The following is a 46007-nucleotide window of genomic DNA, read 5'->3' on the forward strand; positions in this document are numbered from 1 at the left end:
TGCAACGTCGCACCGATGTCCGACGTACGGGTCGTGGTCATCGACTGCACCGACACCGGCGCATCCCCACCGACCGCCACCGACCCGACCTGGATGCGCCGCGAGGGGCGGCGCATCGCGAGCGGCCGGGCCGGCAGCTCGGGGAGACCCAGTGCGACTGGTTCTCCAGCGGTCATGACGTCACCGGTTCCCGGAGACGGTTTCCCGCGCGGCGCGCAGGGATTCCTTCAGCGACCCCATCGTGGCCAGGACGGCGGTCGGCTCGTAGCCGCAGTGCGCCATGCAGTTGGCGCAGCGTGGGTCCTTGCCGCGGCCGTACTTGTCCCAGTCGGTCTCCTCGATGAGTTCCCGGTACGTCGGGACGTACCCGTCGCTCATCAGATAGCACGGTCGCTGCCAGCCGAAGAGCGAGTAGTTGGGGATCGCCCAGGCCGTGCACGGGAAGTCCGCCTTGCCCTCCAGGAAGTCCAGGAAGAGCGGCGAGTGGTTCAGCCGCCAGCGGGCCCGGTTGCCGCCCGCGAAGGACTTCTTGAAGAGCTCGCGGGTCTGCTCGACGCCGAGGAAGTGCTCCTGGTCGGGCGCCTTCTCGTACGCGTAGGCGGGCGAGATCATCATCTCGTCGACCTTCAGATCGTCATTGAGGTAGTTGAGGACCTCGATGATGGTCTGCGGGGTGTCGGTGTTGAAGAACGTGGAGTTCGTGGTGACCCGGAAGCCGCGCCGCTTGGCCTCCTTGATCGCCGCCACCGCCTCGTCGAACACGCCTTCCTTGGCGACCGATTCGTCGTGCCGCTCGCGCAGGCCGTCGATGTGCACGGCGAAGGCGAAATACGGCGAGGGGGTGAATTTCTCGATCTTCTTGCGGAGCAGCATCGCGTTGGTGCAGAGGAAGACGTACTTCCTCCGTGCGACCAGTTGCCGCACGATTTCGTCGATCTGAGGGTGCATCAGGGGTTCGCCCCCCGCGATGGAAACCATCGGGGCACCCGATTCCAGCACCGCGCCGACGGCCTGGGCCACCGGCATGCGCTGCTTCAGGACCCCGGCCGGATGCTGGATCTTTCCGCAGCCCTCGCACGCCAGATTGCAGGCGAACAAAGGCTCCAGCTCGACAATCAGCGGGAACTTTTCCCGCTTGCGGAGCTTTTGTTCAATGAGGTACGTCGCAACCTTGATGGTCTGACGGAGCGGCATGGCCATCTAGCTCACCTCCTGGGGAGCAGCAAAGATCGGTGCCATTCATAGAAAGCCGGCAGGACGGCACGAAGAACACGGAAGGCTGATATTCCACCGCGTACCGTGCCGATGCGGACGAGCTCATGCTCTGGGGCGTCCACGACCACCCGTACAGCCGCAACCGGGCGCGGCCCGGTGTGCAGGGCAGTGCGAAGAGTGGCGGCGGACTCCATGTCCACCGCGATTGCCCCGGTCGCCCGCAGCTCGGCCCGCTCATGTCCGCGTACGACATGGCGGGAACCGATGAGCGGACCGGTGTGGACGGTGCGGCCCGGCACCGCCCTGGCGAGGGCCTCGGCGAGCAGACCCGCACCGGTACAGGCCGTCGAGTTCCCGGTGTCCCGGGTCTCGTCGGCGACCACCAGGTCCCCGGGGTGCATGCCGGGTGCGAGCCCGGCACAGAACCCGGAGGCGATGACCGCGGAGCCGTGCGCCCGGTCCTGGGCGAGCGCGCGTTCCACGACCGTCTCGGCGGCTTTCGGGCCCATGCCCGTACGGAGCACGGTCACCGGGCCCGGGGCCTCGCCGGCCCTTCCTCTGCCACTGCGCAGGGCGAGTTGCTCGATACCGAGCGCACAGGCGATCAGCAGAGGCGCTGCGGGGCCGGGCGGCCCCGGGGTATCGCCCATCAGGCCCCCTCGCGGGTGGCCGTGCGGGCGGCGAACGGGTCACCGTACACGTACCGCCCGAGCGCGGTGAGAGGGAAGACCTGGCGGTAGAGGTGGTAGTTGATGGAGAAGTCCCAGGGGAACCCGGTGCCGGTGAAGTACGGCTCGTCCCAGGACCCGTCGGCCTGCTGGTTCTCGGTCAGCCAGGCGATGCCGCGGCCCACCGCCGTGCTGTCGCGCCGGTCGGCGGCGAGGAGGGCGAGGAGGGCCCACGCGGTCTGGGAGGCAGTGGACGAGCCGTGCCCGATCCACTTCTCCTCCCGGTACGAGCGCAGGTCCTCGCCCCAGCCGCCGTCGTCGTTCTGCACGGACTCCAGCCAGCCGACCGCCCGGCGGATCGCCGGATGGGCGGCGGGCAGCCCGGCAGCGATCAGGGCGGGCACCACCGACCCTGTTCCGTAGACGTAGTTGACGCCCCAGCGACCGAACCAGGCACCGCTCGCCTCCTGTTCGGCGAGCAGCCACTCGATGCCGCGCCGGGCGGCGGGGTGGTCGGACCGCCCCTCCATGGCGAGCATCTCCACCACGTGTCCGGTGACATCGGCGGACGGCGGGTCGATGACCTCTCCGAAGTCGCAGAACGGCAGCCGGTTGGGGAACGGGCTGGTGTTGTCGGCGTCGAATGCGCCCCAGGCGCCGTTGCAGGACTGCATGCCGAGGTTCCAACGCACCCCGCGTTCGATGGCGGCCTCGATACTGGCCGGGTTGGGGTGCCGGACCCGGCGCAGCGCGAGGACCACCTCGGCGGTGTCGTCGATGTCCGGGTAGTTGTCGTTGTGGAACTCGAACGCCCATCCGCCTGGGTCCAGTTGAGGTCGGCGCACGGACCAGTCGCCGGGCCTGACGATCTCCTCGCCGAGCATCCAGTCCGCCGCTTTCACGAGCGCGGGATGGTCGGGGCTGACTCCGGCATCGGCGAGCGCGATGGTGGCGAGACAGGTGTCCCAGACCGGCGACTGGCAGGCCTCGATCATGCGGGCGCCGTCCTCGCGCCAGACGGCGAACCGGTTCAGCGAATCCAGGCCGGCTCGCATCACCGGGTGGTCGAGGTCATAGCCGAGGAGGTGCAGGGCGATGACGGAGTACACGGCGGGCGGCTGGATGCCGCCCCAGCAGCCGTCGTTCTCCTGGCGTTCGATGATCCAGCGGGCCGCCGCGTTCATGGCGATCCGGCGCAGCCGGCGCGGGGCCACCCTGTGGTAGACGTGCAGCGCCTTGTCGAGGCGCTGGAAGACGCCGTCCCAGCTGGCCGCCGGGGCGGGGCGCTTGGGCGGGTTCGGGGCGAGCGGGTCGGTGTGCAGTTCGTCGAGTGCGAAGGGCGCGGGGCGTACCGGCCGCTTCGCCGATACGACGGTCAGCGGCACAATGGTCTGCCGGGCCCAGCAGCCGAAGTCGTAGATGTTGAGCGGGACCCACTTCGGGAGGAACATCAGCTCCGGTGGGATTTCCGGCAGGTCGTCCCACTTCCACCAGCCGAAGAGGGCCAGCCAGATGCGGGTGAAGACGCGGCTCTCCGCGATGCCGCCCTGTTCCCGGATCCACCCGGAGGCGCGGGCCATGTGCGGCTCGTCCGGCCGGTCTCCGGCCAGCCGCAGCGCGACGTAGGCCTCAATGGTGGCGGAGAGGTCTCCCGGGCCGCCGTAGAAGGTGGCCCAGGTGCCGTCGACGAGCTGCTCGCCACGGATGAAAAGTCCGGCCGCCTCGACGGTGGCCGGGTCCTGAATGCCGAGGAACTGACGGAGCAGCAGGTCCTCGGCGTCCATCGTGACGTTGGTGGCGAGGTCGCCCTTCCACCAGCCCTGGGCGTCCTGCCTGCCGAGGAGATGCTCCACCGAGCGTTCCGCGGCCCGCCGCGCGGCGGCGAGCACATCGTCCGCGGCGGTGGTTGATTCGGTCGGTTCGCTGGCCGAGGCTGCGCGGGGGTTCACAGCCCCGGTGCTTCCGTCGGTCGTCGCTGTCATGGCTTCCCCTTCGTGCAGTTGGTCCTCTGCTGTGCTGGGGTCTCCGTCGGCCGGCGCCCGGTACGGGCACCGGCCGGCGACTGCGAGTCATATGCGGATGGTGATCATCTCTTTCGTACGACGACGAAGTCCGCGAGCCCCGTGAGCTGCGCCCGCACGGTTTCCGGCATGGCGACAGCGTGCAGCGCCTCGATGGCGACCGCATGCTGCCGACGGGCCTCCTGGGCGGTCCACTCTCGGCCGCCCGCCTCCTCGATGAGCGCCGCCCGGGCGGCGAACTCCTCCTCGGAGAAACTGTCGAAGTCGCTGCTCTTGGCGTCCGCGGCGAGCAGTTCGCCGAGGCGCTCCGAGGCCGGTCCGCCCGCGGCGAGCGCGGCGACGACCGGCAGGGACTTCTTGCGCTGACGCAGATCGCTCCAGGTCTGCTTGCCGGTGGACTCCGGGTCGCCCCAGATACCGAGCAGATCGTCGACGGCCTGGAAGGCGAGGCCGAGGTGGTAGCCGTAGGCCTCCAGAGTGTCGGCGGTGCGGTCGTCGGCGCCGCCGAGCACCGCGCCGATGGACACGGCGCAGGCAAGCAGGGCACCCGTCTTGTTGCCCTCCATCTCCAGGCACTCCTCGACGGTGACCCGCTCGCGGTGCTCGTAGGAGATGTCCTGGGCCTGCCCGTCGATGAGCTTGCGGCTGGCGGTGGTCAACCGGCGGGCCGCGCGGCCCGCCTCGACCGTGCCGAGCTCCAGCAGGATCTCGTTGGCCAGCGCGAAGAGAGCGTCGCCGACCAGGATCGCCTGGGCGGGGCCGTGCACCTTCCACACGGTGTCGCGGTGACGGCGCTGCTCGTCGCCGTCCATCAGGTCGTCGTGCAGCAGCGAGAAGTTGTGCACGAGTTCGACGGCGACGGCGCCTGGGATGCCGGCCTCGGCGGCGGCGCCCGCCGCCTCCGCGGACAGCAGGGCGAGCGCGGGGCGGACGGCCTTGCCGCCGTCGCCGTCGGCGGGGCGGCCCTGAGCGTCGATCCAGCCGAAGTGGTAGGCGGCGACGGTGTCCATGGGCGGTGCGAGCCGGTCAACGGCGGCCCGGAGCACCGGAGCGGACATGGCCCGTCCGCGCTCCAGAAGCGCGGTGACGTCCGCGGTGTCTGCCACGGTGTCGAAAGCCGGATTCGCCGGGGTCACTGACTCTCCTCTTGTTCCGGTGGTACTGCTCATGCCGCCTCCTGCAGCGGATGTTCATGGGTGCGGCCGAGCGAGGAGAGCGCGGCGCCGGCAGCGCTGAACCCGCTGCGGACAGCGCCCTCCATCGTCGCGGGCCAGCCCGTGGCCGTCCATGCTCCGGCCAGATGGAGGCCGGGCATACGAGTGCGGGTTCCGGGGCGCAGCCGGCCGACGCCGGGGGCGGGGGCAAAGGTCGCTGTCCGCTCCCGGGTGACGAAGAAGTCCCTGATGCCGGCTCCGCGGGCGGCGGGAAGCAGCCGCTCCAGTTCGGGCAGGTAGCGGCTGCGCAGTTCGCCGACGGGCAGGTCGATCTCGTCGTCGGCCGCGGACTGGGAGATCGCGAGGTACTGTCCGGGCCCGGTGAGCCCGGAGGCGTCCGTACGGTCGAAGACCCACTGGACCGGGGAGCCGAGTGCGGCGAAGAACGGGCGGCGCAGCACCTTGCGGTCGTAGACGACGTGCACATTGAGGATCGGCGAGGTGCCGATGTCGAGCAGCCTGTCCGGCGCGTCGAGTGCGCCCTCGGGCAGCAGGCCGTGGGTCTCGCGCTGCGGGACGGCGAGGACGACGGTGTCCGCCTCGATCCGTTCGGCCCCCGTGTCGACAATCCAGCGTCCGTCGTCGGTACGGGAGAGGCTGTCGGCCTTGGTGCGCAGCTCGGTCCGTACGCCTGCGGAGTCGAGCGCCTTGCGGGCCAGCGTGTCGTGGACCTCGCCGAGCGGCACGCTCGCCCAGCCGATGTCGGCGGCGCCGGGCTCGGAGAGAAGTCCGGTCTTGAAGACCTTCGCGGCGAGGGCCAGCGAGGAGTTCGGTGCGGTGGCGTTGAGGGTGGCGACGCCGACCAGGTCCCAGAGGGCCTCGATGGTGCGCGGAGACTGTCCGTGCCGGGCCAGCCAGCTGCCGAAGTCGATGGTGTCGAGCGCCGGGTCGTCCGGGTCGAGGCGGCCGAGCGCCAGCGCGGCGCGCCCGACGGACGCCCGTTCGGCGAGCGAGAGGTGCGGATAGCCGGCGAGTCCGGCGGCGAGGTGGAACGGGACGGGTAGCGCATTGCGGCGCAGTCGTCCGAGCCGGGGCCCCGAGGGGCGTCCGACATCGAGAACGGGCACGTCCAAACGGTTTTGCAGGGGTGCCAGACGGGCACCGTCGACCCGGTCCAGGAACCAGCGGTAGGCGGTGCAGCAGCGCAGATAAACATGCTGTCCGTTGTCGACCGTCAGTTCGCCGCGACGGAAGGAGAAGGCGAGTCCGCCGAGCCGGGGCCGTCCTTCGAGCAGGGTCACGTCAAGCCCGGTGTCGGCGAGACGGAGGGCCGCGGTGATGCCGGCGAGTCCGCCGCCGATCACGACGGCGCGGGAGGAGCGCAGGGCCTCGTCGGTCATGCGTCCTCCCTCCGTTTCCGCCGGGTCGAACCGGCCGGGCTGGTCATGTCGGTCAGGCACGTCGTTTCAGTCAGGGACGCGTCACCCCGTCGGAGGGTTGCCCGCCGAAGAGATCGACTGTCCGTGATGCGCATGGTGCGCAAGTTGTCCGCGATACGCATCAGACACGCCCCCGGGCCGTCCGGCGCGAAATGTACCGCGCGTCCAGACCCGACAGACCACGCACCGCGACGTACGCCTTCTCATGGCCCGGCAGCGAGACCCGGCCGCGCAGCACCGCCTCGGGGTCGCGCTCGATCCGGTCGAGCAGCCGCCGGTAGATACCGGCCATGGCGGCGACGCAGGCGCCGCTGCGGCGGTCCAGCATCGGCAGCAGCCGGTAGCCCTCGGCGAAGAGGGCGCGGGCGCGCCGGACCTCGAAGTGGACCAGGCCCGCGAAGTCGGAGCCCGGCAGCGGTGTGGCCCGGTGGAAACCGGCGGAACAGCCGAACTTGGCGAGGTCGTCGGACGGCAGATACGTACGCCCGTTGCCCGCGTCCTCGCGGACGTCGCGGAGGATGTTGGTGAGCTGCAGGGCGAGGCCGAGCGTGTCGGCGTACTCCGCGGCCCGGTCCGCACCGCGCGCACCCGGTTCCGTCCCGAAGACACCCAGGCTGAGCCGCCCGATGGCTCCGGCGACACACCGGCAGTAGGCCTTGAGGTCGTCCCACGTCTCGTACGTCGCGCCGCGCACGTCCATCAGCACGCCGTCGATCAGCTCGTCGAGCCCACCGAGCGGCAGCGGAAACCGGCGCGCGGCGTCGGCGAGCGCGACAGCCACCGGGTCGGTGTCGTCCTCGTCGACCACGCCGTCCCGGATCCGGTCCAGGAGCGTGCGGGTGCCCTCCAGCCGGGTCCGCTTGGTCTCCCGGTCCAGCTCTCCGTCGCCGATGTCGTCGACCCGGCGGGAGAAGGCGTACAACGCCGACATGGCCTGCCGCTTCTCGGCAGGCAGCAGCCTGATTCCGTACGCGAAGTTACGCGCCTGCTGTCCGGTGACGGCCTCGCAGTAACTGTATGCGGCCTGTACCGGCGCCGACATGTACGTCGTCTGTCCCTCCACGGTCCGGCTCACCCCTCTCTACGCGCTCGTCGCAAGACAACTCCCACCTCGCGCAGCAGGCTGGGCTTGGCGGGCTTGGGCGGTCCGGGCAGTACGTCGAACCCGGCGGCCGCGATCGCGGTGAGGGCGGCACGCCCCCCTCCCACAAATCCGGCGAGAAGCAGCTTGAGCCTGCCCTGGACGCTACCCACCAGGGGGGTGCCTTCATTCAGCAGGTTCCGGGCGCGTTCTGCTTCGTATGCAATCAGTGCGCGCACCGATGCGCCCCCGGGGAGGGTTGCCAGGTCGGCCTCGGTGACATGGAACCGGGCCATGTCCTCGGCCGGCAGATAGATCCGGTCGCGGCCGAGGTCCTCGGTGACGTCCTGGAGGTGCTCGACGATCTGCAGGGCGGTGCAGACGGCGTCGGAGCGGCGGATCCGCTCGGGGCTCGCGGTCCCGGTGATCTGGAGGACCAGCCGGCCGACGGGATTGGCGGAGAGCTCGCAGTAGGCGAGCAGCTCCTCGTACGTCCCGTACCGCCGGACCTTCTGGTCCTGCCGGTTCGCCTCGATGAGCCCGAGGAACGGTTCGGGGGTGAGCGAGCAGCGCCGCACGGTGGGGCGCAGTGCACGGAGCAGCGGGTGGCGCGGGCCGTCGCCCGCGGGGTCGAAGACGCGGTGCAGATCGGCCTCGAAGGCGTCGAGCATCGCGAGCCGGTCATCGGTCTGCGCCGGGTCGAGTCCGAGGTGGCGGGCGTCGGCGCCGCCCGGGGCGAGGTCGCCGTCGCCGATGTCGTCGACGAGGCGGGCGTATCCGTACACGGCCATCAGATCGTTACGCCACGCGCGCGGCAGAAAGAACGGGGCCACAGGAAAGTTCTCGTCCGCGGCCTTGTCGAGCGTGGCGGGCACGGCGGCGTTATGGCGCACCTGCCGGGTACGAGTCACCACGGACCGCCCGGCGCGGGGACGGCATATACACCTCGGAGCTGGAGATTTTCCGTCATTGCCGTCACATCTCCCGTTCTACACTGCCGACCCAAAACATCCCATTCCGGACACGCCGCCCGCTCCCCCGAGTGCGGAGGACCGTCTAGGCTCGGTACTCCCAGGCGGTATCGCCCCACTTGCTACGAATCAGCACCGGTACAGCTTACGTTGTACAAGGCTCAGCCATACGCCCGGGTGCCGTGCGCACTGCAACAACACCGCCCTTCCCGCCAACCTTCCCCGTGCGCAAGGAAATTGACGTCATCCGGCGGGAGGAGATCGCCCCTGGCGTGGCGCAGAGCCCGGTGCACGCCCGCCGGGTGTCCACGATCCGGACACCGCAGCGGGCTCCGCCGGAGCACTCCGGCGGAGCCCGCTGCGGTGAGGGAGGCGGCGGAGGGCCTACTTTCCGGTCTCCCGCTCGTACGCCTTGAGGACCTCGTCGGTCGGGCCGTCCATCAGCAGCTCGCCCTTTTCCAGCCAGAGCACCCGGTCGCAGGTGTCCCTGATGGACTTGTTGCTGTGGCTGACCAGGAAGACCGTGCCCGCCTCCTTGCGCAGCTCGCGAATGCGCTTCTCGGAGCGGATCTGGAACTTGCGGTCACCGGTGGCCAGCGCCTCGTCGATCATGAGAACGTCGTGGTTCTTGGCGGCGGCGATGGAGAACCGGAGCCGGGCGGCCATACCGGAGGAGTACGTCCGCATCGGGAGGGTGATGAAGTCGCCCTTCTCGTTGATGCCCGAGAAGTCGACGATCCCCTCGTAGCGCTCGCGGATCTCCTCGCGCGTCATGCCCATCGCGAGCCCGCCGAGCACCACGTTCCGCTCGCCGGTCAGATCGCTCATCAGCGCCGCGTTCACACCGAGCAGCGACGGCTGTCCGTCCGTGTACACCTTGCCGTGCTCGGTCGGCAGCAGACCCGCGATGGCCCGCAGCAGGGTCGACTTGCCGGAGCCATTGGTGCCGATGAGACCGATGGCCTCGCCCCGGTAGGCGGTGAAGGAGACACCCCGTACGGCGTGCACCTTCCGGACTCCGCGCGCCCCGCCCTCGCCGCGGCGCAGTATCCGGCTCAGCGCCGCGGTGGCACTGCCCTTGCCTCCGCCGGCGCCGTTGACCCGGTACACGATGTGCACATCGTCGGCGATGACGGTGGGGATGCGCCCCGAAGTGTTGTCGTCAGCCACGGCCGTACCGTTCCTCTGCCTTCCAGAAGTACACAAAGCCCGCGAGACCGATGAAGACCGACCAGGCGAGCCCGACGATCCAGACGTGCGGCGGCAGGTTCTCGGAGCCGTAGCCGTCGATCAGCGCGAAGCGGACCAGGTCCATGTAGATCGCCGCCGGGTTGTACTGCAGCACGCTCGCGATCCACTCCGGCTTGTCCTTGAGCATGACCGGAATGGAGAACATGACACCGGACGCGTACATCCAGGTGCGCATGATGAACGGCATCAGCTGGGCGAGGTCGGGGGTCTTGCTGCCGAGCCTGGCCATGATCAGGGCCAGGCCGGTGTTGAAGACGAACTGCATGACCAGCGCGGGAACGATCAGCAGCCAGGACAGCGACGGGTAGCTGCCGAAGCCGACGGCCACGATCACCAGCACGATCATCGAGTACAGCAGGTGCTGGAGCTGCTGCAGCGAGAACGAGACGGGCAGCGAGGCACGCGGGAAGTGGAGTGCGCGCACCAGGCCGAGGTTGCCGGAGATCGCCCGCACACCCGCCATCACCGAGCTCTGCGTGAAGGTGAAGACGAAGACACCGGTCACCAGGAAGGGGATGAAGACCTCCTGGGTCATGCCCCTCCTGGTGCCCAGGATCAGCCCGAAGATCAAGTAGTAGACCAGGGCGTTGAGCAGCGGCGTGGCCACCTGCCACAGCTGGCCGAGCTTGGCCTGGCTGTACTGGGCAGTCAGCTTGGCCCGGGAGAACGCCATGATGAAGTGGCGGCGGCCCCAGAGCTGCTGGACGTACTCGGACAGCCCGGGCCGGGCGCCGCTCACCGTCAGGCCGTACTTGCCTGCCAGTGCGGCGGCGCTCAGGCCGTCGTCGGCGGATGGCGGGGTGCTCAGCGCGACCGCACCGTCATGGGTTGTATCACTCACCAGATGAAACTCTCGTATTCAAGATGCGCAGCCAGTCGCGGTCGCGGTTCAGGCGGACAGGTCCCGTAAGAAAAAAATACGCCTCATGCTCTCAGAGGAGAGCTTCTCAGATCACGGGAGGTCGGCCGAGTCTGGTCAGCCGCCCTACCGTGCGCCACTTCATCGGACGGCGTGGTCCGCAGGGCTTGGTCCAGCCTTCCCGGAAGCCGCCGAACCATGCCTTCAGCGCGGGGCCCGAGGGCTTGCGGAGCAGCGTCAGCAGCAGCCAGACGCCGAGGTAGACGGGGACCAGAGGCGCGGGCAGATTGCGGCGCGCCAGCCAGACCCGGTTCCTGGCCACCATGCGGTGGTAGACCGCGTGCCGGGACGGCGCGGTGGTCGGGTGGTTGAGGACCATGTCGGCGCGGTAGTCGATCATCCAGCCGGCGTCCAGTGCCCGCCAGGCGAGATCCGTCTCCTCGTGCGCGTAGAAGAAGTCGCCCGGCAGCCCGCCGACCTCGGCGAGGACCTGGGTACGGACGGCGTTGGCGCCGCCCAGGAAGGTCGTCACCCGCGACGAGCGCATCGGGTCGGCGGCGCGCAGCCGTGGCACGTGGCGGCGCTGGGTCACGCCGGTGTCCGGATCGGCGATCCGGAAGCTGATGATCCCCAGCTTCGGGTCCTGCTCGAACGCCTGCCGGCACAGCTCGGCGGTGTCGGTCAGCGGCAGCAGTCCGTCGTCGTCGAGGAAGAACAGCGCGTCGACGTCGGCGCCGGACGGGCCGAACGCCTCGATGCCGACGTTGCGGCCGCCGGGGATGCCGAGGTTCTCGGGGAGCTCGACGGTCCGTACACCCGCGGGGACGTCCGGGACCGGGGCGCCGTTGCCTACGACCACCACCTCGATCCGGTCGCCGTCCTGCTTGGCGACCGAATCGAGGAGGGCGCGCAGCTCGTCAGGACGGTTGCCCATCGTGATGATGACCGCGCCGAGCTTCATGGGGGTGCTCACTTCAGCCTGCTCGATGCCAGGACCGACACGAGGTGCAGCAGCGTCTGTACGAGGGCGATACCGGCCAGCACGGCGACGCCGAGCCGGGAGAAGAACAGGTCGCCCCTGACCGCGTCCAGGACCGCCAGGACCAGGATCAGCAGGGATGCCTCGATCCCGAGCACCAGGCGGTGGAACTTCAGCGCCGCGGCGGCCTTGCGGGCCAGCGCCAGACCGGATGAGCGCGGCTCCGACGCCGCCTCCTTGACGGGCGGCAGTCCGCCCTGGTGACGGGCGACGCCGACGAGGTCGGTCTCGGCCTTGATCAGGACAGCGCCGAGGGCGGCGAGGGTGCCGAGGAAGGCCCACAGCCAGTCGATCCGTCCGGAGCCCCACAGATCAGCCGCGCGCAGGCCGAAGCCGACCAGCACCGCGGCGTCGCAGAGGTAGGCGCCGACGCGGTCCAGGTAGACGCCGCCGAGCGAGAACTGCTTCTTCCAACGGGCGATCTCGCCGTCGATGCAGTCGAGCAGCAGATAGAGCTGGACCATCACCACCCCGAGGACGGCGCCCGTGATCCCGGGCACCAGCAGGGCCGGGGCAGCGAGGACGCCGCAGACCGTCATCAGGTAGGTCAGTTGGTTCGGCGTGATCTTGGTGTTCACCAGGTACCGGTCTATGTGCAGCGAGATCTCCCGCATGTACATGCGCCCGGCCCAGTGTTCACCGCTGCGCCGGTCCTTCACACCTTCCGGGTGAACGACCGGACGGAGTTCAGCTACTGATGGTCTTGGCATAGTCGGCGTACGCGTCCCTGATCTGGTCGGTGGACAGGTTGAGGTGTTCGAGGATCGTGAAGCGTCCCGGACGTGTCTGCGGGGCGTAGTCGACGGCCTGGACGAACTCGTCGGCGGTGAAGCCGATGTCTTCGGGCAGGACCGGCAGCCCGTGCCGGCGCAGGGTGGTCACCATGAGCAGCGACTCCTCGCGCGCGCCTCGCAGATACATGGCGAAGCAGGCACCGAGGCCGACCTGCTCGCCGTGGCTGGCAGCGCGCTTGGGGTACAGCAGGTCGAAGGCGTGGTTGATCTCGTGGCAGGCGCCCGAGGCCGGCCGGGAATCCCCGGCGACCGACATGGAGATGCCGGTGAGCACCAGGCCCTCGGCCAGTACCTTCAGGAAGGCGTCGTCGCCGACCCCGCCGGGGTGGCGCAGCACGGCCTCACCCGCCTGCCGGGCCATGGCGGCCGCCAGCCCGTCGATCTCCTCGCCCTTGACGTCGTGGGCGAGCTCCCAGTCGGCCACGCAGGAGATGTTGGAGACCGCATCGCCGATGCCGGAGCGGACGAAGCGGGCGGGCGCCTCGCGGATGATGTCGAGATCGATGACGACGGCGATCGGGGTGGGGACCCCGTACGAGCCCCGCCCGTTGTCGTTGTCCAGGGTCGCCACGGGCGAGCAGAGACCGTCGTGCGAGAGGTTCGTCGCAACCGCGACCATCGGCATGCCGACGCGCGCCGCGGCGTACTTCGCCACGTCGATGATCTTGCCGCCGCCGAGGCCGACCACGGCGTCGTACCGGTTGCCCTTGATCTCGTCGGCGAGCCGCACGGCGGAGTCGATCGTGCCGTCGGCGACCTGATACCAGTGGGCGCCCGGCAGCACCGGGGACAGCCGCTCGCGCAGGACCCGGCCCGAGCCGCCGCTGATCGCGACGGCGAGCTTCCCGGAGGCGGAGATCCGCTGGTCCGCGAGGAGGCCGGCCAGGTCGTCCAGGGCGCCGCGGCGGATGTCGACGACGACCGGGGACGGGATGAGCCGGGTCAGTACTGGCACGCGATCTCACGGCCCTTCGTGAGGTCGTCGTGGTTGTCGATCTCGACCCACGTCACTTCGCCGATGGGGGCCACGTCGACGGTGAAGCCGCGGTTGACGAGCTCCTGGTAACCGTCCTCGTAGTAGAGGTCGGGGTCGCGCTCGAACGTCGCCTTCAGGGCGTCGGCGAGCTCCTCGGCGGCCTCGGGCTCGATCAGGGTCACGCCGATGTACTCGCCGGTCGCCGTGGCCGGGTCCATCAGCTTGGTGATCCGCTGGACGCCCTTGTCGCCGTCGGTGATGACCTTCATCTCCTCGTCGGCGAGGTTCTTCACCGTGTCGAGGGCGAGGATGATCTTCTGTCCGTTGCCGCGGGCGGCGAGGAGCGTCTTCTCCACGGAGACCGGGTGCACGGTGTCGCCGTTGGCGAGGATGACGCCCCGCTTCAGGACCTCACGGGCACACCACAGGGAGTAGGCGTTGTTCCACTCCTCGGCCTTGTCGTTGTCGACAAGGGTGAGCGTCAGGCCGTACTTCGCCTCCAGCTCGGCCTTGCGGTCGTACACGGCCTCCTTGCGGTAGCCGACGACGATCGCGGCCTCGGTGAGACCGATCTCCGCGAAGTTGGCGAGCGTCAGGTCGAGCACGGTCTTCTCGCCGTCGACCGGCACGAGGGCCTTCGGAAGCGTGTCGGTGTAGGGGCGCAGACGCCGTCCTGCACCGGCTGCGAGTACGAGGCCGATCATGCGGGTTCTCCTTCGTCGTGAACGGCAGGTGCTCCGGAGGACACCCAGAAGCGGATGGACTCGGCGAGCACCACCACGGCCACGGCCACCGCGAGAGCGGTGAGTGCCACGGTGAAACCTGAATGCTGAGTGAGTACGGCGGCGAATACGGCCACCACCAGGGTCCGGCCCTCGTGCCCACCGATCGTTCGCACCAGCCACCGGGGCGGCGCGCCGGTGCCCCCGCGAATGCGGTACACCGTGTCGTAGTGATGGTAGGCGACGGCCGAAATCAGCCCGAAAGCTGCAGGAAGGGCTTGGTCGACATCGCTGCGGGCGGCCAGAGCAAGGATCGTGCAGTACTCCGCCACCCGGAATATCGGGGACACGAGCCAGTCGAGTGCGCCCTTGAGGGGGCGGGCGACGGCGACGCCGGAGCAGACCGCGTAGAACACCGCGGCGACGATCATCTGCCGGCTGCCGAACGGCTGCAGCAGAGCGGCGCCGATCAGCGCGGCCGCACCGACGAGGGCCACCACCGGGGCGGCCCATCCGCCCCGGATGCGGGGTCCCCTCGCCGCGACGAGGCCGGCCAGCGGCCCGGAGTCCGCGAGGTCGGCGAGCGCCTGGGCGGCCCGGTCGGTGCGCTGCGCCTTGCGGGTCAGCGAGCGCAGCAGGCGGCCGGCGGTGGTGTAGCAGGCGGCGACCGAGCAGCCGATCAGCAGAGCGTAGAAGACGATCCGCGGGGTCGTCACCGCGGTCAGCACGGCGATCATCGCCCAGCGTTCGCCGATCGGCAGCACTATCATCCGGCGCAGCCAGACCGTCCAGCCGGCGCTGTCGAGCTTGTCGGAGAGGGCTGCCGTCGGGCTCGAATTGGCGACCGCGTCGTGGTTGGCCTCGTTGAACGAGAAGTCGACGACATGGCGGCAGGTCTGCAGCACCATCGCGCCGAGGGCGAGCGCCCATACGTCGTCGCCGTTGCGGGCCGCGCCGAGGGCGAGGCCCGCGTAGTACGCGTACTCCTTGGCCCGGTCGAACGTGGCGTCCAGCCAGGCGCCCATCGTCGAGTACTGCAGCGAGTAGCGGGCAAGCTGCCCGTCGGTGCAGTCCAGGACGAAGGAGAGGAGCAGCAGCAGTCCAGCGGCGATGTACCCGCCGCGGCTGCCGGTCGCCGCGCAGCCCGCCGCGATCAGCGCGGTGAGCAGGGAGGCGGTGGTGACCTGGTTCGGGGTGAGGCCGCGGCGCGCGCACCAGCGGGCGATGTAGCGCGAGTACGGGCTGATGAAGTAGGTGGTGAAGAAGCCGTCGCGGGCCTTCACGGCGCTGCGCAGCCGTACCGCCTCGTCGTCGACCGCGGCCACAGCGGACTGGGCTGTGGCCCGGGCGGCCTGGTCGACGGGGACGGCCGCGACGAGCGAGCCGAGCTCCGGGCGCTGCACGGCGGTGCCCTCGGCCTCCAGCGCGACGGCGAGGCGGCCCGGCACGGTGCGGTCGGTGACGGGCACGGTGTCCGCGCCGCCGGCCGGCCCCAGGGGGACGCCCGCACCGATGGCCGCGGTGTCACTGCGCAGGGCGCGGGCGAGCGCGGGGCGCGCCTCCGGCTGTGCGGTGAGCGCACCGGGGACGGCGGCGGCGGGGAAGCGGGGGTCGGTCAGTCCGAGCCGGAGGGCGTGGACGTGTCCGACGAAGCGGGGATCGACGAGCGCGACGCGGGCGTCGGCGGGAGCCGCGGAGAGCAGCTCGGCGGCCTGGGTGACATCAGCGGCGGCCTGCACGTCGAAGCCCAGCGACCTCAGATCGTCCGTGAGCGACGATCCGGGTACCGGCGCACCGGTGAGGATGGCGGTCGACAGACGAACTCACTCCTTGGTGCTGACAGGGTCGGCGCGCGACAGTGCGGCCCGGATGCGGGCCGGCGGCACGTCGGCAGAGGCTATCGGATGAACGGAAGCGGGAGTTCACTGCCCGTTTGTGCTCCGTTCGGGGTGGACCGGCATCATGCGGCGCCGCCCGCGATCATCATCGTCGATCCCGGCCCCGGCTCACAAACCGCGGGGGTACCGGGCTCTGCCTCGGTTCACACGCCGCAGCGGCATAGACCTAGGCTGACGGGCATGACATGGATGATCACAGGCGGAGCGGGATATATCGGGGCACATGTGGTACGGGCCATGACGGCTGCCGGGGAGCGGGTGGTCGTGCTCGACGACGTGTCGACCGGCATCCGCGACCGGCTCCCGGCCGATGTACCGCTGATCCGTGGCTCGGCCGCCGACCGCGCGCTGCTCGACCGTACGCTCGCCAGGCACGCGGTGACCGGTGTGGTGCATCTCGCAGCGAAGAAGCAGGTCGGCGAGTCCGTCGAGAAGCCGCTGCTCTACTACCGGGAGAATGTCTCGGGGCTGACCGTCCTGCTGGAGGCCGTGGTCGCGGCCGGTGTGCGAAACTTCGTCTTCTCCTCCTCGGCCGCGGTGTACGGCGTACCGGACGTGGAACTCATCACCGAGGAGACTCCCTGCGCACCGATCAATCCGTACGGTGAGACCAAGCTCGCCGGGGAGTGGCTGGTCCGGGCGACCGGGAGGGCGCACTCGCTGTCCACCGGCTGTCTGCGCTACTTCAATGTGGCGGGAGCGGCCGAGCCGGAACTCTCGGACACGGGCGTCTTCAATGTCATTCCGATGTTCTTCGACCGGCTGACCCGCGGCGAGGCCCCCCGGATCTTCGGCGACGACTATCCGACGCCGGACGGGACCTGCATCCGCGACTACATCCACGTCGCCGATCTCGCCGACGCGCATCTCGCGGTGGCCCGCAGACTTGCCGAGCAGGACGGCCCCGGGGACCTGACCGTGAACATCGGCCGCGGCGAGGGCGTCTCGGTGCGCGAGCTCGCCGATCTGGTGGGCGAGGTCACCGGCCACCGGACCAAGCCGGAGACCGAGCCGCGCCGGCCCGGCGACGCGGCCAGGGCCGTCGCCTCCGCCGCACGGATGTCCGAGGAGCTGGGCTGGACGGCCCGGCTCGGGGTGCGGGAAATGGTCGAGTCCGCCTGGGAGGGCTGGTGCCTGCGCCACCCCGAGGCACTCGCCTCGTGATCCGCACCTGAACGGTGCACCGCCCTGACCTGCCATCATTTCCGCAGGTCAGGGCATATGACAACGGTGTTCAGTGCCGTGTTGCCCGATACCCCCTACCCGTAGTTCACTGGCCTTCTCGGGCCGATACGGGTCCGGTTCCGCAAGACGACCGGAGGCGTCCCCATGGGGGCTGGGCACGATCACGGGCACTCGCACGGCGGGCCGCCGCCCACCGGCACCGCTGCCGCCGCGTACAAGGGACGGCTGCGGATCGCGCTGTGCATCACGCTCACCGTGATGGTCGTGGAGATCATCGGTGGTCTGCTCTCCGACTCGCTCGCACTGATCGCCGACGCCGCCCATATGGCGACCGATGCGCTGGGACTCGGCATGGCGCTGCTGGCGATCCACTTCGCCAACAAGCCGGCCGGTCTCAATCGAACGTTCGGCTACGCCCGGGCCGAGATCCTCGCCGCTCTGGCCAACTGCCTGCTGCTGCTCGGCGTGGGCGGCTATCTGCTCTACGAAGCGGTCGAGCGCTTCATCACGCCCGCCGAGACCCGGGGCGGGCTGACGATCGTCTTCGCCCTCGTCGGCCTGGTCGCCAACATGGTCTCCCTGTCGCTCCTGGTGCGCGGGCAGAAGGACAGCCTCAATGTGCGCGGCGCCTATCTGGAGGTGCTCGCGGACGCGCTCGGCTCAGTCACCGTGCTGGTCTCGGCCGCCATCATCCTGGCCACCGGCTGGCAGGCCGCCGACCCGATCGCCTCGCTGCTGATCGGCCTGATGATCGTCCCCCGTACGGTCAAGCTGCTCCGGGAGACGCTCAATGTGCTGCTGGAGGCGGCCCCCAAGGGCGTCGACATGGGCGAGGTACGGGCCCACATCACCGCCCTGCCCGGGGTGCTGGACGTCCATGACCTGCACGCCTGGACCATCACCTCGGGGATGCCGGTGCTCTCCGCCCATGTGGTGGTGCAGCAGGAGCTGCTCGACTCGATGGGGCACGAGAAGCTGCTGCACGAGCTGCAGGGCTGTCTCGGCGACCACTTCGACGTCGAGCACTGCACGTTCCAGCTGGAGCCGAGCGGTCACGCGGAGCACGAGGCCAGACTCTGTCACTGAACGGCGATTCAGCGCAGTACTCCAACTGCCGCCCTGGCGTGGGTGTTAGGGTCGTGCGCAGAGGTGTGCGAGCCTCCCCTTGCCTGAGAGCCTGTCGGGTGACCTTCGATCGGAAAGCGGACGCGGTCTGGTGCGTGCGATTCCAAGGCGCCGGAAGACCCTCGGATGAGGTCTCCCCTGCTCGAACGAAGCTGAGAGCTTGGGGAAGGAGCTCCTAGGGCGTTTCGGCAACTCGGGAAGCGTGCGTGCCAGGGCGTGGCCGCCCGATCAGAGGTCACCCGACAGGCTCTGAGAGAGGAGCTGAGGTTGATGACCGTCGCGACGGCGCCTGCCCGGCGCAGCATCCGGTCCTTCTTCAGCTCCCGGGTTCCCGGCTGACGCCCCGGCTCACTCACGCCGAGTCGCCACGTCGACCGGAACCCTCTCACTCAGGGGTTTCCCACGTTGACCGACAACGATCACGCCGCCCGTTACGAGGCGTTCTTCTCCCTGCATCACCATCTGCCCCGGCAGAGTCCCGGCTCCGACGCCACCACCCGATGGCTGCTCGCCCGCACCGGCCCACTGCCGCACCGTCCGCGCGTCCTCGATCTGGGCTGTGGTCCCGGCCGGACATCCCGGCTACTACCCGCGGTTCGGCTTCGTACCGGCGTCCCGGTACGGGATCCGGGCGGGCTTCGAGGTGCCGGACGAGGCGATGATGGCTCTGGTCCTCGACGATTCCGGGCCCGTCCCGACGGGCACGATCCAGTATCCGGCGGCGTTCGGGATCTGACGTGCCGTCCGGTCCCGCCGCATCCACCAGGTGCGGCGGGACCGGACATGCCAGGACCCGAAGTACGGACAAGCCGCTTTTGTGCGGCAGACTTGAGCAGACTCGAGGGGACCGGCGCACGAGGCCGGGCACCATAGCGAAGGATGGGTATGCCGACCACACCAGCCACCGCGGCGAACAGCTCGTCGAACGGCACAGCAGAAGCGATCATGCTCGAACTGGTCGACGAGAACGGCACCACCATCGGCACGGCGGAGAAGCTCGCCGCCCACCAGGCACCCGGTCAACTGCACCGGGCGTTCTCCGTGTTCCTCTTCGACGAGCAGGGCAGACTGCTGCTGCAGCGCCGGGCGCTCGGCAAGTACCACTCCCCCGGTGTCTGGTCGAACACCTGCTGCGGCCACCCGTACCCGGGAGAGGCACCCTTCACCGCCGCTGCCCGGCGTACGTACGAGGAGCTCGGGATCTCGCCCTCGCTGCTGGCCGAGGCGGGCACCGTCCGCTACAACCACCCCGACCCGGCCTCGGGCCTGGTGGAGCAGGAGTTCAACCACCTCTTCGTCGGCATGGCGCAGGCGGAGCCGGAGCCGGACCCGGAGGAGGTCGGTGAGACAGCGTTCGTGGCCGCCGACGAACTGGCGAAGCGGCATGCCGAGGCACCGTTCTCGGCGTGGTTCATGACGGTGCTCGATGCCGCGCGCCCGGCGATCAGGGAGCTGACCGGCCCGTCCGCGGGCTGGTAGCGGCGAACCGAACGGCGGGCGCGGGACGGGCGGGGGCGGTCAGAAGTACCGGTTCAGTGGCAGCGCCGCCCAGATGATCTTTCCGCCGCCGGCGGTGTGCTCGACATCGCAGGTGCCGCCCGCCTCGTTCGTGATCTCCCGGACCAACAGCAGCCCGCGCCCGCCCGTCTGCGCATAGTCCGTCTCCAGCGCCGTGGGCCGGTACGGGTGGTTGTCCTCGACGGAGACTCTGACCCATTCGGCACCGACGGCCACCTCGACGGCGAGCTCCGGGGAGAGCAGCGCGGCGTGCTTCACGGCGTTGGTGACCAGCTCCGAGACGATGAGCAGCAGGCCCTGGGCGATGCCTTCGTCCATCGGCACGCCCTGGCGGTTCAGCAGATCGCGTACGGCGTGCCGGGCCTGCGGTACGGAGACGTCGACGGCCGGCGCGGTGAACCGCCAGACTCCCTCGTAGGACACGGGCCTGGCGGGGACACTCCCGCGGCTCTCCATAGTTCCCGCACCCGCTCTCAACTCGACAGTCACTGCACGTCGAAGTACAGAGTGCGGGGAGTAGTCGGTCCGGGCTGTGCTACTGAGCAGAAGTCGACCTCTATCGACAGAATTTTTTCGAATGAGAATATGACAGTGTCAGTTCTTGGACTGGTTCTGATCTTCTTCTGAGGGCTTGTCCGGCAGTGCCTCGGCCGCCATCTGGTCCGAGACCAGCGAGACGATACGGCGGCCACCGACCCCGATCGCGATCAGGCCCAGCCCGTCGAAGAGCAACGCCAGCGAGAAGAACAGACCGAGCACATAGAGGCTGCTGTGCGGCCAGCCGAAGAGCACCAACAGTCCCAGGAGCAGCCCGAAGGCGCCCTGCAACAGCGTCCAGCCGAACTGCGGCCCGCGCACCACGACGCTTCCCACCAGCCGGAACACCCCACCGGTCAGGAAGAGCAGCGCGGCGAACATGGTGAGCGCCTCGGCCGTGCCGTGCGGATGGCGGATCACGACGACACCTGCGGCCATGTACAGCGCGGCGACCACCACACCGAGCCAGAAGTAGTCGGTGCCGCGGGACTGGATCGCGTGGAGCAGACCGACGAGGCCGCCGATGAGCAGCAGCCAGCCGAAGAGGAGCATCGAGGTCAGCGTCGCGACCTCGGTGTAGACGAGACCGACCAGGCCGGCCACGACGAGGAGAGCACCGAGCAGGACGAGCCCGCCGAAGCCGCGGCTCAGTTTCCTGCCCTGGAGTTCGGGACCGGGCATCTGACAGCTCCTCACGGTGCGTGCCTGCTTCGCACCCCCTTCTTGATCATAGGTTCGAACGGGACGGATAGCATCCGGCGCATGGACCGTACGGAACCGCAGCTGCAGCTCACCGTCGCGGACGGCATCGCCACCGTCGTGATCAGCAACCCGGCCAAGCGCAACGCCATGACGGCCGCCATGTGGCAGGCGCTGCCCGGACTGCTGGAGCGGATGGCCGCCGACCCCGCTGTGCGCGCCCTGGTTCTGACCGGCGCCGGGGACACCTTCTGTGCGGGCGCGGACATCTCCTCGCTGCGGGACCGGGCGAGCGACCCGGCGTACGATCCGCAGGCTCTGGCGGTGGCGGCCGAGGAGGCCCTGGCCGCCTTCCCCCGGCCGACGCTCGCCGCGGTGCGCGGCTACTGCGTGGGCGGCGGCAGCCAGCTGGCGGCCGCCTGCGATCTGCGGTTCGCCGAGGAAGGCGCATCCTTCGGCGTCACCCCGGCCAAGCTCGGGATCGTCTACGCCGCGTCGTCGACCCGGCGGCTGCTCTCGCTGATCGGACCGGCCGCGGCAAAGCATCTGCTGTTCTCCGGCGAGTTGATCGGCACGGAACGGGCGCTGCGGACCGGACTGGTGGACGAGGTGCTGCCGGCCGGCGAGCTGGACAAGCGGGTGGAGGCGTACGTACGGGTCCTGGCATCGCGCTCACAGCTGACACAGGCGGCGGCGAAGGAGTTCGCCACGGGGCGGGAGGACCGGGACGCGTACTGGGTGGAGCAGGCGCGCCGCAGCGGCGACACCGCGGAGGGTGTCGCCGCCTTCCTGGAGAGGCGGGCGCCGCGCTTCACCTGGACGACCTGAGTGCCGGCCATGATCCGCCGGACATCCCGTAGGCAGGGCGTGTCGGCAAAGTCTCGCCCGGCCCGCGGCGGGCCACGCCCTCCGGGCGGCGGGATGCGGTGCGGAGCTCGTACGTGACGTCCGGGAAGCCGGAGGCACCGGCGAACACCTCCATGGGCCCGGCCACGTCGAGACTCCGAACACCGTCGAAGAGGACGACGAGTACGGATCGCTGCGTCATGTCTGCCATCCTGGGCGGCCACGACGATGGCTGCAATGACGAAGAACCCACCTTTCCTGCCATGCCGGTCCTGGTCGAAATTGGGCGTGGCCCCGGGGGTTACGGGGCGTACCGACCAGTCGGTAACGTGCGGGCATGAGTACTCTGCCGCCGCGCGCCGGACGCCGCTGCCACAACGCCATCAACCCGCTGCACTCGACGGTCTACTTCTCCCCCGACCTCGGCAAGGAGCTCGGAGAGCTCGGCATCCACGACTCGAACGCCGCCTACTTCGCCGCACGCGGAGCGGCGCTCGGCGCCGTCGGACCAGGCACGGTCACCGCCACCTTCTACAACTTCAACCACGAACTCGTCGCCCGGCACCTCCCCGCGGTGTGGTCCGTTGCTTCGCCGCAGGCGGTCCTGGACGCCCGGCTGCGGGCCGCGGACACGACGCTGCGCCAGCTGCTCGGCCCGGAGATCATCGACTCCCCCGAGCTGGCCGAGGCCGCGGAGCTGGCGCTGCGCGCCGCCGAGGCGTGCACGCGACACGCCCGGCCGCTCTACGCCGCCCACGCCGATCTGCCGGTGCCGGAGCAGCCGCATCTGGCGTACTGGCACGCCGGGACGCTGCTGCGCGAACACCGCGGTGACGGCCATCTTGCCGCGCTCCTCGCCGCCGGTCTCGACCCGGTCGAGGCCCTGGTCAGCCACACCGCGACCGGAAAGGGAATGTCCCCGCGCTGGGTGCTCGCCACCCGCGGCTGGCGCCGCACGGACTGGGAGGACGCGGCCGAACGGCTGCGCCGGCGCGGACTCCTGGACAGCGAGGGCGAGTTGACGGAGGCGGGCGTCGCACTGCGGGCGGAGCTGGAGGACACCACGGACCGGATGGACCTGGCACCGTACGAGCATCTGGGTGCGGAGGGCGTGGAGCGGCTCACCGAGCTGGCGCGCGGATTCCTCCTCACGGCGGCTTCTGCGGGTGCGTTCCCGGCCGATCTGGTCGGCAAGAGCTGATCCCGCCGACCCGCCGACCGGCGGACAAGTGGGGTGGTCGGGCGACACGGCGCCCGGCCACCCGGCACAATGCAGGCGGAAGGGGCTCCGCCCCGGCAAGCACAGCCAGTACAGCCCAGCACAGCCAGTACGAGAAGGCGAGTCGGTAGAACCGTGACGACGTCCATCGAAGGCAGGATCGCCGAGGAGCTCGGCGTACGCGAGCGGCAGGTGAAGGCAGCCGTAGAGCTGCTCGACGGCGGGTCGACCGTGCCGTTCATCGCGCGCTACCGCAAGGAAGCGACCGAGATGCTCGACGATGCGCAGCTGCGCACGCTCGAGGAACGGTTGCGGTACCTACGGGAACTGGAGGACCGGCGGGCGGCGATCCTCGACTCCGTACGCGAACAGGGCAAGCTCGACGAGGCCCTGGAAGCGCAGATCCGGGCCGCCGACACCAAGGCGCGGCTCGAGGACATCTATCTGCCGTTCAAGCCGAAGCGGCGGACGAAGGCGCAGATCGCCCGGGAAGCAGGGCTCGAACCGCTCGCCGACGGCCTGCTGGGCGACCCGTCCGTCGAACCGCTCGCCGCTGCCGCCGCCTTCGTCGACGCCGGCAAGGGCGTCGCGGACGCCGCCGCGGCTCTGGAGGGCGCCCGTGCCATCCTCGCCGAGCGGTTCTCGGAGGACGCCGACCTGATCGGCGAACTGCGTGAGCGCATGTGGTCGCGCGGGCGGATGGCCGCGAAGGTGCGGGACGGCAAGGAGGAGGCGGGCGCGAAGTTCGCCGACTACTTCGACTTCGCCGAGCCGTTCACCGCGCTGCCCTCGCACCGGGTCCTCGCGATGCTCCGGGGCGAGAAGGAGGACGTGCTCGACCTGGTCCTGGAGCCGGAGGAACCCTCGGAGACACCGGGCCCTTCGACGTACGAGAACATGGTCGCCCGCCGTTTCGGCGTGGCCGACCGGGGCCGCCCGGGCGACAAGTGGCTCGGCGACACGGTGCGGTGGGCGTGGCGGACCCGGATCCTCGTCCACCTCGGGATCGATCTGCGGCTGCGGCTGCGGACGGCGGCGGAGGACGAGGCGGTACGGGTCTTCGCGTCGAACCTGCGCGACCTGCTGCTCGCCGCGCCGGCCGGGACGCGCGCCACGCTGGGGCTCGACCCCGGTTTCCGTACGGGTGTGAAGGTCGCCGTCGTCGACGCGACCGGCAAGGTCGTCGCGACGGACGTCATCTACCCGCACGTCCCGGCGAACAAGTGGGACGCGTCCCTGGCCAAGCTGGAGCGGCTGGCGAAGGAGCACTCCGTCGATCTGATCGCGATCGGCAACGGCACGGCGTCCCGCGAGACGGACAAGCTCGCGGGTGAACTGTGCGAGAGGCACCCGGAGCTGAAGCTCACCAAGGTGATGGTGTCCGAGGCGGGCGCCTCGGTCTACTCGGCCTCCGCCTTCGCCTCGCAGGAACTCCCCGACATGGACGTGTCACTGCGTGGTGCGGTGTCGATCGCCCGGCGTCTGCAGGACCCGCTGGCCGAGCTCGTGAAGATCGACCCGAAGTCGATCGGTGTCGGCCAGTACCAGCACGACCTGTCCGAAGTGAAGCTGTCACGCTCACTGGACGCGGTCGTCGAGGACTGTGTGAACGGCGTCGGTGTCGACGTCAACACCGCGTCGGCCCCGTTGCTCTCGCGGGTCTCCGGCATCGGCTCCGGTCTCGCCGAGAACATCGTCGCGCACCGGGACACGAACGGGCCGTTCCGGTCCCGGAAGGCGCTGAAGGACGTGGCGCGGCTGGGCCCGAAGGCGTACGAGCAGTGTGCGGGCTTCCTCCGGATCCGGGGCGACGACCCGCTCGACGCGTCGAGCGTGCACCCGGAGGCGTACCCGGTGGTGCGGCGGATGGCGAAGACGGTGGGCGGGGATGTCGCGTCGCTGGTCGGCCACTCGGGTGTGCTGCGGTCGCTGCGGGCGGACGACTTCGTGGACGAGACATTCGGGCTGCCGACGGTCACGGACATCCTGAGGGAGCTGGAGAAGCCGGGTCGCGACCCGCGGCCCGCGTTCAAGACGGCCACCTTCAAGGAGGGCGTCGAGAAGATCGGCGATCTGGCCCCCGGGATGGTGCTGGAGGGGGTCGTCACGAATGTCGCCGCGTTCGGGGCGTTCGTGGACGTCGGTGTGCACCAGGACGGTCTGGTGCATGTGTCGGCAATGTCGAAGACGTTCGTGAAGGATCCGCGGGATGTCGTGAAGCCGGGCGACATCGTGAAGGTGAAGGTGATGGACGTCGACATTCCGCGGAAGCGGATCTCGTTGTCGCTGCGGCTGGACGACGAGGCGTCGGAGGGACAGTCGTCGTCGCAGGGCGGCGGGACGAAGCGGGAGCGGGGCGGCCAGGGAGGTGGCCAGGGCGGTCGGCCGCCGCGGCAGCGGCAGGGCCAGGGCCAGGGCCAGGGCCAGGGCCAGGGCGGTCAGGACCGTGACCGGCGCGGTGGCGGTGGCGGTGGCAGCTCTGCGCGTCAGGCGCCGGCGCCGGTGAACAGTGCCATGGCGGATGCGTTGCGGCGGGCGGGGCTGGCGGATCCGAAGCAGGGCGGAAAGAAGCGCTGACGGTGGGGGCGGGTGAGGGCGGTCCGCTGCGCGGCTGTCCCCCACCCGCCCCTTCCCGAATCGGGGGGCTCCGTCCCCGGGCCCCTTTTTGTCCTCAATCGCCGGACGGGCTCGGTCTTTCGCCTGCTCGGGCTTTCGCCTGCTCGGGCTTTCGCCTGCTCGGGCTTTCGCCTGCTCGGGCTTGAGTGGGTCAGGCCTCGGTCAGTTTGCCGTCGGCCACCTCGACGCGCCGCGTCGTCCGCACCGCCTCCAGCATCCTTCGGTCATGCGTGACGAGCAGCAGCGTCCCCGTGTACGAGTCGAGCGCCGACTCCAGCTGTTCGATCGCGGGCAGGTCGAGGTGGTTCGTCGGCTCGTCCAGGACCAGGAGGTTCACGCCCTTGCCCTGAAGAAGGGCGAGGGCCGCCCTGGTCCGTTCGCCCGGGGAGAGGGTCGTGGCGGGCCGCATCACATGGTCCGCGCGCAGCCCGAACTTGGCGAGCAGCGTGCGGACCTCGGCCGGTTCGGTCTCGGGGACGGCTGCGCAGAACGCCTCCAGCAAGGTCTCCGAGCCATGGAACAGCTTCCGTGCCTGGTCCACCTCGCCCACCACCACGCCCGAGCCGAGCGTCGCATGGCCCGAGTCCAACGGCAGGCGGCCGAGCAGCGCCGCGAGGAGAGTGGACTTGCCGGCTCCGTTGGCGCCGGTGATCGCCACCCGGTCCGCCCAGTCGATCTGCAGCGAAGCCGGCCCGAACGCGAAGTCGCCGCGCACGACCTGCGCCTCGCGGAGCGTGGCGACGACCGATCCGGAGCGCGGGGCCGTGGCGATCTCCATCCGCAGCTCCCACTCCTTGCGCGGCTCCTCGACGACATCGAGCCGTTCGATCATGCGCTGCGTCTGCCGGGCCTTCGCGGCCTGCTTCTCGCTCGCTTCGCTGCGGAACTTGCGGCCGAGCTTGTCGGAGTCGGTGGCCTTGCGGCGGGCGTTCTTGACGCCCTTGTCCATCCAGCCGCGCTGCATCTGGGCGCGGCCTTCGAGGGCGGAGCGCTTGTCGGCATACTCGTCGAACTCCTCGCGGGCATGCCTGCGGGCCCGGTCGCGCTCCTCCAGATAGGCCGCGTACCCACCGCCGTAGAGGTTGATCTGCTGCTGGGCGAGATCGAGTTCGAGGACCTTGGTGACCGTACGCATCAGGAACTCGCGGTCGTGACTGATGACGACGGTGCCGGCGCGCAGCCCGGAGACGTACCGCTCCAGTCGCTCCAGTCCGTCCAGGTCCAGATCGTTGGTGGGCTCGTCAAGGAGGAAGACGTCGTACCGCGACAGAAGCAGCGAGGCGAGTCCGGCGCGGGCGGCCTGGCCGCCGGAGAGCGCGGTCATCGGCAGGTCGAGGCCGACCGTCAGACCGAGGTCGGCGGCGACCTCCTCGGCGCGCTCGTCGAGGTCGGCGCCGCCGAGGGCCAGCCAGCGTTCGAGGGTTTCGGAGTACGCGTCGTCCGCCCCCGGTGCCCCGTCGACGAGGGCCTGGGTGGCGGCGTCCATCGCCGCCTGGGCGTCGGCGACGCCGGTCCGGCGGGCGAGGAAGTCCCGTACGGTCTCGTCCTGGCGGCGCTCCGGCTCCTGCGGGAGGTGGCCGACGGTGGCGGTGGGCGGGGAGAGCCGCAGCTCGCCCTCCTCCGGCCGGTCGAGCCCGGCGAGCAGCCGGAGCAGGGACGATTTTCCGGCTCCGTTGACTCCGACGAGACCGATCACGTCACCGGGTGCGACGACGAGGTCGAGTCCGGCGAAGAGTGTGCGGTCGCCGTGTCCGGCGGCGAGGTCCTTGGCGACGAGAGTGGCAGTCATCAGGGTGTCGATCCTAATCGGCGGACGGCTTCGCTCTCGACGGGTGTCAGAGAAGCCCGGCCGGTTCGTAAAGGGCGAGGGAGCCCGCCACGGCGACGTTCAGGCTCGCGCCTGTGCCGATCATCGGTATCTCCACGCACGTGTCGAGGAGATCCAGGGCCTCGGGCGAGTGCGGGTGCGGATCGCGGGGCGGGCCCGCCCCGGTCGCCGTTCATCGCGGCACGGCGGCGGACCTTCTGGACGACCGGTGGTGCGTTCGAGGCATCGTGTGCGGCGATTGGCGGCTCGCCGGGGCCATCGACTCCGTGCTCAGTGGTGGATCACGGGTGCCACCAGCACGCTCCCGGTGGTGCGTGCCACGATGAAGGACTGTCCCTTGACGGCCCGTGCGTCCAGTGGAATTCGGTGCTGCCCCGGCTCCAGTACGCCGTCGAAGACCTCCTGCGCGTGGGTGCGGTACAGCCGGTCGAGGCGGTACGCGACCAGACTGACCCGGCAGGCCGAGGTGACGTCGACCTCGGCCGTGCCGTCCGCCGCCGTCAGCCGGACCAGGCGGCGCCGGGCCGGTGCGCTGCGGTCCAGGGCGTGTTCGATCTGGGCGACCAGCACCGGAATCACCGGGGCCAGGCCGTCCACGTAGGCCACGTCCGCGGCGGCCCGGGTGAACGCGTGACACACGGCGGCGCGTTCGTCCTCGGTGATCGCCCGGCCGAAGACCACCGCGCGGTAGCCGCGGAGTTCCTCGGCCGGCACCTGGGCGGCGTCCGCGGTGATGTCGGTGCCGATCCCGATGGTGCGGAGCGCGGCGGCGAGCTTGGCGAGTACGGCGACGCGAGCGCCGATGAGCAGCACGCGCTGCCCGGCGGGCGCGTCCGGGCCCGGTTCCGTGCCGTCCGCCGCCTCGGACGGGAGGAGGCGTTCCAGTTCCTGCCGGTACTGGTCGCCGTCGAAGCGGAACGGCCCTATGCCGTGGTAGCCACCCTGTTCCAGGTCGACGGTCTCGTACGTCTGCCAGGCGAAGTCGCGCCAGACGAAGTCGGTGCCGTCGCGTTCGATGACGGCGGTGACCGCCCCGCATGCGAGGCTCTCGCACTCGGGACACCCGTAGATCACATAGCGTCCGTCGGGCAGTGGGGCGCCCGCTTCGAGGAGCAGGCGCCGCACATGGGTGGTGAAGATCGCGGGCGGTACGTCGGAGGCGAGCGGGGAGACGGCGTCGAGGTCGGAGAGGTGGAACAGCAGCGGACGGCCGTCGATGACGAAGTCCATGAAGTCCCGGTGCACCTGGTAGTCACCACTGGCCAGAACTCCACCGGCTCGCATCGCCGGCGCAAGGCCGAAAGTCGCGTACTCGGCAGACATGTTCCGAGTATTCCCAACGCGGACCTGTTGTGCGCACGGCAGCGCGGATTCCGTTAGCGTCCGGCCATGAGCGACACACGGGCAGAGGTGACGGGGCGGACGGACGTGCCGGACGTGATCGTGGTGGGTGGTGGGATCAGCGGGCTGACCACGGCCCTGGTGCTGGCCGAGCGCGGCCGCCGGGTGCGGGTCTGGTCCAGGGAGCCGGCCGCGGCGACGACGTCGGCGGTGGCGGGGGCGTTGTGGTGGCCGTACCGGATCGAGCCGGAGGAGCTGGTCGGTGACTGGTCGCTGACATCGCTCCGGAGATACGAGGAGCTGGCCGGGCGCCCGGACGAGACGGGGGTGCGGCTGGTCTCCGGTCTGCACGGGGGCGAGCGGCTCGCCGCTCTCGGTTCGTGGGCAGGGCAGTTGAAGCACGTGAGCGAGGTCGCGGAGGGGCTGCGGGTCCGGCTGCCGCTGATCGACATGCCGGCGCATCTGAGCTGGCTGGAGCGGCAGTTGACGGCGGCCGGCGGCGTTGTCGAGCGGCGTACCGTCACCTCGTTCGACGAAGCCGCCGCAGAGGCGTCGACGGTAGTCAACTGCACCGGTCTCGGGGCGCGCGAGCTGGTCCCCGATGCCGGGGTGCGCCCGGTCCGCGGCCAGCTGGTGCTGGTGGAGAACCCGGGGATCGAGGAGTGGTTCACCGAGGCGGACCCTGCCTCGGACGCGACGACGTACTTCTTCCCGCAGCCCGGGAGGCTGGTTCTCGGCGGCACGGCCGAGGTGGACGACTGGAGCACGGTGCCCGACCCACGTACCGCCGAGGATATCGTGGCCCGGTGTGCCCGGATCCGGCCGGAGATCGCGGGGGCTCGGGTCATCGGGCACCTGGTGGGTCTGCGTCCCGCACGAGACACCGGTGTGCGGATCGGGGCCGAACCGCTGCCGGGCGGCGGGCGGTTGGTGCACAACTACGGGCATGGGGGTGCGGGGGTGACGGTGGCCCTGGGCTGCGCGCGAGCGGCGGCCGATCTCCTGTCCTGAACCGGGGCGGAGGACGCGGGCGGCCGGGCCGCGGGGGCCTCAGTCGGACAGCGTTCCGGGCTCGGACGGGCGATCGCGGTGGTCCGTGATCGGGCCCGGGCCCGATGATCACGACGAACAGTCCGATGCGGGTCTTCTCCCGCCGGTGCAGCGCCAGCAATCGGTGGCGGCGGCGCCCCAGGTCGCGAAGGCGAGGGTGAGGACGGCGGTGACTCCGAACACCACCCGGTCGGTCGTGGGGTGCCTGTCTCGCGTCGGGTCGCCGGGGGGATCCGCCGTGACCGGCAGATCCCCCCGGCCGCCCGTTCTCCGTTCGTCCTGCGACACGAGTGGCACCTTTCACGGAAGCTGAGTTTCGCGCTCCGTAGGCAGTACCACACGCATCACATGGTTCACGGGATCAACAAGCCGTATCAGCCTGACCGCTTGTGAGGTGATATGTCGCCCGCTCGTCCAGGAGGAGCGGAATCAGGTTCCGGGCCGACTGCCGCAACGGTACGTATGCTCCGTCACCGTCGGTCCGGGAGGTGACGCCGTGCAGGGCGAGTTCGTCCTTGACGTCGGCGAACTGCGCGGCGCTCAGGCGGTAGCCGCACGGCGGGTCCTGGAGGATCTCGACGGGTTCGGCCGGTTCGTTGTCCGCGCCCCCGAGGTACACGGGACCGCGGTCGGCGTACCCGGCCGCACGGGACGCGGCGGTGGCGGCGCCGATGGGACCGCGTCGTTCGTCGGTGAAGCGGAACAGACCGTCGAGCGCGACGAGTTGCGAGTCGACGCGGCGCCGGCTGTTGAGGGCCGGGTCGGCCTTCTCGGCGTCGGTGAGCGCATCGACGCGGGACTCGATGAGCAGGCCCACCGCGTGCTTGATGCCCGAGGTGTTGCGCAGGATGCGCTCCTGTCCGTCGCCCGCCGTCTGCTTGATCGGGTCTCCGGTGACCGGGTCGGTCCAGATCCCGTAGAGACCGCTGCTGTAGCCGGCGTTCTTGGCCGTGGGCCGTACGTACTGTTCGGCCAGGGTCTGCGATTCGTTGTGCACCCGGTCGGCGGCGTTGAGGTTGCGGGGCCAGAGGACGAACAGGTCCTTGTCGTAGTACGGCGGGGTGGCACCGTACTCGTGCAGGTCGTAGATCACCTCGGGCTTCCGGTCGCGGATGACCGCTGCCATGGCGCGCGCCTCGGCGGTCTGCAGGGCGATGTGGTCGCGGTTGATGTCGACGCCGTCGGAATTGCCCCGGGTGTTCGCGGCGCGCCCGTCGGGGTTCGCGGTGGGCACCACGAGGACATCGGTGTGCGAGAGGAAAGTGCGGGTCGCCCGGTCGTCCGCGTACGCGAGATCGCGAATGGTGGTCAGACACGCCTCGCGGCCGGACGGCTCGTTGCCGTGCTGACTGCAGATCAGCAGGACCGTGGTGGCCGCGGGGCCGTGGTTACCGATGCGCACGAGCTGGAGCGGGCGGCCCTGTTTCGTCGTACCGATCCGGTCGACGGAGACCCGGTCGCTGCCCCGGTCGACGGCGGCGAGGAAGGACTGCTCCTCGGGCTGGCCGGTCCAGTGGGCCCCGTTGCTGGTTTCGAAGCCGGTACGGGGCGGGGTGTGCGCTGCCTCGGCCGGGGCTGCGGCCAGGGGGACGGCCAGCGCCGTCGCGGCGACGGCGATGGCGAGGTTACGGACGAGCGGGATACGGGGTGTCATGAGCGGCTGCCTCCCGGGATGCGGTGTGCGGGACGCGGCGGTGCCACGCCTTCGGTATGGGATGCGCGGGGGGTGGCTGTCGCATGCGCGGAGCCCGCGGTGGCACGTACAAACGCTTCGGCGCCGCCGACGAACGGCAGTTTCGCGGACGTGCGGGCCAGATCGAGGGTGAGCGTGGGGGTGGAGGCCGGCGGGTCGATGAGGTCCTGGTCGGTGCCCGCGATGATCAGGGCGAGGCGGTGTCCGGCCGGCACGACGTGATCGCTCGCGGCCAGGTCGACCGTGATCGTGTAGCGCTTGCCCGGGGTGAGCGGGCGGCCCTTGCCTGCGGAGGCGTACGTACCGAGGTCGGCCCAGCCGCGGCTGAAGACGGTCCGGTCGACGGCGGCGGTCCTGGCCGTTGTCTCCTTGAAGCAGGAGCTGTCGCCGGCCGTGCTCGCGCCCCAGCAGGTGGGATCGGTGAGGGTGGTGATGCCTTCGCCGGATGCGCCGTAGTCCCGGATGGTGTCGGGGCCGACATCGACGAGGACGGCCGAGAGATGGGCGGTCGAGGTGGTCGGGGTCGCGGTGACGGTCACCTTCGACGAGCCGGAGAGCCGCAGGTCGTGGGCGAGCGGCGCGGTGAGGAACCCGGCCTTGGCGCCCGTGGACCGGTCCAGGTCGGCAGCCCAGTCCGTCTCGCTCTGCTGCGGGTCGTCGGTGAACGTCTCGGTGGCGCCGGGCCGGGCGGTCCTCCGGGTGAGGGTGCCGACGCCGGGTTCGGTGCCGGTGCCGGGGCGCACGGTGGTGGCGGCGGTGGTGCGCGGCGGCCAGACCTTGTCGGTGGACCACTGGTCGGGGTGGCGTTCGATGTCGGCCATCGGTGCGTGGTCGATGCCGTTGTCGTAACCGAGGAGGTAGTGGTCGAACCAGCGGTGCAGCGTGTCGACCCACTCGGCGCGCCGGTAGTCGAACGGGTCGACATGACCGGTCTGGGAGAGCCAGATCTTGCGCTCCACACCCTGCGCAGCAAGGGCGTCCCACCACTGGCCGAGGTGCTTGGTGCGGACGTTGAGGTCCTGCATCCCGTGCACGGCAAAGACGCTGGCCTTCACCTTGCGGGCGTCCTTCACGTAGTCGCGCTCGCTCCAGAGATTCGTCCAGTCGCCGGTACGGGGCGCCTCGTTGACGAGTTTCTGCTGCACGGCCGCGCAGCGCGCCCGCGCCTCGGGGCTCTCGACATAGCCGGAGAGCCATTCGGGACCACCGTCGTAGAGGGGGGCGCCCTGGGCGAAGTAGTAGTCGTACCAGGAGGAGATGGAACCGATCGGAACGATGGTCCGCAGCCCGTCGACGCCGGTCGCCGCCACACCGTTGGCGATGGTGCCGTCGTAGCTCTTGCCGATCATGCCGGTACGGCCGTTGGACCAGCCTGCCGAGGTGAGTTCAGTGCCGGTGCGGGTGGTGTAGCCGCGGGCCCGGCCGTTCAGCCAGTCGATGACGGCTGTCGCGGACTGGATGTCGGAGCGGCCGCCGACGTCGACGCAGCCGTCGGAGCGATTGGTACCGGCCAGATCCACGGCGACGAAGGCGTAGCCGCGCGGGACGAAGTAGTTGTCGTAGTAGAGCGGGAACTGGACGGGGTCGCCGTTGGTGTCGTACGTCTTCAACTGGCTCTCGTTGCCCCGCCCGCAGCACGAGTAGTAGGGGCTGGCGTCCATGATCACGGGTATCTTGCGGCCCTGTTGTGCGGGTTCGCGCGGCCGGACGATGTCGACGGCGACGCGGTCGCTCTTCCCGTTTCCGTCGCCGTCCAGTCCCGTGTCCACCCAGACGGACTCACGGACGGCGTTCCCGTACGAGTAGACGGCTCTGCTCTCCCGCGGGCTCGAGCCCTGTGCACCTGCCGGCGAGAGCAGGACGGCCATCAGGGCGGCCGAGGCCGCCACCACCAGCGATCTGTATGTCAAGCGGGTGCCCCGCGCACGTATCGGCATCTGCGGAAGGTACCCCGGTCAACTCCTGTGCGACAGGGGGCGATCGCACGCCGATCTTACGGAAAGGCAGTCAAGGTGTCATGTCGGCCGAATGGCGATCGTGTGACAGGGGTGGCCATGGACACGACCAGGCCGGGGAACGCTGAATAGTGTCGAAAGACCGGTCGAAAAGATCATCCGCCCCGAAGACTTGGAGCATTCGTGCACCGCAGACTCATCGTCCCTAGCGCACTCGCGGCCTTCCTGCTGCTGGCGATCCCGGCATCGGCCGCCGGAGGCACCGCGGGCGCCCCGGGTATCGGAGACCCCTATTACCCGGCCAGTGGCAACGGCGGCTACGACGTGTCCCACTACGACCTGAGGCTGAAGTATCAGCCCGCGACCGACCTCCTGGAGGGCACGGCGACGATCCTCGCCACCCCCACCCAGGACCTCTCGCGCTTCGACCTCGACTTCGGGCTCGATGTCTCCGAAGTGCGGGTGAACGGGAAGAAGGCGCAGTACGCGAAGAGCGGAACCCAGGAACTGGAGATCACACCGGCCGGAACCCTGGCGAAGGGCCGGGCCGTCTCGGTGGTCGTACGGTACGCCGGGAAGCCGTCCGAGCTGAAGATCGGCGGCTGGACCGCCTGGGCCCGTACCCCGGACGGCGGTGTGGCCGCGCAGGAGCCGGAGTCGGCTGTGTGGTGGTTCCCCAGCAATGACCACCCGTTGGACAAGGCTACGTACGACGTGTCGGTGTCCGTCCCGGACGGGACCCAGGCGATCAGCAACGGAGTGCTCCAGTCGCAGAGTTCGAAGCTCGGCTGGACGCGGTTCAACTGGCGCTCCAACAAGCCGCAGGCGACATACCTGGCGACGCTCGCGATCGGCAGGTTCGACATCACCACGGACAAAACGGCGGACGGCCTGCCGGTCCTCAACGCGTACAGCAAGGACCTCGGCGACAACGACGGGGCGGCGCGCGCCAGCATCGAGCGGACCACCGAGGTCGCCGAGTGGCTGACGGATGTCTTCGGTCCGTATCCGTTCAACGCGCTCGGGGGCTACGTACCGAATGTGACCAGCGGCTTCGCGCTGGAGACGCAGACCAGGCCGTTCTACAGCCCGCGGCAGTTCGCGAACGGCGCGAATGTCTCGGTCGTCGTGCATGAGCTGGCGCACCAGTGGTACGGCGACAGCGTGTCCGTCGACGGCTGGAAGGACATCTGGATCAATGAGGGCTTCGCCCGGTACAGCCAGTGGCTGTGGTCGGAGAAGGAGGGCGAGGGAACGGCGCAGGAACTGGCGGACTACACGTACGCCCTCCATCCGGCGGACGACGCGTTCTGGACGGTGAAGCCGGGAGACCCGGGTCCGGACAACCAGTTCCACGGGGCCGTCTACGACCGTGGGGCGCTGGCCCTCCAGGCGCTGCGGAACAAGCTGGGTGACGAGACCTTCTTCGCGCTGCTGAAGGGCTGGCCGGCCGAGCATGCCTACGGGAACGCGAAGGTGAGCGACTTCGTGACGTACGCGGAGCGGGTGTCGGGCACGCCGCTCGCCGGATTCTTCGACACCTGGCTGTACCAGCCCTCGCGGCCGGAGGCTCCGGCGTCGAGCGCGGCACGGACCGTGCGGAGCGCCGGGCAGCCCGCCTCCTGGAGGAAGATCGCCGCGACGAACACGATCCACGACCGGGACTGATCCACAGGGGCACTGTCGGCGCTGTCACCCCCGGGCGGGGGTGCCGGCGCCGGACAGGCCGGCGAGGTTCGTGCTGATCCGCCGGCCCCGGCCGCTCGCGGCCGGTTCCCGTGCGCACGAGGAGCGTCCCTTGCCCGCTCCAAGCCCCGATTCCGCTCGCGATGTCCGTCCCACGCTGGAGGCCGTGGCGGCCCGCGCAGGGGCGCTCGCCCGCCGGAGCGGCTTCCCCAGCGCCCCTGTCCGCATAAGGGCCCGTACGGCTAAGGGCCCGTACGGCCGCGGCCGACCCGCAGGCGCCCGCAGTCGCCGAGGGCGCGTCGAGCCGCTGAACACCGTGGGCCCGAGTGCGCTCAGCGGGTGCCCCGCACCCGGTGGGCGGCTCTGGCCCGACGCGCGTACGGCAGATAGCGCAGCCGCTCCGGAAGCACGGGCACCACGACCCGCACGACACCGCAGAACCGCCGCAGCTTCCGCTCCTGCGCGTCCGTCCACTCCAGACCGATCGCCTCGCGCGCGTCCGGCGGCATCAGGCCGATGGTGACGAATCTGCGGAACCGGGCCAGCGGCGGGAGCACAAGCGGCCACAGTGCCTTGAGCAGCAGTCTGACGGGCAGCGGGCCCCGGTCCGGCGGCGGTACCGGCCGGTCGGTGGCGACCAGCTCCTCGACGACGACGGTCGCCTCGATCTCGTCGGCGAGCATCTTGCGGTAGTACGGCCAGAACTCCTCGATCGACTGCGGCATGTCCCGGTCGTGGATGCCGAGGACCCGGCCGACCTGGAGCCATTCCCGGTACAGGGCCCGTTCCTGCGCCTCGGTGAGGGGGCGAACGAGATAGCGCGTGGCGTGCCGGTAGATGGGGAAACCGGTGGCGTGCACCCACGCGTAGTTCTCCGGTGACAGTGCGTGATAGCGGCGCCCTCGGCTGTCCGTGCCCTGGATGGTGCGATGCAGCTTCCGCAGCCTGCGCCCCTCCTCGGCTGCTTCCTCGCCCCCGTACACCCAGAGCTGGAGCGAGCGCAGGGACCGCTCGCCGCGCCCCCACGGGTCCGTACGGAACACCGAGTGCTCGTCGACGCCCGCGCCTACCGCCGGGTGCGCGACCTGGAGGGTGAGGGCCGCGGGGAGCATCAGCAGGGCGCGAACGTCCCCGGCGAGGCTCCACAGCACTCCGCCGGGCGGGGGCGGCTCCGGGGCGCTCCCCCGGGGTTCTTCGCTGCTCATGCGGGCGCTCCCAGCAGTCGGCGGGCGTGCGGATCGGTACCCGGCTGATGTGTGTTCCAGTATGCGATCTCCGGCGAATCGGCGAGCGGCAGGGGCGGCGGGATCCTGCCCGGCAGGTGGTGGCCCTCCAACCCCGCACGCACTGCTTTCGGTCGTCCGCGTCCTCGACGACGCCCGCGAGGGCGAGCCGGGTGACGCCCGCATCGAGGTAGTTCTCGGCCACGCAGCCCAGATTCCGCAGCAGCAAGGCGAAGTTGAAGCGGTCTCCCGGGGGGAGCGGGCCAGGTCCGGCGCCTCCAGTCCATGTCGATGACGGCGTTGGGCACCCCGGCACCGGTGAGCAGATCGCCCGCGGCGTCGGCCACCGAGGTCTTGCCCGACCCGACGGTGCCAGTGATCAGAAGGGCGCGGGCTTCCGGAGCGCTGCCGGATCGCGTGGACAGAAGCCCACGGCGAGCACCGGTTCACCGGTGACGAGCGTTCAGCCACGGTGCGCGACGGGCCCCTCCCCGTAGTCGTACACCGTCACGGGTATCCCCCGGCTCACCAGCCGCTGCTCGATCAGCGGCTCGATCCGGGACCAACTGCCGCCCGCGAGACCGCAACCGATCCGTGGCATATGAACCGACGCCCCCAGCTCGACAGCCCGTTCGGCGACCAGGCCCAGCGCCGTGTCGATCGCCTCGTACCGTACGGGCACCCCCTTGCTGCCCGTACGCATTCCCCGCTGCCCCACCATGTTCGCCACCCACACATAGGGACCCACCCGGACGAATTGCGCCGCGCCCAGGCCGAAGTCATTGCCCGCGCGCTCCCGGTGCCAGCGCCGGTAGGCGGCCTCCGGTTCGGGCCAGCGGCGGGAGACGGCGAGGACGAACCCCTTGCCCCACCCGCCCAGGTCGTTGCAGACATGCGCGATCAGTTTGACGCCCTTGCCCCGCGGTGCCGTGGCGTCCCCCCGTACATACGTGATCTCCGACATGACACCAGCGTAGGAGCCACCACTGACAACCGGCCGGGTTCAGCCGTCCCCGTACAGCGCCTCGATGGTCTCGCCGTACATGTCGCGGATCACTCGCCGCCGCAGTTTCAGGGACGGTGTCAGTTCGCCCGTCTCCGGTCCCCATTCCGCCGACAGCAGCCGGTACCGCTTGACCTGCTCGGTGCGGTTGAGCCGGGTGTTGGCCGCCTCGACGGCGCGGGCGACCTCTTCCCGTACCGCCGGATGGTCCGCGAGTACGGACGGGTCCCTCCTGGCGCCATCGGCCGGACCGTGCGGGTCCGTACCGGGGGGTGGGACTGCGCTTCGATGCTGCTGGACACTTTCACAACAGTGGTGAGACAGCAATACTGTTGAGCCGGATTGATGCAACGGATGCGGCCGTGCCCACGGAGCCGTGACCGAGGACAGCCGTGCCCAGCGGTCAGCAGCGAGGAGCAGACATGGCGACCGGGACCGAGGAGCCGACGCTCACCGTCGACGAGCTGGCGGCGCGCGCCGGAGTCACCGTACGCACCGTGCGTTTCTACAGCACGCGGGGGCTCCTGCCGCCGCCCGTGATCGGACCGCGCCGGGTCGGTCACTACGGGCACGAGCACCTCTCGCGGCTGGCGCTGATCGAGGAGCTTCAGCACCAGGGCATGACCCTCGCCGCGATCGAACGCTATCTGGAGCAGCTGCCGCCCGATCTGAGCGCGCACGACCTGGCCATCCACCGGGCACTGGTGGCGTCCTGGGCGCCGGACTCGGCGGAGCACGCGACCCGGGCGGAGCTGGAGCGGCGGGCGGGACGGGCACTGACCGAGGGGGACATCGACCGGCTGGCCGCGATGGGCGTCCTGGAGCGTGCGGAGGCGGCGGCCGGCAGCTACCGGGTCGATCCCGGGCTGCTGCGTCTCGGCGTCGAGCTGCTCGACGTACCGATCGCGCACGAGACGATCCTCGCGGCCCGCACGGTGCTGCTGGAGCACACCCGTTCCGCCGCGCACGAGCTGACGCGGCTGTTCCGGGACGAGGTGTGGAATCCGTACCGGGAGCGGGAGTCGGACCCGGAGCATGTGGCCGCGATGAAGTCGCTGTCGGCCCATATGCAGCCGATGGTGCTGCAAGCGCTGGTGACCGCGTTCCAGCGGTCGCTCAAGGAAGAACTGCGGGCGGCGTTCACGGCGGAGTGAGCCCCGCCGCCGACAGGGGCTCACTGCCGGTGGACGGTCGGTCTAAGAGGCGTCGTCCCACAGCTCGGTGCTGTGGGCGTCGATGAGCGCGCCGATCCGTTCGAGGAAGGCGTCGGCGGGCTGCGGGTCGAGGCGGCGGCCGTCGCGCAGTCGTACGGCGACGTGGTCGTCGGCGGCTTCCCTGGCGCCGATCACCGCCTGGTACGGCACCAGGCGGTCCTCGCGGATGCGTGCGCCCAGGGTGCCGCGTTCCGGTCCGGCAATGCCGGCCCGCAGCCCGAGGTCGGTGCAGCGCCGGGCCAGCGCCTCGGCGTGGGGCAGCTCGGCCTCGGAGATCGGGAGGATCGCCAGCTGGGTCGGGGCGAGCCAGGCCGGAAACGCGCCGCCGTGTTGTTCGATGAGATGGGCGACGGCCCGCTCCACGCTGCCGATGATGCTGCGGTGGACCATGACCGGCCGGTGTTTCGCACCGTCCGCGCCGATGTAGTGCAGGTCGAACTGCTCGGGCTGGTGGAAGTCGACCTGGACGGTGGACAGGGTGGATTCCCTGCCCGCACCGTCGGTGACCTGGACGTCGATCTTCGGGCCGTAGAACGCGGCCTCGCCCTCCGCCGAGTCGTACGGCAGGCCGGAGCGGTCGAGTACCTCGGTGAGCAGGGCGGTGGACTGCTGCCACTTCTCGGGCGCGGCCACGTACTTGCCGCCGGGGCCGGGGAGGGAGAGCCGGTAGCGGGCCGGGCGGATGCCCAGCGCCGCGTACGCACTGCGGATCATCTCCAGGGCGGCCCGTGCCTCGCCGGCGACCTGCTCCAGGGTGCAGAAGATGTGCGCGTCGTTCAGCTGGATGGCGCGGACGCGGGTCAGTCCGCCGAGCACGCCGGAGAGTTCGGAGCGGTACATGCCGCCCAGTTCGGCCATGCGCAGCGGCAGCTCGCGGTAGCTGTGGGAGCGGGAGCGGTAGATCACCGCGTGGTGGGGGCAGAGACTCGGCCGCAGGACAACCTGTTCCGAGCCCAGGTCCATCGGCGGGAACATGTCGTCGCTGTAGTGCGACCAGTGCCCGGAGATCTCGTACAGCTCCCGCTTGCCCAGCACCGGCGAGTACACATGCCGGTAGCCGGCCCGCCGCTCGGCGGCGCGGATGTACTCCTCCAGGGTGTGCCGCACGGTCGCCCCGTCGGGCAGCCAGTAGGGAAGTCCCGCGCCGATCAGCGGGTCGGTGTCGAAAAGGCCCAGCTCGCGGCCGAGCTTGCGGTGGTCGTGCATGGCGGTCTCCTCGCGTTCATCGGGCGAGTGATCGCAAGCCGAAGCCCCGGGGCACTCGCCCCGGGGCTTCGGACTGAGACATCTGTCAGCGCGCCGGGACACTCTCCGGCGTCGTCGTCATGGCAGCGCGCTTCATGGCGCTGACGCTAGCAGGGTGTCCCGCTGTCCACCCGGTATTTTCCGCCCGGAGGGTGCGGATGGCGCAGCCTCCGGCCGGTACGTGGTCCGCGGGGGGCGCCGGTCAGTCGTGGAAGGTCTCGCCCTTCTCAGCCTTCTCCACCAGCAGCGCGGGCGGCAGGAACCGGTCGCCGTACTTCTCGGCGAGTTCCCGGGCGCGCGCCACGAAGCCGGGCAGGCCGCCCTCGTACCCGTTGATGTACTGGAGCACGCCTCCGGTCCACGGCGGGAAGCCGATGCCCATGATGGAGCCGATGTTGGCGTCGGCGACCGAGATGAGGACGTTCTCCTCCAGGCAGCGGACACTGTCCAGTGCCTCGGAGAAGAGCATCCGCTCCTTCATGTCCTCGAACGGGACATCGGCATCCGTCCGGGTGAAATGCTCGCGCAGTCCCGGCCACAGCCCGGCCCGCGTGCCGTCCTCGCCGTAGTCGTAGAAGCCCGCGCCGCCGCTGCGTCCGGTGCGTCCGAACTCGTCGACCATCCGGTCGATGACCGCGTCCGCGGGGTGCCCGGCCCAGGTGCCGCCCGCCTCCTCGACCGCGCGCTTCGTCTCGTTGCGGATCTTGCGCGGCAGGGTCAGCGTCAGCTCGTCCATCAGCGAGAGGACCCTGGCCGGGTAGCCGGACTGCGCCGCGGCCTGCTCGACCGACGCGGGCTCGACGCCCTCGCCGACCATGGCGACGCCCTCGTTGATGAACTGGCCGATGACGCGCGAGGTGAAGAAGCCGCGCGAGTCGTTGACGACGATCGGCGTCTTCTGGATCCGGCGGACCAGGTCGAAGGCGCGTGCCAGTGCCTCGTCGCCGGTCTGCTCGCCCTTGATGATCTCGACCAGCGGCATCTTGTCGACGGGCGAGAAGAAGTGCAGGCCGATGAAGTCGGCGGGGCGCGTGACGCCCTTGGCGAGGACCGTGATCGGCAGGGTCGAGGTGTTGGAGCAGAGCAGCGCGTCGGGCTCGATGATGTCCTGGATCTCCTGGAACACCTTGTGCTTGAGCGCGGTGTCCTCGAAGACCGCCTCGATGACGGCGTCGCAGCCCGCCAGATCGGCCGGGTCGCCGGTCGGGGTGATGCGCGCCAGCAGCTCGTCGCGCTTGGCCTCGGTCGTGCGGCCCCGGGAGAGCGCCTTGGCGAGGAGCTTCTCGCTGTATGCCTTGCCCTTGGCGGCCGCCTCCGTGGAGACGTCCTTGAGGACGACGTCGATTCCGGCGCGCGCGCAGGAGTACGCGATCCCGGCGCCCATCATCCCGGCGCCGAGGACGGCGACCTTGGTGACCTGGCGCTCCTCGATGCCCTTGGGGCGGCTGGCGCCGGAGTTGACGGCCTGGAGGTCGAAGAAGAACGCCTGGATCATGTTCTTCGAGATCTGGCCGGTGACGAGCTCGGTGAAGTACCGGGCCTCGATGGTCAGCGCGGTCTCGAAGTCGACCTGGGAGCCCTCGACGGCGGCGGCCAGGATGTTGCGGGGCGCCGGCATGGGGGCGCCCGCGAGCTGCTTCTTCAGGTTGGCCGGGAAGGCGGGCAGGTTGGCCGCGAACTTCGGGTTCGACGGGGTGCCGCCGGGGATCCTGTAGCCCTTGACGTCCCAGGGCTGCTGGGACTCGGGGTTGGCGTCGATGAAGGCGCGGGCCTTGTCGAGCATCTCCTCGGGCGTGGCCGCCACCTCGTGGACGAGGCCGTTCTCCAGGGCGCGCTTCGGGGTGTACTGGGTGCCCTGGAGGAGGACCTTCAGCAGCGCGTCGGCGACGCCCATGAGGCGTACGGTGCGGGTGACGCCGCCGCCCGCGGGCAGCAGGCCGAGGGTGACCTCGGGCAGGCCGATGCGGGAGCCGGGCGCGTCGAGGGCGACGCGGTGGTGGGAGGCGAGCGCGATCTCGTAACCGCCGCCGAGGGCCGCGCCGTTGATGGCGGCGACGACGGGGATGCCGAGGGTCTCGATGCGGCGCAGCGAGTTCTTGATGGCGGTGCCGACGTCGAAGGCGTCCTGGGCGTTCTCGGGACCGACCTTGATCATGTCCTTGAGGTCGCCGCCCGCGAAGAAGGTCTTCTTGGCAGAGGTGAAGATGATGCCGCGGATGGAGTCCTTCTCGGCTTCCGCGCGGTCGGCGATGGCCGCGATGGAGTTCTTGAAGGCCTGGTTCATCGTGTTGGCGGACTGGTTGGGGTCGTCGAGTACGAGGGTGACGACGCCGGTCTCGTCCTGTTCCCAGCGGATGGTCGTGCTCTCGGTCATTGCTGTGTTCTCCGTAAGCAAGGGGTGGCCGGGGACGGTCAGAGACGCTCGATGACGGTGGCGACGCCCATGCCGCCGCCGACGCAGAGGGTGGCAAGGCCGTACCGCTTGTCCTGGCGCTCCAGTTCGTCGATGAGCGTGCCGAGGATCATCGCGCCGGTGGCGCCGAGCGGGTGGCCGAGCGCGATGGCGCCGCCGTTGACGTTGATCTTGTCGAGGGAGAGCCCCATGTCCCGGGCGAAGCGCAGCACGACACCGGCGAACGCCTCGTTGATCTCGACGAGGTCGATGTCGTCGATGGTGAGTCCGGCCTTGGCGAGGGCCTTGCGGGTGGCGGGCGCGGGGCCGGTCAGCATGATCGTCGGCTCGGAGCCGGAGACCGCGGCTGAGACGATCCGGGCACGCGGCGTGAGTCCGTACCGCTCGCCGGTCTCCTTGTTGCCGATGGCGACGAGTGCGGCGCCGTCCACGATGCCGGAGGAGTTGCCCGCGTGGTGGACGTGGTCGATCTTCTCGACCCAGTGGTACTTCTGCAGCGCCACGGCGTCGAAGCCGCCCAGCTCGCCGATGGTGGCGAACGAGGGCTTGAGCGCGGCCAGCGAGTCGGCGGTGGTGCCGGGGCGCATGTGCTCGTCGTGGTCGAGGACGACGAGGCCGTTGCGGTCCTTGACCGGGACGACGGAGCGCGCGAAGCGGCCGTCCTTCCAGGCCTCGGCGGCCCGCTCCTGGGAGAGTGCGGCGAACTCGTCGACGTCGCGGCGCGAGAAGCCCTCGATGGTGGCGATGAGGTCGGCGCCGACGCCCTGCGGGGCGAAGCCGGTCTCGTAGTTGGTCATCGGGTCCATCGCCCAGGCGCCGCCGTCGGAGCCCATCGGCACCCGGGACATCGACTCGACACCGCCCGCGAGGATCAGGTCCTCCCAGCCGGAACGGACCTTCGCGGCAGCCAGGTTGACGGCTTCCAGACCGGAGGCACAGAACCGGTTCTCCTGGACGCCCGCCACCGAGTCCGGGAGTCCGGCGGCGATGGCGGCGATCCGGGCGATGTCGGAGCCCTGGTCGCCGAGCGGGCTGACCACGCCGAGGACGATGTCGTCGATGGCGGCCGGGTCCAGGCCCGGGAAGCGGCTGCGCATTTCGTGGATGAGGCCGACGACGAGGTCGATCGGCTTGGTGCCGTGCAGGGCGCCATTGGCCTTGCCGCGGCCGCGCGGGGTGCGGATCGCGTCGTAGACAAACGCTTCGGTACTCAAGACAGCAGCCTTTCGAGGGTGGTCGATCGTCAGGGGTCAGGCAAGCAGCGAGCGGCCGATGATCTCCTTCATGATCTCGGTCGTACCGCCGTAGATGGTCTGGATGCGGCCGTCGGTGAACGCCTTGGCGACCCGGTATTCCGTCATGTAGCCGTAGCCGCCGTGGAGCTGGAGGCAGCGGTCGGCGACGCGCTTCTGCAGTTCGGTGGCCCACCACTTGGCCATCGACGCGTGCACGGCGTCGAGCTTCCCGTCCGAGTGGTCGGCGATGCACCGGTCGAGGAAGGCCCGGGTGACGGCGCACTCGGTGGCCATCTCGGCGATCTCGAAGCGGATGTGCTGGAGCTTGGAGAGCGGCCGCCCGAAGGCTTCGCGCTCCTTGACGTACTGGGTGGTGATCTCCAGGAGGTACTCGGCGGCGGCGATACCGGCGACCGCTATGCCCATCCGCTCCTGCGCCAGATTGGTCATCAGGTGGATGAACGCGCCGTCGCGCTCACCGAGCAGGTTCTCCTTGGGGACGCGGACGTCGTTGAAGAACAGCTCGGCCGTGTCCTGGGACTTCTGGCCGATCTTGTCGAGGTTGCGGCCCCGCTCGAAGCCGTCCGCACCGCGTTCGACGACGATCAGCGAGAGCCCCTTCGCGCCGCCCTCCGCAGTGGTCTTCGCCACGACGATCACCAGGTCGGCGAGGATGCCGTTGGAGATGAACGTCTTCGAGCCGTTGAGCAGCCAGTGGTCACCCTTGTCCTCGGCGGTGGTGCGGATGCCCTGGAGGTCGGAGCCGGCGCCGGGTTCGGTCATCGCGATGGCGGTGATGATCTCGCCGCTGCAGAAGCCGGGCAGCCAGCGCCGCTTCTGCTCCTCGGTGGCGAGGCCGGTGAGGTAGGGGCCGATGACGTCGTTGTGCAGGCCGAGCGCGAGCCCGGGGGCGCCGGCCCGGGTGAACTCCTCGGCGAGGACGGCGCTGTAGCGGAAGTCGGTGGTGCCGCCGCCCCCGTACTCCTCGGGGACGGCGAGGCCGAGCAGCCCTTGCCGGCCGGCCGCGAGCCAGGCCTCACGCGAGACGATGCCATCCTTCTCCCACTGTTCGTAGTGCGGGAGGACTTCCTTGGTCAGGAAGGTCCGGACGGTCTCGCGGAACGCGTCGTGCTCCTCTGTGAAGATCTGCCGCTGCACTGCGGGCCCCCTAGAGCCAGTTCTTGACGGTGGAGATCAGCCGGGCCGGATCGGGACCGACCGGGATGACGTTGAGCATGGTGACGCCGGCCTCGCGGAACGCCTCGATGCGGTCGCGTACGTAACCCTCGGGCCCGCACAGCGACATGAGTTCGCAGAACTCGTCCGGGACGGCGGCCTCGGCCTCCTTCTTCTTCCCGGAGAGGTAGAGCTCCTGGATGAGCGCGGCTTCCTTCTCGTATCCGTACGCGACGGCGAGGTCGTTGTAGAAGTTCTTGCCCTTGGCGCCCATGCCGCCGACGTACAGCGCGATCTGCGGGCGGGCCAGGTCCCTGAGTGCGGCCGCGTCGTCGCCGATGGCGAGGAGCCCGCCCGCGACGGTCTGCAGCGGTCCGCGCACCGGGTCACGCTCGGCGGCACCTTCGGCGAGAGCCCCGCCCCACACCTGCTGGGCCTTCTCGGGGAGGAAGAGGGTGGGGAGCCAGCCGTCGGCGATCTCGGCGGTCAGCCGGACGTTGGCGGGGCCGAGCGAGGCGATGTAGAGCGGGATCTCCTCGCGCACCGGCCGGGTGAGGATCTTCAGTGGCTTGCCGAGCCGACCGCCCTTCTCCTTCGGCAGCGGCATGTCGGTGATGCCATGGTGGTCGATGACCTCGCGGCGCCAGATCCGGCGGCACAGTTCGACGGTCTCGCGGGTCCGGCCGAGCGGCTTGTCGTACGCCTTGCCGTGCCAGCCCTCGACGACCTGCGGGCCCGACGCACCGAGCCCGAGCAGCGCCCGGCCGCCGGAGACCGCGTCGAGTCCGGCGCCGGTCTGGGCGATCAGGGCGGGGGTGCGGGAGTAGACGTTGAGGATCGCCGCGCCGATCTTCATGCGTTCGGTACGCGCGGCCAGGTAGCCCATGAGGGTGGGCGAGTCGAAGCCGTACGCCTCCGCGACCCAGACGGCGTCGAGCCCGGCGGACTCCAGCGCGGCAACCTGGTCGCAGGCCTCGCGCGGGTCGCCCGCGTAGTTCAGCGGCAGGGAGAGTTCCATCAGTCGGTCCTACGTTGTTGGTGGGTTGGATGGGCCGTCGTAAGGTCCAGAGGCCCAGAGACACCGGGTATGGCTTTCAGTCGGTTGCCCTCGA

At 70.2% G+C, this 46007-nt stretch carries 38 protein-coding genes and 4 pseudogenes; 11 read left to right on the forward strand and 31 right to left on the reverse strand.

What is annotated here, in order from left to right; genetic code table 11:
- The 15 genes from ACWD6R_RS27600 to ACWD6R_RS27670 all read right to left on the reverse strand — a co-directional run.
- A partial coding sequence (locus ACWD6R_RS27600; protein ID WP_383771569.1) for a flavodoxin-dependent (E)-4-hydroxy-3-methylbut-2-enyl-diphosphate synthase occupies nucleotides 1-176 on the reverse strand: 176 nt, incomplete at its 3' end.
- Nucleotides 177-180: 4 nt separating this feature from the next.
- Nucleotides 181-1200, reverse strand: coding sequence for an adenosyl-hopene transferase HpnH (gene hpnH, locus ACWD6R_RS27605; protein ID WP_037698782.1), 1020 nt, complete (start codon nucleotides 1198-1200; stop codon nucleotides 181-183).
- Nucleotides 1201-1205: 5 nt separating this feature from the next.
- Nucleotides 1206-1865, reverse strand: a complete 660-nt coding sequence (locus ACWD6R_RS27610; protein ID WP_451821180.1) for a phosphorylase family protein — start codon at nucleotides 1863-1865, stop codon at nucleotides 1206-1208.
- Nucleotides 1865-3865 (reverse strand): squalene--hopene cyclase, encoded by a 2001-nt coding sequence (gene shc / locus ACWD6R_RS27615; RefSeq protein ID WP_451821181.1) that lies wholly within the window; start codon nucleotides 3863-3865, stop codon nucleotides 1865-1867. Before shc ends, ACWD6R_RS27610 begins: the two co-directional genes overlap by 1 nt.
- Before the next feature lie 104 nt (nucleotides 3866-3969).
- Complete coding sequence (locus ACWD6R_RS27620; RefSeq protein WP_451821182.1) at nucleotides 3970-5073, reverse strand: polyprenyl synthetase family protein; 1104 nt, start codon at nucleotides 5071-5073, stop codon at nucleotides 3970-3972.
- Nucleotides 5070-6458 carry a hydroxysqualene dehydroxylase HpnE gene (gene hpnE / locus ACWD6R_RS27625; protein WP_451821183.1) on the reverse strand — a complete coding sequence of 463 codons (1389 nt, stop codon included), beginning with the start codon at nucleotides 6456-6458 and terminating at the stop codon, nucleotides 5070-5072. Before hpnE ends, ACWD6R_RS27620 begins: the two co-directional genes overlap by 4 nt.
- Before the next feature lie 160 nt (nucleotides 6459-6618).
- Nucleotides 6619-7539 (reverse strand): presqualene diphosphate synthase HpnD, encoded by a 921-nt coding sequence (hpnD, locus tag ACWD6R_RS27630; protein ID WP_451821210.1) that lies wholly within the window; start codon nucleotides 7537-7539, stop codon nucleotides 6619-6621.
- A 29-nt stretch (nucleotides 7540-7568) separates the two neighbouring features.
- Nucleotides 7569-8489, reverse strand: a complete 921-nt coding sequence (gene hpnC, locus ACWD6R_RS27635) for a squalene synthase HpnC (protein WP_451821211.1) — start codon at nucleotides 8487-8489, stop codon at nucleotides 7569-7571.
- Between the two features lie 444 nt (nucleotides 8490-8933).
- On the reverse strand, nucleotides 8934-9719 hold the full coding sequence (locus tag ACWD6R_RS27640; protein WP_451821184.1) for an ABC transporter ATP-binding protein: 786 nt from the start codon (nucleotides 9717-9719) through the stop codon (nucleotides 8934-8936).
- Entirely contained in the window at nucleotides 9712-10641 is a 930-nt protein-coding gene (locus tag ACWD6R_RS27645; protein WP_451821185.1) for an ABC transporter permease, read from the reverse strand. The genes ACWD6R_RS27640 and ACWD6R_RS27645 overlap by 8 nt, the downstream gene beginning before the upstream one ends.
- A gap of 106 nt (nucleotides 10642-10747) precedes the next feature.
- A complete protein-coding gene (locus ACWD6R_RS27650) occupies nucleotides 10748-11632 on the reverse strand; it encodes a glycosyltransferase family 2 protein (protein WP_451821186.1) in 885 nt (294 codons plus the stop codon).
- The gene (locus tag ACWD6R_RS27655; RefSeq protein ID WP_393308393.1) at nucleotides 11629-12408 is read right to left on the reverse strand and encodes a CDP-alcohol phosphatidyltransferase family protein; all 780 of its coding nucleotides are present in this window, start codon (nucleotides 12406-12408) and stop codon (nucleotides 11629-11631) included. Before ACWD6R_RS27655 ends, ACWD6R_RS27650 begins: the two co-directional genes overlap by 4 nt.
- Nucleotides 12386-13447 carry an iron-containing alcohol dehydrogenase family protein gene (locus ACWD6R_RS27660; protein WP_451821187.1) on the reverse strand — a complete coding sequence of 354 codons (1062 nt, stop codon included), beginning with the start codon at nucleotides 13445-13447 and terminating at the stop codon, nucleotides 12386-12388. Before ACWD6R_RS27660 ends, ACWD6R_RS27655 begins: the two co-directional genes overlap by 23 nt.
- Nucleotides 13435-14172 carry a phosphocholine cytidylyltransferase family protein gene (locus ACWD6R_RS27665; protein ID WP_451821188.1) on the reverse strand — a complete coding sequence of 246 codons (738 nt, stop codon included), beginning with the start codon at nucleotides 14170-14172 and terminating at the stop codon, nucleotides 13435-13437. Before ACWD6R_RS27665 ends, ACWD6R_RS27660 begins: the two co-directional genes overlap by 13 nt.
- A complete protein-coding gene (locus ACWD6R_RS27670) occupies nucleotides 14169-15929 on the reverse strand; it encodes a DUF5941 domain-containing protein (protein ID WP_451821189.1) in 1761 nt (586 codons plus the stop codon). The genes ACWD6R_RS27665 and ACWD6R_RS27670 overlap by 4 nt, the downstream gene beginning before the upstream one ends.
- 339 nt (nucleotides 15930-16268) lie before the next feature.
- On the opposite strand from ACWD6R_RS27670, the gene galE reads away from it, so the two are divergent.
- From galE to idi, 5 genes and pseudogenes are all read left to right on the forward strand, one after another.
- Nucleotides 16269-17252, forward strand: coding sequence for a UDP-glucose 4-epimerase GalE (galE, locus tag ACWD6R_RS27675; protein WP_451821190.1), 984 nt, complete (start codon nucleotides 16269-16271; stop codon nucleotides 17250-17252).
- Nucleotides 17253-17417: 165 nt separating this feature from the next.
- The gene (locus tag ACWD6R_RS27680) at nucleotides 17418-18359 is read left to right on the forward strand and encodes a cation diffusion facilitator family transporter (RefSeq protein WP_451821191.1); all 942 of its coding nucleotides are present in this window, start codon (nucleotides 17418-17420) and stop codon (nucleotides 18357-18359) included.
- A 444-nt stretch (nucleotides 18360-18803) separates the two neighbouring features.
- Nucleotides 18804-18992 (forward strand): annotated as a pseudogene (locus ACWD6R_RS27685) (transferase); the annotation flags it as partial.
- Nucleotides 18958-19134, forward strand: a pseudogene (locus ACWD6R_RS27690) (GNAT family N-acetyltransferase); the annotation flags it as partial. The pseudogenes ACWD6R_RS27685 and ACWD6R_RS27690, both read left to right, overlap by 35 nt.
- A gap of 149 nt (nucleotides 19135-19283) precedes the next feature.
- Nucleotides 19284-19877 (forward strand): isopentenyl-diphosphate Delta-isomerase, encoded by a 594-nt coding sequence (gene idi / locus ACWD6R_RS27695; RefSeq protein ID WP_398951929.1) that lies wholly within the window; start codon nucleotides 19284-19286, stop codon nucleotides 19875-19877.
- A 39-nt stretch (nucleotides 19878-19916) separates the two neighbouring features.
- On the opposite strand, the gene ACWD6R_RS27700 is transcribed toward idi, so the two are convergent.
- Complete coding sequence (locus ACWD6R_RS27700; protein WP_451821192.1) at nucleotides 19917-20372, reverse strand: ATP-binding protein; 456 nt, start codon at nucleotides 20370-20372, stop codon at nucleotides 19917-19919.
- Between the two features lie 138 nt (nucleotides 20373-20510).
- A complete protein-coding gene (locus ACWD6R_RS27705) occupies nucleotides 20511-21134 on the reverse strand; it encodes an HdeD family acid-resistance protein (RefSeq protein WP_451821193.1) in 624 nt (207 codons plus the stop codon).
- 81 nt (nucleotides 21135-21215) lie between these two features.
- Between ACWD6R_RS27705 and ACWD6R_RS27710 the strand changes: the two genes are divergently transcribed.
- Entirely contained in the window at nucleotides 21216-21980 is a 765-nt protein-coding gene (locus ACWD6R_RS27710) for an enoyl-CoA hydratase/isomerase family protein (RefSeq protein ID WP_451821194.1), read from the forward strand.
- Nucleotides 21981-22071: 91 nt separating this feature from the next.
- On the opposite strand, the pseudogene ACWD6R_RS27715 reads toward ACWD6R_RS27710, so the two are convergent.
- Nucleotides 22072-22200, reverse strand: a pseudogene (locus ACWD6R_RS27715) (GlxA family transcriptional regulator); the annotation flags it as partial.
- Nucleotides 22201-22335: 135 nt separating this feature from the next.
- Here ACWD6R_RS27715 and ACWD6R_RS27720 point away from each other — a divergent pair.
- Together ACWD6R_RS27720 and ACWD6R_RS27725 are read left to right on the forward strand one after the other, a co-directional pair.
- A complete protein-coding gene (locus tag ACWD6R_RS27720) occupies nucleotides 22336-23199 on the forward strand; it encodes an SCO6745 family protein (protein ID WP_451821195.1) in 864 nt (287 codons plus the stop codon).
- 153 nt (nucleotides 23200-23352) lie between these two features.
- Nucleotides 23353-25794, forward strand: coding sequence for a Tex family protein (locus ACWD6R_RS27725; protein WP_451821196.1), 2442 nt, complete (start codon nucleotides 23353-23355; stop codon nucleotides 25792-25794).
- 190 nt (nucleotides 25795-25984) lie between these two features.
- On the opposite strand, the gene ACWD6R_RS27730 is transcribed toward ACWD6R_RS27725, so the two are convergent.
- From ACWD6R_RS27730 to ACWD6R_RS27740, 3 genes are all read right to left on the reverse strand, one after another.
- Nucleotides 25985-27622: an ABC-F family ATP-binding cassette domain-containing protein gene (locus tag ACWD6R_RS27730; protein ID WP_451821197.1), complete on the reverse strand. Its 1638-nt coding sequence runs from the start codon at nucleotides 27620-27622 to the stop codon at nucleotides 25985-25987.
- Nucleotides 27623-27668: 46 nt separating this feature from the next.
- Entirely contained in the window at nucleotides 27669-27779 is a 111-nt protein-coding gene (locus tag ACWD6R_RS27735) for a hypothetical protein (protein WP_451821212.1), read from the reverse strand.
- Nucleotides 27780-27931: 152 nt separating this feature from the next.
- Nucleotides 27932-28984, reverse strand: coding sequence for an oxidoreductase (locus tag ACWD6R_RS27740; RefSeq protein ID WP_451821198.1), 1053 nt, complete (start codon nucleotides 28982-28984; stop codon nucleotides 27932-27934).
- 66 nt (nucleotides 28985-29050) lie between these two features.
- Here ACWD6R_RS27740 and ACWD6R_RS27745 point away from each other — a divergent pair, with 66 nt between their 5' ends.
- On the forward strand, nucleotides 29051-30013 hold the full coding sequence (locus ACWD6R_RS27745) for an FAD-dependent oxidoreductase (protein WP_451821199.1): 963 nt from the start codon (nucleotides 29051-29053) through the stop codon (nucleotides 30011-30013).
- A gap of 400 nt (nucleotides 30014-30413) precedes the next feature.
- Here the strand turns inward: ACWD6R_RS27745 and ACWD6R_RS27750 are convergent, their stop codons facing one another.
- Both ACWD6R_RS27750 and ACWD6R_RS27755 read right to left on the reverse strand, forming a co-directional pair.
- A complete protein-coding gene (locus ACWD6R_RS27750; protein WP_451821200.1) occupies nucleotides 30414-31706 on the reverse strand; it encodes a M14 family metallopeptidase in 1293 nt (430 codons plus the stop codon).
- Nucleotides 31703-33682: a Xaa-Pro dipeptidyl-peptidase gene (locus ACWD6R_RS27755; protein WP_451821201.1), complete on the reverse strand. Its 1980-nt coding sequence runs from the start codon at nucleotides 33680-33682 to the stop codon at nucleotides 31703-31705. Before ACWD6R_RS27755 ends, ACWD6R_RS27750 begins: the two co-directional genes overlap by 4 nt.
- Nucleotides 33683-33883: 201 nt before the next feature.
- On the opposite strand from ACWD6R_RS27755, the gene ACWD6R_RS27760 reads away from it, so the two are divergent.
- Nucleotides 33884-35368, forward strand: a complete 1485-nt coding sequence (locus ACWD6R_RS27760) for a M1 family metallopeptidase (RefSeq protein ID WP_451821202.1) — start codon at nucleotides 33884-33886, stop codon at nucleotides 35366-35368.
- 350 nt (nucleotides 35369-35718) lie between these two features.
- On the opposite strand, the gene ACWD6R_RS27765 is transcribed toward ACWD6R_RS27760, so the two are convergent.
- The 3 genes and pseudogenes from ACWD6R_RS27765 to ACWD6R_RS27775 all read right to left on the reverse strand — a co-directional run.
- Complete coding sequence (locus ACWD6R_RS27765; protein ID WP_451821203.1) at nucleotides 35719-36591, reverse strand: oxygenase MpaB family protein; 873 nt, start codon at nucleotides 36589-36591, stop codon at nucleotides 35719-35721.
- Between the two features lie 481 nt (nucleotides 36592-37072).
- Entirely contained in the window at nucleotides 37073-37573 is a 501-nt protein-coding gene (locus tag ACWD6R_RS27770; RefSeq protein WP_451821204.1) for a macro domain-containing protein, read from the reverse strand.
- 39 nt (nucleotides 37574-37612) lie between these two features.
- Nucleotides 37613-37858: pseudogene (locus ACWD6R_RS27775) on the reverse strand (long-chain fatty acid--CoA ligase); the annotation flags it as partial.
- A gap of 176 nt (nucleotides 37859-38034) precedes the next feature.
- Here ACWD6R_RS27775 and ACWD6R_RS27780 point away from each other — a divergent pair.
- Nucleotides 38035-38766 (forward strand): MerR family transcriptional regulator, encoded by a 732-nt coding sequence (locus tag ACWD6R_RS27780; protein WP_451821205.1) that lies wholly within the window; start codon nucleotides 38035-38037, stop codon nucleotides 38764-38766.
- A gap of 42 nt (nucleotides 38767-38808) precedes the next feature.
- Here ACWD6R_RS27780 and thrS read toward each other — a convergent pair whose 3' ends face one another.
- The 5 genes from thrS to ACWD6R_RS27805 all read right to left on the reverse strand — a co-directional run bounded on the left by thrS (nucleotide 38809) and on the right by ACWD6R_RS27805 (nucleotide 45913).
- Nucleotides 38809-40134 (reverse strand): threonine--tRNA ligase, encoded by a 1326-nt coding sequence (thrS, locus tag ACWD6R_RS27785; protein ID WP_451821206.1) that lies wholly within the window; start codon nucleotides 40132-40134, stop codon nucleotides 38809-38811.
- Between the two features lie 139 nt (nucleotides 40135-40273).
- Complete coding sequence (locus tag ACWD6R_RS27790) at nucleotides 40274-42445, reverse strand: 3-hydroxyacyl-CoA dehydrogenase NAD-binding domain-containing protein (RefSeq protein ID WP_451821207.1); 2172 nt, start codon at nucleotides 42443-42445, stop codon at nucleotides 40274-40276.
- 38 nt (nucleotides 42446-42483) lie between these two features.
- A complete protein-coding gene (locus ACWD6R_RS27795) occupies nucleotides 42484-43698 on the reverse strand; it encodes an acetyl-CoA C-acetyltransferase (protein WP_366138395.1) in 1215 nt (404 codons plus the stop codon).
- Nucleotides 43699-43734: 36 nt separating this feature from the next.
- Nucleotides 43735-44877, reverse strand: a complete 1143-nt coding sequence (locus tag ACWD6R_RS27800; RefSeq protein WP_451821208.1) for an acyl-CoA dehydrogenase family protein — start codon at nucleotides 44875-44877, stop codon at nucleotides 43735-43737.
- Nucleotides 44878-44887: 10 nt separating this feature from the next.
- The gene (locus ACWD6R_RS27805; protein WP_451821209.1) at nucleotides 44888-45913 is read right to left on the reverse strand and encodes an LLM class F420-dependent oxidoreductase; all 1026 of its coding nucleotides are present in this window, start codon (nucleotides 45911-45913) and stop codon (nucleotides 44888-44890) included.
- Nucleotides 45914-46007: the final 94 nt, after the last annotated feature.

This window comes from Streptomyces sp. NPDC005151 (assembly GCF_053599875.1).

Coding starts and splice junctions, on each gene's coding strand:
- hpnH (WP_037698782.1), bottom strand. CDS start 1,200: ATGGCCATGCCGCTCCGTCAGACCATCAAGGTTGCGACGTACCTCATT.
- ACWD6R_RS27610 (WP_451821180.1), bottom strand. CDS start 1,865: ATGGGCGATACCCCGGGGCCGCCCGGCCCCGCAGCGCCTCTGCTGATC.
- shc (WP_451821181.1), bottom strand. CDS start 3,865: ATGACAGCGACGACCGACGGAAGCACCGGGGCTGTGAACCCCCGCGCA.
- ACWD6R_RS27620 (WP_451821182.1), bottom strand. CDS start 5,073: ATGAGCAGTACCACCGGAACAAGAGGAGAGTCAGTGACCCCGGCGAAT.
- hpnE (WP_451821183.1), bottom strand. CDS start 6,458: ATGACCGACGAGGCCCTGCGCTCCTCCCGCGCCGTCGTGATCGGCGGC.
- hpnD (WP_451821210.1), bottom strand. CDS start 7,539: ATGTCGGCGCCGGTACAGGCCGCATACAGTTACTGCGAGGCCGTCACC.
- ACWD6R_RS27655 (WP_393308393.1), bottom strand. CDS start 12,408: ATGCCAAGACCATCAGTAGCTGAACTCCGTCCGGTCGTTCACCCGGAA.
- ACWD6R_RS27665 (WP_451821188.1), bottom strand. CDS start 14,172: ATGATCGGCCTCGTACTCGCAGCCGGTGCAGGACGGCGTCTGCGCCCC.
- galE (WP_451821190.1), top strand. CDS start 16,269: ATGACATGGATGATCACAGGCGGAGCGGGATATATCGGGGCACATGTG.
- ACWD6R_RS27680 (WP_451821191.1), top strand. CDS start 17,418: ATGGGGGCTGGGCACGATCACGGGCACTCGCACGGCGGGCCGCCGCCC.
- idi (WP_398951929.1), top strand. CDS start 19,284: ATGCCGACCACACCAGCCACCGCGGCGAACAGCTCGTCGAACGGCACA.
- ACWD6R_RS27700 (WP_451821192.1), bottom strand. CDS start 20,372: ATGGAGAGCCGCGGGAGTGTCCCCGCCAGGCCCGTGTCCTACGAGGGA.
- ACWD6R_RS27705 (WP_451821193.1), bottom strand. CDS start 21,134: ATGCCCGGTCCCGAACTCCAGGGCAGGAAACTGAGCCGCGGCTTCGGC.
- ACWD6R_RS27710 (WP_451821194.1), top strand. CDS start 21,216: ATGGACCGTACGGAACCGCAGCTGCAGCTCACCGTCGCGGACGGCATC.
- ACWD6R_RS27720 (WP_451821195.1), top strand. CDS start 22,336: ATGAGTACTCTGCCGCCGCGCGCCGGACGCCGCTGCCACAACGCCATC.
- ACWD6R_RS27730 (WP_451821197.1), bottom strand. CDS start 27,622: ATGACTGCCACTCTCGTCGCCAAGGACCTCGCCGCCGGACACGGCGAC.
- ACWD6R_RS27740 (WP_451821198.1), bottom strand. CDS start 28,984: ATGTCTGCCGAGTACGCGACTTTCGGCCTTGCGCCGGCGATGCGAGCC.
- ACWD6R_RS27745 (WP_451821199.1), top strand. CDS start 29,051: ATGAGCGACACACGGGCAGAGGTGACGGGGCGGACGGACGTGCCGGAC.
- ACWD6R_RS27750 (WP_451821200.1), bottom strand. CDS start 31,706: ATGACACCCCGTATCCCGCTCGTCCGTAACCTCGCCATCGCCGTCGCC.
- ACWD6R_RS27755 (WP_451821201.1), bottom strand. CDS start 33,682: ATGCCGATACGTGCGCGGGGCACCCGCTTGACATACAGATCGCTGGTG.
- ACWD6R_RS27765 (WP_451821203.1), bottom strand. CDS start 36,591: ATGAGCAGCGAAGAACCCCGGGGGAGCGCCCCGGAGCCGCCCCCGCCC.
- ACWD6R_RS27770 (WP_451821204.1), bottom strand. CDS start 37,573: ATGTCGGAGATCACGTATGTACGGGGGGACGCCACGGCACCGCGGGGC.
- ACWD6R_RS27780 (WP_451821205.1), top strand. CDS start 38,035: ATGGCGACCGGGACCGAGGAGCCGACGCTCACCGTCGACGAGCTGGCG.
- ACWD6R_RS27790 (WP_451821207.1), bottom strand. CDS start 42,445: ATGACCGAGAGCACGACCATCCGCTGGGAACAGGACGAGACCGGCGTC.
- ACWD6R_RS27805 (WP_451821209.1), bottom strand. CDS start 45,913: ATGGAACTCTCCCTGCCGCTGAACTACGCGGGCGACCCGCGCGAGGCC.